This is a genomic window from Vibrio sp. 10N.222.49.A3 (genome assembly GCF_041475145.1).
GTDB lineage: Bacteria > Pseudomonadota > Gammaproteobacteria > Enterobacterales > Vibrionaceae > Vibrio > Vibrio tasmaniensis_A.
Genome location: NZ_JBFRVM010000107.1, coordinates 1 through 45,443, shown reverse-complemented (window position 1 = coordinate 45,443; position 45,443 = coordinate 1). Strand labels below are relative to the sequence as shown.

38 protein-coding genes are annotated in these 45,443 nt (G+C 44.5%); 11 read left to right on the top strand and 27 right to left on the bottom strand.

What is annotated here, in order from left to right:
* Positions 1 to 73 precede the first annotated feature (73 nt).
* The gene (gene htpX, locus AB4589_RS17945) at positions 74 to 937 is read right to left on the bottom strand and encodes a protease HtpX (protein ID WP_017098153.1); all 864 of its coding nucleotides are present in this window, start codon (positions 935 to 937) and stop codon (positions 74 to 76) included.
* 277 nt (positions 938 to 1,214) lie between these two features.
* Here htpX and AB4589_RS17940 point away from each other — a divergent pair, with 277 nt between their 5' ends.
* Positions 1,215 to 1,382, top strand: a complete 168-nt coding sequence (locus AB4589_RS17940) for a hypothetical protein (protein WP_009848816.1) — start codon at positions 1,215 to 1,217, stop codon at positions 1,380 to 1,382.
* 113 nt (positions 1,383 to 1,495) lie between these two features.
* Here the strand turns inward: AB4589_RS17940 and bioD are convergent, their stop codons facing one another.
* Genes bioD through bioB form a run of 4 tightly spaced genes read right to left on the bottom strand, consistent with a single transcriptional unit; the run spans position 1,496 to position 5,230 of the window.
* Positions 1,496 to 2,179: a dethiobiotin synthase gene (gene bioD / locus AB4589_RS17935; protein ID WP_371709131.1), complete on the bottom strand. Its 684-nt coding sequence runs from the start codon at positions 2,177 to 2,179 to the stop codon at positions 1,496 to 1,498.
* Positions 2,176 to 2,979, bottom strand: a complete 804-nt coding sequence (bioC, locus tag AB4589_RS17930; protein WP_372101334.1) for a malonyl-ACP O-methyltransferase BioC — start codon at positions 2,977 to 2,979, stop codon at positions 2,176 to 2,178. Before bioC ends, bioD begins: the two co-directional genes overlap by 4 nt.
* Positions 2,980 to 4,191: an 8-amino-7-oxononanoate synthase gene (bioF, locus tag AB4589_RS17925; protein ID WP_372101333.1), complete on the bottom strand. Its 1,212-nt coding sequence runs from the start codon at positions 4,189 to 4,191 to the stop codon at positions 2,980 to 2,982. It lies immediately after the preceding gene.
* Entirely contained in the window at positions 4,178 to 5,230 is a 1,053-nt protein-coding gene (bioB, locus tag AB4589_RS17920; RefSeq protein ID WP_009848820.1) for a biotin synthase BioB, read from the bottom strand. Before bioB ends, bioF begins: the two co-directional genes overlap by 14 nt.
* Before the next feature lie 159 nt (positions 5,231 to 5,389).
* Between bioB and bioA the strand changes: the two genes are divergently transcribed.
* Positions 5,390 to 6,673, top strand: coding sequence for an adenosylmethionine--8-amino-7-oxononanoate transaminase (gene bioA, locus AB4589_RS17915; protein ID WP_372101332.1), 1,284 nt, complete (start codon positions 5,390 to 5,392; stop codon positions 6,671 to 6,673).
* 457 nt (positions 6,674 to 7,130) lie between these two features.
* Entirely contained in the window at positions 7,131 to 8,798 is a 1,668-nt protein-coding gene (locus AB4589_RS17910) for a response regulator (RefSeq protein ID WP_372101331.1), read from the top strand.
* Positions 8,799 to 8,908: 110 nt separating this feature from the next.
* Here AB4589_RS17910 and serS read toward each other — a convergent pair whose 3' ends face one another.
* The 5 genes from serS to lrp form a co-directional block, all read right to left on the bottom strand.
* Positions 8,909 to 10,216, bottom strand: coding sequence for a serine--tRNA ligase (serS, locus tag AB4589_RS17905; protein WP_004734554.1), 1,308 nt, complete (start codon positions 10,214 to 10,216; stop codon positions 8,909 to 8,911).
* A 142-nt stretch (positions 10,217 to 10,358) separates the two neighbouring features.
* Positions 10,359 to 11,714, bottom strand: a complete 1,356-nt coding sequence (locus AB4589_RS17900) for a replication-associated recombination protein A (RefSeq protein ID WP_017098146.1) — start codon at positions 11,712 to 11,714, stop codon at positions 10,359 to 10,361.
* Between the two features lie 64 nt (positions 11,715 to 11,778).
* The gene (lolA, locus tag AB4589_RS17895) at positions 11,779 to 12,375 is read right to left on the bottom strand and encodes an outer membrane lipoprotein chaperone LolA (protein WP_371709126.1); all 597 of its coding nucleotides are present in this window, start codon (positions 12,373 to 12,375) and stop codon (positions 11,779 to 11,781) included.
* A 75-nt stretch (positions 12,376 to 12,450) separates the two neighbouring features.
* Positions 12,451 to 15,588, bottom strand: coding sequence for a DNA translocase FtsK (locus AB4589_RS17890; RefSeq protein ID WP_012604391.1), 3,138 nt, complete (start codon positions 15,586 to 15,588; stop codon positions 12,451 to 12,453).
* A 163-nt stretch (positions 15,589 to 15,751) separates the two neighbouring features.
* Positions 15,752 to 16,246: a leucine-responsive transcriptional regulator Lrp gene (gene lrp / locus AB4589_RS17885; RefSeq protein WP_004734558.1), complete on the bottom strand. Its 495-nt coding sequence runs from the start codon at positions 16,244 to 16,246 to the stop codon at positions 15,752 to 15,754.
* A 156-nt stretch (positions 16,247 to 16,402) separates the two neighbouring features.
* Between lrp and ald the strand changes: the two genes are divergently transcribed.
* Positions 16,403 to 17,527 (top strand): alanine dehydrogenase, encoded by a 1,125-nt coding sequence (gene ald, locus AB4589_RS17880; protein WP_012604392.1) that lies wholly within the window; start codon positions 16,403 to 16,405, stop codon positions 17,525 to 17,527.
* Positions 17,528 to 17,718: 191 nt separating this feature from the next.
* Here the strand turns inward: ald and AB4589_RS17875 are convergent, their stop codons facing one another.
* Positions 17,719 to 18,921, bottom strand: a complete 1,203-nt coding sequence (locus AB4589_RS17875; protein WP_371709125.1) for a methyltransferase — start codon at positions 18,919 to 18,921, stop codon at positions 17,719 to 17,721.
* Positions 18,922 to 19,090: 169 nt separating this feature from the next.
* The gene (gene cysB, locus AB4589_RS17870; protein ID WP_009848858.1) at positions 19,091 to 20,065 is read right to left on the bottom strand and encodes an HTH-type transcriptional regulator CysB; all 975 of its coding nucleotides are present in this window, start codon (positions 20,063 to 20,065) and stop codon (positions 19,091 to 19,093) included.
* Positions 20,066 to 20,387: 322 nt separating this feature from the next.
* On the opposite strand from cysB, the gene AB4589_RS17865 reads away from it, so the two are divergent.
* Together AB4589_RS17865 and miaE are read left to right on the top strand one after the other, a co-directional pair.
* Positions 20,388 to 21,152: a hypothetical protein gene (locus AB4589_RS17865; RefSeq protein ID WP_009848859.1), complete on the top strand. Its 765-nt coding sequence runs from the start codon at positions 20,388 to 20,390 to the stop codon at positions 21,150 to 21,152.
* 98 nt (positions 21,153 to 21,250) lie between these two features.
* Positions 21,251 to 22,045 (top strand): tRNA isopentenyl-2-thiomethyl-A-37 hydroxylase MiaE, encoded by a 795-nt coding sequence (gene miaE, locus AB4589_RS17860; protein ID WP_012604394.1) that lies wholly within the window; start codon positions 21,251 to 21,253, stop codon positions 22,043 to 22,045.
* A 107-nt stretch (positions 22,046 to 22,152) separates the two neighbouring features.
* Here miaE and pyrF read toward each other — a convergent pair whose 3' ends face one another.
* The 11 genes from pyrF to AB4589_RS17805 all read right to left on the bottom strand — a co-directional run bounded on the left by pyrF (position 22,153) and on the right by AB4589_RS17805 (position 33,543).
* Positions 22,153 to 22,848 (bottom strand): orotidine-5'-phosphate decarboxylase, encoded by a 696-nt coding sequence (pyrF, locus tag AB4589_RS17855; protein ID WP_009848861.1) that lies wholly within the window; start codon positions 22,846 to 22,848, stop codon positions 22,153 to 22,155.
* A 122-nt stretch (positions 22,849 to 22,970) separates the two neighbouring features.
* The gene (gene lapB, locus AB4589_RS17850; protein WP_122046370.1) at positions 22,971 to 24,146 is read right to left on the bottom strand and encodes a lipopolysaccharide assembly protein LapB; all 1,176 of its coding nucleotides are present in this window, start codon (positions 24,144 to 24,146) and stop codon (positions 22,971 to 22,973) included.
* Positions 24,147 to 24,158: 12 nt separating this feature from the next.
* Complete coding sequence (locus AB4589_RS17845; protein ID WP_012604397.1) at positions 24,159 to 24,431, bottom strand: LapA family protein; 273 nt, start codon at positions 24,429 to 24,431, stop codon at positions 24,159 to 24,161.
* Positions 24,432 to 24,560: 129 nt separating this feature from the next.
* Positions 24,561 to 24,845: an integration host factor subunit beta gene (gene ihfB, locus AB4589_RS17840; RefSeq protein ID WP_010439923.1), complete on the bottom strand. Its 285-nt coding sequence runs from the start codon at positions 24,843 to 24,845 to the stop codon at positions 24,561 to 24,563.
* A 121-nt stretch (positions 24,846 to 24,966) separates the two neighbouring features.
* Entirely contained in the window at positions 24,967 to 26,637 is a 1,671-nt protein-coding gene (gene rpsA / locus AB4589_RS17835; protein ID WP_012604398.1) for a 30S ribosomal protein S1, read from the bottom strand.
* Positions 26,638 to 26,743: 106 nt separating this feature from the next.
* Positions 26,744 to 27,424, bottom strand: a complete 681-nt coding sequence (gene cmk, locus AB4589_RS17830) for a (d)CMP kinase (protein ID WP_009847140.1) — start codon at positions 27,422 to 27,424, stop codon at positions 26,744 to 26,746.
* A 278-nt stretch (positions 27,425 to 27,702) separates the two neighbouring features.
* Positions 27,703 to 28,449: a 3-deoxy-manno-octulosonate cytidylyltransferase gene (kdsB, locus tag AB4589_RS17825; protein WP_009847141.1), complete on the bottom strand. Its 747-nt coding sequence runs from the start codon at positions 28,447 to 28,449 to the stop codon at positions 27,703 to 27,705.
* Positions 28,449 to 28,628 (bottom strand): Trm112 family protein, encoded by a 180-nt coding sequence (locus tag AB4589_RS17820; RefSeq protein ID WP_004736429.1) that lies wholly within the window; start codon positions 28,626 to 28,628, stop codon positions 28,449 to 28,451. The genes kdsB and AB4589_RS17820 overlap by 1 nt, the downstream gene beginning before the upstream one ends.
* Positions 28,609 to 29,616 carry a tetraacyldisaccharide 4'-kinase gene (lpxK, locus tag AB4589_RS17815; RefSeq protein WP_017101615.1) on the bottom strand — a complete coding sequence of 336 codons (1,008 nt, stop codon included), beginning with the start codon at positions 29,614 to 29,616 and terminating at the stop codon, positions 28,609 to 28,611. The genes AB4589_RS17820 and lpxK overlap by 20 nt, the downstream gene beginning before the upstream one ends.
* 14 nt (positions 29,617 to 29,630) lie before the next feature.
* Positions 29,631 to 31,379, bottom strand: a complete 1,749-nt coding sequence (gene msbA, locus AB4589_RS17810) for a lipid A ABC transporter ATP-binding protein/permease MsbA (RefSeq protein WP_009847143.1) — start codon at positions 31,377 to 31,379, stop codon at positions 29,631 to 29,633.
* A gap of 31 nt (positions 31,380 to 31,410) precedes the next feature.
* The gene (locus AB4589_RS17805) at positions 31,411 to 33,543 is read right to left on the bottom strand and encodes a DNA internalization-related competence protein ComEC/Rec2 (RefSeq protein WP_371709187.1); all 2,133 of its coding nucleotides are present in this window, start codon (positions 33,541 to 33,543) and stop codon (positions 31,411 to 31,413) included.
* A gap of 215 nt (positions 33,544 to 33,758) precedes the next feature.
* Between AB4589_RS17805 and AB4589_RS17800 the strand changes: the two genes are divergently transcribed.
* Positions 33,759 to 34,271, top strand: a complete 513-nt coding sequence (locus tag AB4589_RS17800; protein WP_009847146.1) for a DUF2062 domain-containing protein — start codon at positions 33,759 to 33,761, stop codon at positions 34,269 to 34,271.
* Between the two features lie 212 nt (positions 34,272 to 34,483).
* Here the strand turns inward: AB4589_RS17800 and lolE are convergent, their stop codons facing one another.
* Genes lolE through lolC form a run of 3 tightly spaced genes read right to left on the bottom strand, consistent with a single transcriptional unit; the run spans position 34,484 to position 37,622 of the window.
* The gene (gene lolE, locus AB4589_RS17795; RefSeq protein ID WP_065679610.1) at positions 34,484 to 35,728 is read right to left on the bottom strand and encodes a lipoprotein-releasing ABC transporter permease subunit LolE; all 1,245 of its coding nucleotides are present in this window, start codon (positions 35,726 to 35,728) and stop codon (positions 34,484 to 34,486) included.
* Entirely contained in the window at positions 35,729 to 36,421 is a 693-nt protein-coding gene (gene lolD, locus AB4589_RS17790) for a lipoprotein-releasing ABC transporter ATP-binding protein LolD (protein WP_009847148.1), read from the bottom strand.
* Positions 36,414 to 37,622 carry a lipoprotein-releasing ABC transporter permease subunit LolC gene (gene lolC, locus AB4589_RS17785; protein ID WP_372101328.1) on the bottom strand — a complete coding sequence of 403 codons (1,209 nt, stop codon included), beginning with the start codon at positions 37,620 to 37,622 and terminating at the stop codon, positions 36,414 to 36,416. The genes lolD and lolC overlap by 8 nt, the downstream gene beginning before the upstream one ends.
* Positions 37,623 to 37,849: 227 nt before the next feature.
* Here lolC and AB4589_RS17780 point away from each other — a divergent pair, with 227 nt between their 5' ends.
* The 4 genes from AB4589_RS17780 (at position 37,850) to AB4589_RS17765 (ending at position 43,400) form a co-directional block, all read left to right on the top strand.
* Positions 37,850 to 38,419 (top strand): hypothetical protein, encoded by a 570-nt coding sequence (locus AB4589_RS17780; protein WP_009847150.1) that lies wholly within the window; start codon positions 37,850 to 37,852, stop codon positions 38,417 to 38,419.
* 6 nt (positions 38,420 to 38,425) lie between these two features.
* A complete protein-coding gene (mfd, locus tag AB4589_RS17775; protein ID WP_372101326.1) occupies positions 38,426 to 41,887 on the top strand; it encodes a transcription-repair coupling factor in 3,462 nt (1,153 codons plus the stop codon).
* Between the two features lie 63 nt (positions 41,888 to 41,950).
* Entirely contained in the window at positions 41,951 to 42,718 is a 768-nt protein-coding gene (locus AB4589_RS17770) for a peptidoglycan binding protein CsiV (RefSeq protein ID WP_017104111.1), read from the top strand.
* Positions 42,719 to 42,854: 136 nt separating this feature from the next.
* The gene (locus AB4589_RS17765; protein ID WP_012604406.1) at positions 42,855 to 43,400 is read left to right on the top strand and encodes a GNAT family N-acetyltransferase; all 546 of its coding nucleotides are present in this window, start codon (positions 42,855 to 42,857) and stop codon (positions 43,398 to 43,400) included.
* 110 nt (positions 43,401 to 43,510) lie between these two features.
* Here the strand turns inward: AB4589_RS17765 and AB4589_RS17760 are convergent, their stop codons facing one another.
* Positions 43,511 to 44,800 carry an NAD(P)/FAD-dependent oxidoreductase gene (locus AB4589_RS17760; RefSeq protein WP_017096883.1) on the bottom strand — a complete coding sequence of 430 codons (1,290 nt, stop codon included), beginning with the start codon at positions 44,798 to 44,800 and terminating at the stop codon, positions 43,511 to 43,513.
* Positions 44,801 to 45,443 lie beyond the last annotated feature (643 nt).

The following is a 45,443-nucleotide window of genomic DNA, read 5'->3' as shown; positions in this document are numbered from 1 at the left end:
CTGATCGGCATTACTCCCGAAGGAAGCCTTTAAAAGGTCTCTTGTCGACTAGCGACTGAGAATTACGTAGCGATTACATGTTACGTAGAGACGCAATACGCTTGTCTAGTGGTGGGTGGCTCATCAGAAGCTCAGTAAGCGATTTTTTGCCGTTGATACCAAATGCCATCATAGAACCTTCTAGTTGTGGCTCATGGCTCACCTTAAGACGCTCTAGCGCTGCTATCATCTTCTCTTTACCTACTAAGTGCGCAGCACCTGCATCGGCATGGAATTCACGATGACGGCTGTACCACATCGTAATGAAGCTTGCTAAGAAACCAAATACTAATTCCAGCACCATAGACACACCAAAGTACACCATCATGTTGCTGCCACCCTCTTCTTCGTTGTCATTCGACGCAACAATGTTGGCGATGAAACGAGATAGGAAGATAACGAACGTGTTCACCACGCCCTGCATTAGCGTCATGGTCACCATATCACCGTTCGCGATGTGACTCACTTCATGCGCTAACACTGCTTCAGCTTCATCACGCGTCATGTTGTGTAGCAGACCCGTAGAGACTGCTACTAATGAATCATTACGCTTAGCGCCCGTCGCAAACGCGTTGATGTCTGGCGAATCGTAAATCGCCACCGTTGGCATACCAATACCAACTTGTTGAGACTGACGGCTTACTGTCTCCATCAACCAATGTTCGGTTTCGTTACGTGGACTTTCAATGACCATACCGCCTACCGATCGTAGCGCCATTTTCTTTGACATCATCAATGAAATGAATGAGCCACCAAAACCAAACACTGCAGCCATCACCAATAAGCCTGATAGGCTACCAGGTTGCATACCTGTAACTGCGTATACAATGTTAAGAACAACACTTAGTACCAATACAACCGCTAGGTTGGTTGCAAGGAACAACATTACTCGCTTCATTACTTATCTCCGCATGAAAGCTGTTTTTATAAAACTTATTATTATAGACAAGGCAGACAGCAATTTATTCCAACCTTGAAGACTTATACTTACTTATACATATAGTCTTAGATTAAGAAAACAAGGTTAAGCATTAAATTGCAACATTTGATTACGAGACCATATTCGAATCACCTCCAGTCTATTAGACCTAAGTCGTATGGTGTCGGTATAACAATCCGTTTACAGTGGCTTCAGATGATTTATTGGCTAGTCCATGTACAAAAAGGGAAGAATCATGGTTGAAGGTACTAACACTCAAATGGCTATCGATTTACTGTGCTGTCACCTAGGGATTACTGAAGAAGAAGCAAAAAAGCAGATTGGGATCCTAACACCGCAAGCGGCACAGACAAAAATCACAGAGACACAACAAGCACTAATGGGACTTACAAAAGAACACTAACCCATAGCGACTTGTTCAAAGGCCAGTTGTTTATAAACTTATGGCCAAAAGGCTTAACATAGCAAAAGGGCTGCAATCGCAGCCCTTTTCTTATTTAGTACACAAGGTGAGAATTAAAGCGCAAGCAAAGGCTGCACATCAATGTACTTACCAATGTTCTTAGACTTTGCTCTTGGCACATACGGAATTTCACCTAACTTCGGTGCACCTAGCTTATCTTCAAGCATCGCTATAATTTCGGCGTAATGTTCAGTACCTGGGTTAATGCGGTTTGCAACCCAACCTACTAGGTTCAGTCCATCAGCACGAATCACTTCTGCAGTTAGCAGTGCATGACTCAAACAGCCAAGCTTAATGCCGACCGTCAATACCACTGGCAGCTGCTCTTTTTTGACCCAGCTAGACAAATATTCTTCATCAGAAACCGGTACACGCCAACCACCAGCACCTTCAACTAACACGATGTCAGAGTTTTGCTTATGCTCTGCCAACTTAGCTGATAATACGGTTTCATCAATCACCACACCATCATGCTTTGCTGCAATGTGTGGTGATGATGGTAGCAACAGCGCATACGGATTAACGTCTTCGTAGGCGATATCTTGCGTCGCAGCTTCTTGAAGGTGCAATGCATCACTGTTACGTAACCCTTCAGGGTATTGTTCACACCCTGCTGCAACTGGCTTATAACCAATTGTTGATAAATCTTGTGCGGCCAAAGCTTGAAGAATCGCTTTTGAAACCACAGTTTTTCCCACTTCGGTATCCGTACCTGCAATGAATAATGCATCAATCATAATTGAATAACCCCTAAACAAACTTGATATGTTGCTGGCAAGAAACCTTGATGGTTTTTAAACTCTCGATATTCCCGTTCAACAAGCTGCAACATGCGGCGACTTGTTAAACCTTGTGAGCGACCACTTACGTGATTAGCGCCGATACCTTTAAGGTCGCGCATCAGTTCAAACGCAGTGTCGTACCAAACGGTGATGGTGGGCAAGTCTAGTTGATGAGCCGTACAGCTAGATTGCGCTAACGCAATTTTTACCTGATTGATTGTAATAAAATGGTTAACGTGTTGATGTGCGTCAATTTTGGACCACGACTTTTTCAGTTCAAACAGTGATCCATCAAGCAAAGTTGAGAAAATAACGCGTCCCCCAAGCGAGGTGACACGCTTCATCTCCCTCAAAGGCGACGATAAATCGTCACACCATTGCAACGCAAGGCTAGAGAAAACAATATCAAAAGCCCCATCTTCGAATGGCAATAGCTCGGCATCAGCTTGTCGATATAAAGAGATCATTGCGCCACAGCGCTGTTCGGCTTTTTGCAGCATTCCAATAGAAAGGTCTGCGCATACCACTTCAGCGCCTCGTTCCACCAATTGCTGTGAGAAATAGCCAGTACCACAACCTAGATCGAGCACCTTTAACCCAGAGAGGTCACTCGGTAGCTTACCCAGCAGTCGGTGGCCGACATAGCGCTGGAATTCAGCATGTTTGTCATAGGTTGTTGCTGCTTTGCCGAAGGCTTCGGCAATCGCACTCTTGTCTTGGCCTACGTAATTATCCACTACTGCTTCTTGTGACATTTACTGAGCCTCTTTCTTTAATTCAAAGTTCGATTCTAAGCTTGGTTTGATATTTAATTCGTCGTGTCGCTCCATTGCTTGAAGCAGAGAATTGGTTAACTGAAAAATCTGTTTCTGACTGTGGTTCGCCGTTAAGGTAATACGCAAACGAGCAGTTCCAATAGGCACCGTTGGTGGCCTTATTGCCGTTACCCAAACTTGGTTGCGCTTTAACTCTTCAGCAATAGATAGTGCTGCTTGGGCTTCGCCGATTAAAAATGGCTTGATCGGCGTCTGAGTATCAATAAAACCTTTCACACCATTCATCTGCTCTGCATAGAGCGCACCTAGCTCCGTGAGTTTCTCACGACGCCACTCTTGCGTTTGAATCATCTGACATGCATGAGACAAAGCCACCGCTTGTGAAGGTGGCATTGCCGTCGAATACACATGATGACGCGCAAACTGAGTTAAGTAATCACCCACTTCTGACGAACAAAGAATCGCAGCACCAGAAAGGCCAAATGCTTTACCAAAGGTCACCACCAAGATATCAGGTGAGATTTGTGCGGCGTTGCAACTCCCTGCCCCGTTATCACCTAATACGCCAATACCGTGGGCATCATCAACCGCCAACCAACTGTCGTATTGATTAGTCAGGCTAGATATCTGACGGAGAGGCGCTTGATCACCATCCATGCTGAATACACCCTCAGTCACGACCAAGGATTGTGGAGTTTGACTCAATAGCGACTCTAAATGTTGCGTGTTGTTGTGCTTAAAGCGTTTCATGGTTGCAGGTGAAAGCATCCCCGCTTCCATCAAAGAGGCGTGGTTAAGTTTGTCTTGCAACAGAAAGTCGTCTTTTTCGAGCAGAGAAAACAACAAAGCTTGGTTAGCACTGAAACCAGAGTTAAAGAGAATGGCGCGTTCAAAGCCAAGCCATTCACACAGCTGAGTCTCTAAATTTCGATGAGCAGGACTAAAACCCGTGACCAATGGCGATGCCGCACTACCAGCACCATACTGGGAAAGCCCCACTTGCCACGCATCAACCAATTCAGAATCGTTTGCCAAGCCTAAGTAATCATTACTCGAAAAATTAATAAAGCGAGAACCTTCACTATTAAGCAAAGGGCCATTACTGTTTTCGAGTACCTTAAGTTGACGAGTTAACCCCTGCTCACGGCGATGAACAAGGGCACTTTTGATGCGAGATTTAAACAGTGGCATCGTAGAACATGTCATCTTTCGTTGGACGAGCAGCAACCCGCTCCACCACTTGATCTAACAGTTCATTTTCTTGAATTTCGTCAGGCTTCTGAGCCACCTGTTGGCTGTTGATACCTAACTTCTTAAACAGCTGCATGTCCGTGTCTTCATCTGGGTTTGGCGTAGTCAGTAGCTTACAGCCGTAGAAGATAGAATTCGCACCCGCCATGAAACACATCGCTTGCATCTGTTCGTTCATGTTCTCACGGCCTGCTGATAAACGAACCGCAGACATAGGCATCATGATGCGAGCAATCGCAATCAGTTTGACGAAGTCGAAAGACTCAACATCATCGACGTTTTCCATCGGTGTGCCTTTGACTTTTACGAGCATGTTGATTGGTACACTTTCTGGGTGAACAGGAAGGTTCGCAAGCTCTACAAGCAGGCCTGCACGGTCATTAGTACTTTCGCCCATGCCAATAATACCACCAGAACAGATCTTCATACCGGCATCACGCACATGAGATAGCGTATCTAAACGGTCTTGGTAAGTACGAGTGGTGATAATGCTTCCGTAGAACTCCGGAGACGTATCAAGGTTATGGTTGTAGTAATCCAAACCTGCGTCCGCTAGCTCACCTGCTTGATCAGGCGTTAACATGCCTAGTGTCATACATGTTTCTAGGCCCATGCCTTTCACACCTTTGATCATATCAGTTAGGTGAGGCATATCGCGTTCTTTCGGGTTTTTCCATGCCGCGCCCATACAGAAGCGAGTCGAGCCCGCGTTCTTAGCTTTTTGCGCCGCATCCAAAACACGCTCGACTTCCATTAAGCGTTCTTTGTCGACATCCGTTCGGTAGTGAGCACTCTGAGGGCAGTACTTACAATCTTCAGGACAAGCACCTGTCTTAATCGATAACAGTGTACTCACCTGCACGTGGTTGTGCTCTTGGTACTGTCTATGAACCACTTGAGCTTCAAACATTAAATCCATAAACGGTTTTTCAAGCAGTGCTCTTACTTCAGCAACTGTCCAGTCATGACGAACTTCCACGTGTAGATCCTTTTTTATTATTTGATGTTACATCTCTATCAATAGAGATTGTATTTATGCTTGGATAGTCTACCGACAAGCTTTAGACTGTCAACACATTGATAATATCAAAAGTTTACATCTGGTTATTTATTAGCCACACCAAGAATGGAAGTTACTATGGATCTCGCCTTTGACCGCCAGCATATCTGGCATCCTTATACATCAACGTTGACACCTCTGACCTGCTACCCAGTCACTAACGCAGACGGCGTTTACCTAGAATTAGAGGGCGGAAAACGAATTATTGATGGTATGTCCTCTTGGTGGTCAACCATCCACGGCTACAATCATCCAGAGCTCAATGCTGCAGCTCACAGCCAAATCGATAAGGTTTCGCATGTTATGTTTGGAGGTATCACCCACCAGCCTGCTATCGATTTATGTAAGAAACTTTTGAACCTAGCACCAAATAATCTCGAGCACGTATTCTTGGCTGATTCAGGTTCAGTAGCCGTAGAGGTTAGTCTCAAGATGGCTCTCCAATACTGGCACGCTAAAGGGCAACCTCGTTCAAAATTCCTCACGTTGAGAGATGGTTACCACGGTGATACCTTTGCGGCAATGTCAGTGACCGATCCTGATAACTCAATGCATAGTCTCTACAAAGGCTTTTTGCCTGAGCACATTTTCGCTGATTCGCCAAAAAGCGGCTTTTGGGATCAATGGGACGAAAACGACATCAACAGCTTTCGAGAAAAGCTGGCAAATCACCATCAAGAAGTTGCTGCCGTGATCTTAGAGCCTATCGTTCAAGGTGCTGGCGGCATGCGCATCTACCATCCTGAATTCCTGAGACAGGTTCGCTTGCTGTGTGATGAATTCAACGTATTGTTGATCTTGGATGAGATTGCGACCGGCTTTGGCCGTACAGGGAAATTGTTTGCTTGCGAACATGCCGATGTTCAACCTGATATCCTATGCGTAGGGAAGGCTTTAACTGGTGGCTACATGACGCTGTCAGCGACACTTTCGAGTAAAGAAGTCGCCGACACGGTATGTGGCGGTGAAGCCGGGTGCTTTATGCACGGGCCAACCTTCATGGGCAACCCTTTAGCTTGTGCTGTAGGTGCGGCAAGTTTGTCCATCATAGAGCAAGGTCATTGGCAAAATCAGACTCATCAGATTGAACAACTCTTTTCTGAGTTACTACCGCCTCTACTCAAGCATGCTCTTGTCAAAGATGTTCGCTGGTTGGGCGCTATTGGCGTCGTTGAAACCCACACACCTGTCGATATGGAAACCATCCAAGCTCACTTTGTTGAACAAGGCGTTTGGATACGTCCGTTTGGTAAGTTGATTTATATGATGCCTCCTTTCATTAGCAAGGCTGAGCACATCGAACAACTTGTTTCATCTATTGATAAAGCCCTCCAACAATCTGCTTGCTTCAAACCAAGTTGATTTAACAAACATCATTTAGAAAACCTATAAGCCGCCCATAAAATACTAACGGCGGCTTATCCTTCACGTGAAAAACCAGCCAACAAACACACCCCAAGCCATTGTTTTATCTTTGATTTGAACTCGAAAAACCCCACAAATAAATTTAATCCTCTCCATAAAAACAATTAGCAAAAGAGTGTTACCTATCGGGTAAAAAGCCGTCATAAAATACGCGCCATTTTGGTACTGAATATAATGAATGACCTTCCTTATTCGAGTTCATCTCAGAATCAAATTAGCCAATATTTTTAACTCCTATTAGATAAAAATATTCGCAAAAAAAGAATCCAATTCTAGCGAAGGCTTATATCAACTTCGTAGAAACCTAACGCTTCTTGTTTTGTCGGTCGTGCAAGACATCAAGACAATCCGCAATAGCTACGTAATTCACGTCAGTAAATAATTTAAAGTAAGCATGAAATTAACCCAACTAAATGCACTTATCATTGATGACTCAACGATAGTGTTATCAACTATTCGTAACATGCTGGTTCATATTGGTTTTTCAGAACGTTTGATTGCCATTGCGAAATCACCTCGTGTTGCAATGACCATCACGAATGACACAACTTTTGATGTCATCATTTGTGATTACAACTTTGGTAACACGATCAACGGCAAACAGCTATTTGAAGAATTGAAGCAAGCCAACAGATTAAAAGATGACGGAATATTTATTCTTGTTACAGGTGAAAATTCAGCTCTATCGATACGCCCTATCCTTGAACTACGACCTGACAACTATTTGTTAAAACCGTTTAACCGCGAAACTCTAAAACAGCGCATCACCAGTTCCTTAAGGAAGAAGCTGATTTTACAAGACATTTATAAGGCTGAGAGAGAAAATAACTATGAAGCGGGCCTAGAGCATTGCGAAGGGCTTGCCGCGTTTCATCCCGAATACTTCGCAACAATCCAGCAATTTCGAGGGAGCTTTCTATCAAAACTAGAGCTCTACGAGGAAGCCAAGAATGTCTATCAGAAAGCGATAGATGAAGGCAGTTTTGATTGGGCTCAAGCAGGATTAGCAAACAGCCTTGCGAATTTGGGGCAGCTTAGCGAAGCACAGTCGATGATTGAAAGTTTGATCAATTCTGCGCCAACCTGCACTTTGTATCGAGACCAAGCAGCTCAAGTAAACCTGATCAGCAATAAGGTTCCGGCAGCCATTGCTCACTTCAAGTTAGCGAGTAAACTAACACCAGGTAACTCTGAGAGAGAGCTTGCAATCGCAAATCTATGCTTATCGGTTAATGATACTAAAACAGCGCTATTTCACTACCAAAACCATGTGCAAATCAATAAGGACACCTTTCGAGACAACCTATATATGAAGCTAAGTCATATACGATTCTTGCTCTATTGCGCCTCAGATGGCATCGATAAGCAAGCGAATTTGGGTCACGTCAATTACTTAATTTCGAAGATCCCTACCGAGGCAAGATCACGGCTTCAAACTGACTTAGCACTTATCGCAGCTCACATCGCGATGGAAGCTAACCAATATCAAAAAGCAGTCACTATACTAACCGCATTGCACGATAAGAATGACTTTGATGCCTTCCCTGTGATTTATCACCATGCATGGTTATTGGATAGGATGAGCTGTGAAAACGAGTTTAAAATTGCGGAAAACCGTTGCAGCATGTTGATAGTGAAAACAGCGAGCGAGACAGTGGTTTCAAGTCAGATAACGATGTGCACTGAGATGAAACATCGCAACACCGCAAAAATGAACTGGCTCAAAGAGAAGAATATCGGCATCAAACTAGCAAAGTCAGACTACAAACAGGTGCTTGTGGCTTACTTAGATATTCATAAACGATGTCCGATGATCAAGAACGTATGTATGAATACGATAAAATTGCTCTCTGTTATTTGGCTTGATTCAATGGGTGCAAAACAAGTGCTAACCATCATCAAGCAATGTGACGAAGTGATCACACAGCTTTATACGATTGATGAGCTGACACAAAACAACTATCAAAACTATTACCGAAAGGCGCTTCTGGCATGTAAGCAAGCAGACTTGGCCTGGAAACAAGCAAACAATACTTCCGAGGCTGCCTTCTCATATATGTAGCTTCTATTTAAACAACGTCCGCATACAAAAAAGGCTTTGCCATTACAGCAAAGCCTTTTAAATATTCTAACAAGTCAGATTAATCTAAATTTGATTAACCAAAATTGGCATTAGCCGATGTGCGTTACGCCGCCCATGTATGGTTGAAGTACTGTTGGGATAGCAATACGGCCATCTGCTTCTTGGTTGTTCTCAAGAATAGCAACCATAGTACGACCAACAGCAAGACCAGAACCGTTAAGTGTGTGTACAAGTTCAGGTTTCTTCTCGCCTTTACGACGGAAACGAGCTTGCATACGACGCGCTTGGAAATCCCACATGTTTGAACAAGAAGAAATTTCACGGTATGTCTCTTGTGCTGGAACCCAGACTTCTAAGTCGTAAGTTTTCGCAGAACCGAAGCCCATGTCACCCGTACATAGAATCACTTTACGGTAAGGAAGCTCTAGAAGTTGAAGTACTTTCTCAGCGTGACCTGTTAGCTCTTCAAGCGCTGCCATTGAGTCTTCTGGCTTAGTAATTTGTACTAATTCAACTTTGTCGAATTGGTGCATACGGATAAGACCACGAGTGTCACGACCGTAAGAACCCGCTTCAGAACGGAAACATGGAGTGTGAGCTGTCATCTTAAGTGGCAGTTCAGCTTCATCAGTAATCGTGTCACGAACCATGTTCGTTACCGGTACTTCCGCAGTAGGGATAAGCGATAACGTCTTAAGCGGTACATCACTTACTTGCTCAGTTAGCGGGCTTGTGTGGAACAAGTCTTCGCCGAACTTAGGAAGTTGACCAGTACCGTATAGGCTATCGTGGTTCACTAGGTACGGTACGTACATTTCTGTGTAGCCGTGCTCATCAGTGTGAAGGTCCAGCATGAACTGAGCAATAGCACGGTGTAGACGTGCGAATTTGCCTTTCATCACGATAAAACGAGAACCAGAGATTTTAACTGCGCTAGCAAAATCAAGACCGCCAGACATTTCGCCAAGATCCACGTGATCTTTCACTTCGAAGTCGTAAGTCTTAGGTTGACCCCAACGAGAAACTTCTACGTTGTCGTCTTCATCTTTACCATCTGGCACTTCTGCGTCAGGTAGGTTAGGAATTGACATTGTGATCGTTTCTAGCTCAGATTGAAGCTCAGCCAATGTTACTTTAGCTTGGTCTAGTTCTGCGCCTAAGTTGCCTACTTCTGCAAGGATACGCTCAGCTTCTTCATGGTCGCCTTTTGCTTTCGCTTGACCAATGGACTTCGATCGAGAGTTACGTAACGCTTGTAGCTCTTCAGTTTTCATCTGAAGGGACTTACGTTTTTCTTCAAGTTCACGAATTGTCTCTACATCAAGGGTGAAGCCTCGACGTGCTAATTTTGCCGCTGTTTCATCCAGCTCAGCTCGAAGTAATTTAGAATCCAGCATTGCTAATCCTATGCTTTAGTTATTTGAATATTCAGTAGATTGCTACTGAATCACTGCTAAACCCCTAAAACTGGTGCTATTTCGACCAATTTGTAACGATTTAATTGAATTTTTATGACTAGGTAACGATATCCAAAAAAGACTACTTTTCATAGCGTTTTTGTGGGCTTTTTGCGTCCAAATCCGCCAGATAATCTAGCTTCTCGCCAATTTTGGTCTCTAAGCCTCGTTTTGTTGGGAAATAGTATTGTGTTTCGCCCATTTCAGGCGGCAAATACTTTTCTCCAGCGGCGTAGGCACCTGGTTCATCATGAGCATAACGGTATTCTTGCCCGTAGCCCATGTCCTTCATCAAAGTTGTGGGTGCATTACGTAAATGATGAGGGACTTCATATTCAGGAAGGTTGTGAGCATCCGTTAAGGCTTGCTTCCAAGCCGTGTAAACAGCGTTACTCTTTGGCGCACACGCTAGATAGACAACCGCCTGCGCAATCGCACGCTCCCCTTCTGCTGGGCCAATACGCGTGAAGCAATCCCAAGCCGACATTGCGACCTGCATTGCTCTTGGATCAGCATTACCAATATCTTCAGAAGCAATCGCCAGCAAGCGTCTTACTATATACAAAGGGTCACAACCCGCTGCAATCATTCGCGCCGACCAATACAACGCAGCATCGGGATTAGAGCCTCGAATCGACTTATGAACGGCGGAGATTAGGTCGTACCAAATATCACCCTTGTTATCGAAACGAGCAACCTTCTCACCAGCCACCTCAGCTAACAACTGCAATGTTATCGCTTTCTCGCCTTTGTCGTTGTCTTCCGCCATGTCATACAGCAGCTCTAGATAGTTGAGCGACATACGTGCATCACCGTTGACCAGCTCCGCAAGACGATCTAATACGTTATCAGCAAAATCAGCCGACACATCACCCAAGCCACGCTGTTTATCTTCAATGGCTTGGCGAATGACGAGGGAGATATCCTCAGTATTAAGCGAAGTCAGTTTGTAGACACGCGCACGTGATAACAAAGCGTTGTTTAACTCAAAAGAAGGGTTTTCTGTGGTCGCGCCGATAAACGTAACCGTGCCATCTTCGATATGAGGTAAGAACGCATCTTGCTGACTTTTATTAAAGCGATGGACTTCGTCCACAAATAGAATCGTTCTACGCCCTGCTTGCTTGTTCTCACGCGCTTTTTCAATGGCGATACGAATGTCTTTTACACCCGAAGTCACTGCTGACACGCGCTCGACTTCTGCATTGGCGTAATTAGCTGCCACTTCTGCCAGCGTGGTTTTACCGGTGCCCGGAGGCCCCCATAAAATCATGGAGTGGATATGGCCCGCCTCCAACGCTCTGCGAAGGGGTTTACCTGGACCTAATATATGCTGCTGACCAATATACTGTTCAACAGTTTCAGGTCTCATACGAGCAGCAAGGGGACGAAAATCTTCGTCCCCCGCAAAATCTAAGCTGTAATTACTCAATTGCAATCTCTTGATTCGTTGATGGCATCAATACCTATCGACTTACTACCAAACGATCTGCCAGTTTGGATCAGTTTCTTTGGTCGTCGACCTCGACACCTTCCGGCGCCACAAAAGTAAAGCGGTCAGCAGCAGGTTTACCTAAGTCAACATTGTTAAAGGTAAACTCACCTTTTTGGCCGTCTTGTTCAATCACATTAAAGCCCTGAACAATGCCTTTCTTGGTGATGTTAATCTGGAAATCGCCCTGATTAGAGTCCACAGCCGTTGGCGTTAGCGTAAATTGGTTACCCGTTTGCGCGACGTTGTAGTTGTCCCAATCGCTTTCTTGGTTACGAGTCAGCAATACAAATGGCGTTTGCGATGTGGCTTGTTCTTGCCAGTAAATGCTCACTTGTTCAATGAACGGACTGTAGTACCACAAGCTTTGACCATCAGAGACCAATAGGTTTTCATCAGGGAAAGTCGTTTCCCAACGAAACAAGCTAGGGCGTGCAATCTCTACCGTACCCTCGCCTTCCATCACAACATCACCATCAGGGCTGGTGACGACTTGTTTAAAGTCAGCGCTAAAACCTGCATTCAGCGACAAGCGGCTACTCAACTCTTCTTTCGGAGAAGCAAATACTGAGAAGCTCATAAATAAAAGTGCGAATACTTTTTTCATCAATAATCCTGTTAGAACATAAGTCGGTCATGTTTTGGTTTTGACCGACTGAATAGTTATGAGTTCCTATTGGAACTAATCTTTTGGTGGCGCTGGCGCCAAGACTTCTCGGTTACCGTTATGTCCTGGAGCACTGACAATACCTTGAGCTTCTAATTGCTCAACAATTCGTGCGGCACGGTTGTAGCCGATCTTAAATCGACGTTGCACACCAGAAACTGAACCTCGGCGTGAATGAACAACGTGTTCTACCACTTGATCAAATAGAGGATCGACTTCTTCATCGCCTTCCATCTTCTCACCCGGCAATAGTGTTTCTGGGGTTTGGTCGCCGTTCGTAATCTCTTCAATATAGTTTGGCTTACCGCGTGCTTTCCAGTTATTCACGACCGCGTGTACATCATCATCAGATGCAAACGCACCGTGTACACGAGTTGTGTGGCTTGAACCCGGTGGCAAGTACAACATATCACCCATACCAAGTAGTGACTCAGCACCACCTTGGTCAAGAATGGTTCGAGAGTCTGTTTTGGTTGATACGGTAAAGGCTACACGTGTCGGGATATTGGCTTTAATAAGACCCGTAATAACATCCACTGACGGGCGTTGAGTTGCTAAGATCAAGTGAACCCCCGCCGCACGCGCTTTTTGTGCCAAACGAGCAATCAATTCTTCAACTTTCTTACCAACTACCATGATTAAATCGGCGAATTCATCAACGACAACTACGATGTAAGGCAGTTTTTCCAATAATGGTGCTTCAGGGTCCATGCTGTCGCCCGGTTTCCACAGAGGATCATGAATTGGGTGACCCGCTTCCGCAGCCATCTTCAATTTGTCGTTGTAGCCTTTAATGTTACGAACACCAAGTGCCGACATCAGTTTATAACGACGTTCCATTTCGCCAACACACCAACGAAGGGCGTTAGACGCATCTTTCATGTCGGTAACGACTTCAGACAATAGATGTGGAATACCTTCATAGATAGACAATTCCAACATTTTCGGGTCAATCATGATGAAACGAACGTCTTCAGGCGATGCCTTGTAAAGCATACTCAAGATCATCACGTTCACACCCACCGATTTACCAGAGCCGGTGGTACCTGCAACCAGTACGTGTGGCATCTTCGATAAATCAGCAATAACCGCTTCACCTGCAATATCTTGTCCTAGAACAACGGTCGTTGGTGACGTCGCTTCTTGGAACTGAGGGCTACCTACCACATCGGAGAAGAATACGGTTTGACGGCTCATATTCGGCAATTCCAAACCAACATAAGGTTTACCCGGTATTACCTCTACGACACGTACTGCCAATGCAGAAAGTGAACGCGCTAAGTCCATAGAAAGGCCAGAAATACGGCTTACTTTGACGCCAGGAGCCAGATCGAGTTCGAATCGAGTGATGACAGGACCTGGGAAAATATCAACCACATCTGCCTTTATCTTGTAGTCCGCTAGCTTCGATTCTACAAGACGAGCAATCGCCTCTAGTGCATCGCGGTCAATAAAGGTTTCACGCTTTTCAGGGTGGAACAACAGCTCAAGTGTTGGCAATGGCTCGGCAGGTTTGGGCAAATTCACATCTTGCTGTACCAAGAACGGGTTTTGTGTCGCCGCCATATTCGCTTGCGCTTCAGATACCAGATTTTGGAATGCTGCTACATCTTGGTCTTGGTGCGCAGACTCATCTTCCGAGACCTCCTCCCATGGAAGATCAACAGCAAGCTCTTCAGTTTGTTCGTTAGCTTGCTCAAACTCCGCATTACCTTGTTGGGCAGCTAAAGGCTCTTGTTGCTCAGTATTAACATCTTCAATCGATACCGGTTGGAACACTGAAGCTTGTTCATCTTGCTCTTCCGCCATATCAAACGGAGATGCTTGCACAGAAGAATCGTCTTCGATTGTTTCTTCTGTTTCACCCATTGGCGAAGCGTATAACGATTCAGGTTGAACATCTTCCGTATCGAATTCACCCTCGACTTCAGAGGAACTATCCGTTGCTGTTTCAGCACTATCAAAATCACTATGAGTTGGACTAACTTCTGCTTGTTCGTTTTGCATGTATTGTTGATACGCAACCTGAGATTCATGTGCGTCAACTTGCTCTTGAGCCGCTAGATCATCTTCATACATTGCAGCATTCTCTAGCTGCTCTATCGTTGCATTCAACTGCTTCGAACGCTCAATACCTTCTTCTAATGGTTCTTCTGGCGCTTGGTAAACAGGTGCAGCAGGGATCGGCTCAGGTTCAACTTCAGGTTGACGTTGAATATCAGACACTTCTTGAGCTGAAGCGTCTTGCTTCGCTGGCGCCTCGACAGGCATATGAATATTGTAATGGCGCTTCGGCGACGCGGCACTGTCTAGCGCATTTGTAGCCTCGCCTGAAGACTCATTGGTCGCTGAGAAGCTCATCGCAGGATCTAGTAGATCATGCTCTTTTGATTCTTTGTTATCTTCTAAAGCAGGAACATCACGGTAACTCGGCTCTTGATGACGTTCTTCGATTAAATCGCGGTCTGCCGATTCTGTTAACTGAGGTTCAAGCAGCTCTTGATCTTGGCCGCGCGCCTTATTAACGGCTGACGTAAAGGATTTGATTGCACACTCGCCTAACCATTCAACAATACTTAACCAGGAAATGCCCGTTAATAGGGTAAAGCCAGCTCCCCATAAGAAAAGAAGAACCAACGTACTGCCCAGAACGTTCAGCGTTGGAAGCGCAAGACTTGTTAATACATCACCGACTACACCGCCAGATGAAAAGTACCAAATATCATCGAAGTTGATATCCGCTAAACCACAGCTAGTAAGAATAAGGACAGTCAGTCCAAGTAAACGAGTACCCCACAGCATGAAATCGATCTGCTCATCTTCATTACGTTTACGGAATAATACCCACGCAGCAACCGTCACCAAGATAGGTAAAGGATAAGCTAAAGAACCAAACACAAAGAAAAGCGTATCCGCCAACCATGCACCTACGTAGCCTCCTGCATTTTGAATATCACCACCCCAAGCCGTTTGCGACCATGATGGGTCAGCAGGGCTAAAAGTTAATAACGCAACGGCAAGTAGAATAGAGAAGAGAACACCTAGAATTAGGCTGCACTCTTTTAGACGTTGAGAACCACTTAAACGAGGAGACTGAGGCTCTTCACTCGTTTTAATGATTGTTTCTACTTTATTACTGCTCTGCTTGAACATAAACCAACTTAATAATTAAACGGGATAAAAACATCTCGAGCGGCAATAGCCGCTCGTTTCAATGAAACTACTGTTGATTTAACCATATCAAACAGAAAAACCCAATTCCAGAAAGCAAGAAAGCGGAACAAATGTCCGCTTTCTTTCATTTCACCAATTATGATTAACGAGTTTTAATCACAAGTTGATTGGTTTGTTTCACTTCTTCCATTACAACGTAAGTTCGAGTGTCGTTTACGCCTGGTAGACGAAGTAACGTATCACCCAGTAGCTTACGGTAAGCACCCATATCAGATACACGTGTTTTTAGAAGATAGTCAAAATCACCCGACACTAAATGACACTCTTGGATGTCATCCAGTTTCTGCACAGCGGTGTTGAATTGTTCGAACACATCTGGCGCACCACGGTTCAACGTAATCTCAACAAACACTAAAAGTGAAGCATCAAGGTACTGTGGGTTCAGCAATGCTGTGTACCCAGTAATGTAACCCTGACGCTCTAAACGACGAACACGCTCAAGACATGGAGTTGGAGAAAGCCCTACTCGTTTTGAGAGTTCAACGTTTGAGATACGACCGTCTTTTTGCAACTCATTAAGAATGTTGCGGTCAATACGATCTAGTTCCTTGGACGGCTTCTTATAATTGTCTGCCATTTTTTATTCCACCTTATTACTTCCTTGCAAAAAAATATACTACAACTTTTTAATATTCAGTATCAAATTTTACTTAAACATATCTATACTAGATATTAATTCGACAGAATTACCCTACACATAGATAAAACAACCAAAATAAAATGAGGAGTCAGGATGATCATTGGCGTACCTAAGGAAATCAAGAACCACGAATACCGCGTTGGTATGACCCCAGCTAGCGTGAGAGAACTAATCTCACACGGCCACCAAGTTTTTGTAGAAACCAATGCCGGTAATGGTATCGGTTTTTCAGACGATGATTACATCGCTGTAGGCGCATCCATTCTTCCTACTGCTGCTGACGTTTTCGCGAAAGCAGAAATGATTGTAAAGGTTAAAGAACCTCAAGCTGTCGAGCGAGCTATGCTTCGCGAAGGGCAAATATTATTTACCTATTTACACCTTGCACCAGATTTTCCACAAACTGAAGAGCTGATCAAGAGCAAAGCTGTCTGCGTAGCCTATGAGACTGTAACAGATAATATGGGTCGCTTGCCACTATTAGCACCAATGTCTGAAGTCGCTGGTCGCATGTCTATTCAAGCAGGTGCACAAACACTAGAGAAATCTAACGGTGGTTGTGGTCTTCTTCTTGGCGGCGTTCCTGGTGTTGAGCCAGCAAAAGTTGTTGTTGTTGGCGGCGGTGTTGTTGGTGCTAACGCAGCACGTATGGCTGTTGGCCTTCGCGCAGACGTAACCATTCTTGATCGCAACGTAGATACGCTTCGTCGTCTTGATGAAGAATTCCAAGGTCGCGCAAAAGTGGTTTATTCTACTGAAGACGCTATTGAGAAGCATGTTCTAGAAGCAGACCTAGTGATTGGTGCAGTACTGATCCCAGGCGCAGCCGCTCCTAAACTTGTTACAAAAGATCACATCGCTAAGATGAAGCCAGGTTCAGCGGTTGTTGATGTTGCAATCGACCAAGGTGGTTGTTTCGAAACTTCACACGCAACGACTCACGCTGATCCAACTTACATCGTTGATGACGTAGTTCACTACTGTGTTGCCAACATGCCAGGTGCCGTTGCTCGTACTTCTACTTACGCACTAAACAATGCAACACTTCCTTACATTGTTAAGCTAGCGAACAAAGGCTACCGCGAAGCACTTCTATCTGATGAAGGTTTCCTAGAAGGTCTAAACGTAATCCACGGTAAAGTGACTTGTAAAGAAGTTGCGGAGAGCTTTGACCTAGAATACGTAGCGCCTGCAGAAGCAATCGCAATGTTTAACTAATGATGTAATGACTAACTGAACGCAATAACCTTCTCGTTGAAGCGTTCAGTTAACTCAGACACATTAAACAAAAAGCCAGTACGACATAATGTCGCGCTGGCTTTTTTGTATTTATCACTTTTTTGTACTTATAGCTTTATTTTGCATTCATGATTTTAGATCGTAAAAACACGTACCAGTGCTGTTTACCGCTAGCGCTCGATCTTAACCCCATGAATCAATAGGTTTCTTGGCGTTACACTACGTTCGCAGAACTCTTCAATCGAAGCTTGATAACCTTGTTCTTGCAGATAAATGGCACGATCTAAGGCCAACCATATCTCTAAAGGTCTTCTAAAGACTTGTTGAACTAAACTCAGCTTTTCCATTTCCCAGAAAAGCGCTTCGCCTTGAATTAAATAAGAGTCAAAATCAATATCTGAACCCAGCGATATATCTTTCACTTCAGATGCCCAGCAACAAAATGATTCAAAGCCTTCGGATAGCTCCGATTTCTTGATGCTTGGTACAGGAATGTACTCGTCGACACCAAGCTCACCCTTAAGTAGTTGGCTAAAGCCTAATCGGTAACTCATTTCTGACTGACGGTGTCTTTTTACTCTTTCACCACCAGTGACGGTTTCTTGAAGCGGGATTCTTAAGTCGCTCTTGCTCAACGTTAATGCTGAGCTTTTCGCAACGGATGACATCGCTTGGTAGCTTTCATCGCGAATAAGATGGTAGCAACATGGAGAAATGGTGACTGCAGGAAGCCCATGTGAAACAGATTTCTTCACTAATTCAACATGAAGATCACCACAAGCGTGAAGAGCAACAGCATGTTGATTTGAGTTAAACACCCGATCTGCATCTTTTGAAAACGCGTCACCTTGAACAAAGTCCATCTCTAGTTTCTGGTCATCTGCAATCTTTTGCCCGCTTTCACACAACGATTGTTGCCATTCAAAGCTAGTGACTTTTTGATCTGATTGCTGAGATAAGATCCGACCGAGAAAGCCTTTGCCAGAACACCATTCAAGCCACTCTTTACCATGATGCTCTTTTAATGAAGCCTCTCCCATCGCGACGATTTGTTGCAGCTTTCTGCCGGGGATACCATCGGCAGTACCGCGCGGAAGAGCAAGCCCAACTAAAGCCGAATTATCAAACTGGATGTGTTGATTGGCATTCTCTAACTCTGGGAGAAAACGCATAAGTTCCGAAATCAGAACTTGAGGCTGTTCTTTTAGCGTTTGAATGCGTTCAATACTCAAACCATCTAACCAATCGACAAGTGGAAGGTTCACGTCTGTCCATGGCTGATCGTGAGTTTGGCATAGGTGAAAAGGTTCTGAACGCCAGTAAATTTGGTGCTCTAGCAAAAATGAATCGAGTATTTTGAATCGTGAATGCATGCTTCCCCCTATGATGCGAGGATTGTAGGGGTAAGAGGCCAAAATGGAAAGGAAGGTTACAAATTGAGGCTATATAAAGACAACCTACCAGCAAGCAAACCACAAATGAGCTTAAATGAAAACGGCCTTTAAACAGGCCGAATTAGGAATCTAGGTAAAACTATCACCCTTAGCGAACGGGTAAGTCGATGTCTTTAAACATCTCTTCGATCTCTTCATTCGATTTCAAAGAAATAGCTTGCTCAACTACTGGGCGAGTTAAGTGCGGTGCAAAACGCTCCATAAAGTCAAACATGTAAGAACGCAGGAAAGTGCCTTTTCTAAAGCCAATACTTGTGGTGCTCGCACCAAACAAGTGGCTCGCGTCAATAGCAACCAAGTCTGTATCTTGCTCGTGGTCAATCGCCATGCTTGCAATTACACCCACCCCGATTCCCATCCGAACATAAGTTTTAATCACATCAGCATCCGTCGCGGTAAACACAACACGCGGTGTTAAGCCTACTTTGTTAAATGCTGTATCCAGCTCGGAACGGCCAGTAAAACCAAATACATAAGTCACGAGAGAATAAGCGGCAAGATCTTCAATCGAGATATTTCGTTTCTGTGCAAGAGGGTGATCTTTCGTTACCACGATCGAACGGTTCCAATGATAACAAGGCAGCATAATTGCATCTTGATAAAGGTGTAGCGCTTCCGTTGCAATCGCAAAGTTCGCTGTACCCTTAGCTACCGCTTCTGACATCTGACTTGGCGTACCTTGATGCATGTGAAGCGACACTTTTGGATAACGCGCCGTGAAACCTTTAATCACATCAGGGAGTGCATAACGAGCTTGAGTATGAGTGGTTGAAATATTCAATGTGCCCATCTCAGGATGAGTGTGCTCACCTGCAACCGCTTTAATACTCTCAACACGAGCCAAAATCTCTTGAGAGATACGAATAATATCCTCACCGGCTTGTGTAACCTGAGTTAAATGCTTACCGCTACGCTCAAATATTTGAATGCCTAGCTCGTCTTCAAGTAATCTAACCTGTTTACTTATGCCGGGCTGAGATGTGTACAAACTCTCTGCTGTCGCTGAAACATTTAGGTTATGGTTTAGAACCTCAACAATGTACTTCAGTTGCTGTAACTTCATATCTAACCTCGTAATCCTTTACTCATTTCTGCGCTAACTTATTTGCAAATAGAGCGTTATAGTCTCGTGTAATATAATTAATAGTTATAACGCTTCGAGAACTAAAATGACAGAAATATCGAGCTTTTAAAGCGTAACAAATAAAAATATCACTGACGCTTTGTAAGCCACTCCTCATTCTCACACATTAGTTAGTAAATTTTGATTGCCGATTGCGCTCAACAAGAGATAATCAAAAATTGTAATTTACAAGTGCCTATACACAATGGAATCGTGTATCCTCTCTAGTTAGCTATAGAAAACAATAAGCAGACACAAATATATGAATATTGGTTTAATAATCGCCTTGGTAGCCGTGCTTTTGGTGTTGGTTTTAGGCTACAACATCATGCTTCAATACAAAGTTAAGGTAGAAACAACGAAGAAACAGGAAGCTTCTCGTTATCTAACCATTATAGATGGAACAGAAGAGTTAATTGGCAATGCTCACCACATGCCGTTTAGCCAAGATCTTCTTATATGCTTAAACAATCGAATTCTTGATGCATTAGTTAATATGTATGAACTCGATCCTAAAAATAAGCAGCTTGCCCAACGCATCGAAAGCGTAAAGCAACAAATAACTCAGCTTAAAGAGAATCACCAAGGGGGCGAAAGCACCGCTTTTCGCATGCCTAGTAGTGACAAACAAGCAATCATGATGCTTAAGCTAGTTAAACGCTTGCGTGACACGGTTCGTAACGAGCACAATAAAGGACGTTTTAATACTCAAGCTTTTGTGGTTGAAAACGCTCGCTTAGAAACAATCCAAATTCGCATCAACATCGAGAATGTTATCAAACGTGCAAATGACTCGATATCTCGTGGACAGCCTGGCACAGCGATTCAACTGTTGCGCAAAGGCATCGATGCATTAGCCACGAAAAACGACGCATACTCCAATCAAGCGAAAGACAAGCTACAACAGATGCTTGACGATCTTGATCAGAAGCGCCTAAATAAAAACGCAGAAGATTTACAGCAGATGGAATCGAAAGAGCGTGAAGATGACATGGATGCTCTATTCGGTCAGAAGAAAAAATGGTAACGCTCTAACTCAACACTTAAAGGCCGCTCTATTTAAATTAGCGGCCTTTTTTGTACCTGTGGAATTTCCTTTCTCCGTATAGGGGGATCTCTTAAGCTGTGATAAAATCCCGCATTATCAACAAACTTGCCCTTACCATGTATCAAGAATTATTAGCCCCTATACACTCTTTTCTTAAAGCTGAAACGCCAGATTCATGGATAGATGAAGCCAAGAAGCCTGAAAACCTTCATATCATTCTACGCGATCACATGCTTTGTGAACTTAAAGCAGCTCAAAGTGCTTTGTTCCTTATCCGTAAATATGCGGTAGATAAAGAAAGCGCGAAGCAACTGAATGAGTGGATTTTGCCCTACGAGCAATTTGCTTACCGTCGTATTGGAGACTTGGAGTCTCTACGTGGTAAAAGTAATGTATCAAAGCAAATTACAGCGAAAGAAGGCTGTAATTACGGTGCTGACTTGATCGATAAAATGGTATTGCTGATCAAAGAAGAGCTGCATCACTTCTACCAAGTGATGGAATTGATGGTAAAAAAAGGCGTGACTTATCAACCGATCGAGGCGGGCCGCTACGCTAAGGGTTTAATCAAGCAAGTTAAGACTTACGAGCCTGATGCTCTAGTTGATAAGCTTATTATTGGTGCATTTATTGAAGCTCGCTCTTGTGAACGCTTTGCTAAACTGGCTCCTTTCTTAGAAGAAGACATGGAAAAGTTTTACGTATCTCTACTTCGTTCAGAAGCTCGTCACTATCAAGACTATCTTGAACTCGCGGAACAAATCGCAGGGAAAGATATCTCTGAGCGTATTGCTCATTTTGCGCAAGTTGAAGCAGAACTTATCACTTCAGAAGACAGCGACTTTAAGTTTCATAGTGGCGCTCCGGTTTAAGCCGTTTAGAACAAGTCTACTCCAGACCAATTCTGTATTTAGTACACCTATAAGAAGGCCAGCAAATTGCTGGCCTTCTTTATTGGAATTACGACTTAATGATAAGCTTAAGCTAGCGTGCCGTTGATTTCAGCAAGTACTGATGCAGGGTCTGCTGCTTGAGTAATTGGACGACCGATAACAAGATAGTCAGAACCTGACTCAATCGCCTTAGAAGGCGTCATGATACGCTTCTGGTCACCAACATCAGCGCCTACAGGACGAATACCTGGAGTTACTAGTTTGAACTCCTGACCAAGTGCACCTTTGAGCAAAGAAGCCTCTTGTGCAGAACATACAACACCGTCTAGGCCTGAGTTTTTAGTCAAAGACGCTAAGCGCATCACTTGTTGCTGTGGCTCTAGATCCAGACCGATACCCGCTAAGTCAGATTGCTCCATACTGGTTAGTACCGTCACACCGATTAACAATGGACGATCTTTACCATATGGTTCCAAAATTTCACGAGAAGCCGTCATCATACGCTCGCCACCACTCGCGTGCACGTTCACCATCCACACGCCCATCTCAGCGGCAGCACGTACCGCCTTTGAACATGTGTTCGGGATATCGTGGAACTTAAGGTCCAAAAACACAGAGAAACCACGTTTATGTAATTCACGAACAAATTCAGGGCCAAACAGAGTAAACATCTCTTTGCCAACTTTTAGGCGGCAAGATGCTGGGTCAATACGATCGACAAAGGCTAACGCATCCGCTTGGTTATCATAATCCAATGCTACAATGATTTTTTGGTCGTTCATTTCATCTCCTAACGCAGTTAACTTTCTACAAAATATTTATACCAATCAGGCCATAAATAACAGTCATAAAAATGCAGCCCGAAAGCTGCAATTAATAATTTGGTCTTAAAATGACCACAAATCTATTCACCATCAAGCCCACGAATAGGCTTGATCGTTCCCCACCCCTTACATGAAGGGCAGTGCCAATACATTGAGTGAGTTGAGAAACCACACTGACGGCATCGGTAATGAGGCTTAACCTTGAGTTGTTCACCAACCATAGATTGAAGCGTTGTTAAGCTGTCTTTGGCTCTACCTTCTTCCGCTTCCTCTAGGTGATAATCAATTAATCGATAAAAACCTTTCATGGTTGGGTTTTTAACAAGCTGCTTTGTCAGTAGCTCTTGAGCAGAGCCAACATCTTCATGGTCGGCAACGAGTTGAGCCAGCATCAACTCAGCGGAAACACCGGCTTTCTTCTGAATACACGCTTTAAGGAACTCGACCAACTGCGCTTCTTGTCCAAGTTTGTGGTAACACTCAGCAAGCGTTGGCAGGACTTCACTAATGAAGTCGATATCTTGCTCGAGAACTGACTCTAAATAAGTAATTGTCTTGTGATAATCTTCATTGGCTAAATGGAATTTTCCTAAAGCAATACTGGCTCGAACACATTTAGGGTCTTCTGAAAGGGCCTTCTTGAAGTGCTGAAGCGCTTTAGGGCGGTTGCCGTCGGCTTGTTCTTGCATCGCAAGCTCACACCAGAAGTGTGCAACCATCGCACGCGTCTTCATTTTCTTCTTGCTCAGTTTAACTAAGATATTCCCGTAATGAATCGCTTTATTCCACTCACGCGTTTGCTGATAAATGGCAACCAACTGCTGTAAAGCACCTTCTTTATGATCAGGCTCTTCTACAAGCTGTTCAAAAATTTTCTCTGCGCGATCAAGAAAGCCTGAAACCGTATAGTCTTTAGCTAATTGTTGCAATGCGAGGTTTTTTTGATCGAGGGTAAGCCCAGACCGAGAGATAAGATTTTGGTGAATACGAATAGCGCGGTCAACTTCGCCTCTTGAGCGGAACAAGTTGCCCAAAGCCAAGTGAGTATCGATGGTTTCATTGTCTACTTGAAGTAACTCAATGAAGTGATCAACCGCTTTGTCAGATTGGTCTGACAGTAATAGGTTCAAACCCGTCACGTATTGGCGGGAGATCTGGTGTGATTGCTTTTGTTTTTCTTGCTGAGCATTACGATTACCCATATACCAACCATAAGCGGCTGCGATGGGCAAAAGTAAGAACAGTAACTCTAACATCAAATATGGCCTTTAAGCTTTAGTTTCAGCAGCGACCTGCTTTGATTGCTTATTGAGTTGCTTCTTCAAGCGATGAATTTTTAGTTGAGATCGCATGTGCATATTTCCAAAGACTAACCAAGCAAGAGCAAAACCTGAAACGAATACAACACCTAGCAAGCTTGACAGGTGGAAGTCACCTTGCGCTAGCAAATAATTGAAATTCACAATTGTTTGGTTTTGAGAGCCTAAAGCCAGTGCCATTAGGAAAAGTGCGATAACAGCGACTATTTTTATAATTTTCATAGTTCATCACTCATTGATTAGTTAGCTGTACGATTATGCAGGAAAATTACTAATCAGACCACCATATTATGGTCATAAAAAAGCGGCATACATTATAGTATGCCGCTTTTCTTAATTCCGATAAGTAGCCTACAACCCTGAGTTTACTCGTTCGCGTAGCTCTTTACCTGGTTTGAAGTGAGGAACGTATTTACCTTCCAACTCAACCTTGTCACCAGTTTTAGGATTACGTCCAACACGAGGTTCACGGTAATGCAGAGAAAAGCTGCCAAAGCCGCGAATTTCGATTCGATCACCACTTTCTAGTGTTGAAGCCATGTGCTCTAAAATGTCTTTTACAGCGTCTTCAATTTCTTTTGCAGAAAGATGCGTTTGCTCAGCGCACAGTCTTTCAATCAATTCAGACTTAGTCATAGTTACCCTCGTTGGTTTTCTTTTTAGAAATTATAGACCTATAGGAAAAATAAGCAAAAAAAAAGGAGCCTTACGGCTCCTTTCTTGGCTAGATAGCTATAATTCTCTTAACGAGAAGCTATTATTCGCCTTTAGCAGCTTTGAATGCGTCTGCCATTGCGTTACCGAACGCGCCTTCATCAGACTTGTTCAGTGAAGCCATTGCTTCTTGCTCATCAGCTTCATCTTTAGCTTTGATAGATAGGTTGATTACGCGGTTCTTACGGTCTACACCAGTGAACTTCGCTTCAACGCTGTCGCCAACGCTTAGGATTAGAGATGCATCTTCGATACGGTCACGAGAAACTTCAGAAGCACGTAGGTAGCCTTCAACGCCTTCGATTAGCTCGATAGTAGCGCCTTTAGCGTCAACTGCAGTTACAGTACCGTTTACAAGAACACCTTTCTTGTTGTCAGCAACGTATGCGTTGAACGGGTCGTTTTCCATTTGCTTAACGCCAAGAGAAATACGCTCACGCTCTGCATCTACTGCTAGAACAACAGCAGAGATTTCGTCGCCTTTCTTGTATTCACGTACAGCTTCTTCGCCGGCAGCGTTCCAAGAAATGTCAGATAGGTGTACAAGACCGTCGATACCGCCTTCTAGACCGATGAAGATACCAAAGTCAGTGATAGACTTGATCTTACCAGTAACTTTGTCGCCCTTAGCTTGCATTTCTGCAAATGACTGCCATGGGTTAGCTTTACACTGTTTCAGACCTAGAGAGATACGACGACGTTCTTCGTCGATATCAAGAACCATAACCTCAACTTCGTCGCCAACATTAACAACTTTAGAAGGGTGGATGTTCTTGTTAGTCCAATCCATTTCAGAAACGTGTACTAGACCTTCAACGCCTTCTTCGATTTCAACGAAGCAGCCGTAGTCAGTTAGGTTTGTAACACGACCAGAAAGCTTGTGACCTTCTGGGTAACGCTTAGCGATTGCTACCCATGGATCTTCGCCTAGTTGCTTAAGACCTAGTGAAACACGAGTGCGCTCACGATCGAACTTAAGAACTTTAACTAGGATTTCGTCACCAACGTTAACGATCTCTGATGGGTGCTTAACGCGCTTCCAAGCCATATCTGTGATATGTAGAAGACCGTCAACACCGCCAAGATCAACGAATGCACCGTAGTCAGTAAGGTTCTTAACGATACCTTTAACTTCAGTACCTTCTTGTAGAGTTTCAAGAAGTTCGTCACGCTCAACACTGTTTTCAGATTCGATAACAGCACGACGAGAAACAACAACGTTGTTACGCTTCTGGTCTAGCTTGATTACTTTGAACTCTAGCTCTTTGTTTTCTAGGTGAGCAGTGTCACGGATAGGACGTACGTCTACTAGAGAACCTGGAAGGAAAGCACGGATACCGTTAAGTTCAACAGTGAAACCGCCTTTAACTTTACCGTTGATGATACCAACAACAGTTTCAGCTTCTTCACAAGCTTTCTCAAGTACGATCCAAGCTTCGTGACGCTTAGCTTTCTCACGAGAAAGTTGAGTTTCACCGAAACCATCTTCAACAGCGTCTAGAGCTACGTCTACTTCAGCACCAACTTCAACTTCAAGTTCGCCAGCAGCGTTCTTGAATTGTTCAGCAGGGATAGCAGATTCAGACTTAAGACCAGCGTCTACAAGAACGTAACCGTTCTCGATAGCTACTACAGTACCTTTAACGATGCTGCCTTGTTGGAATTCAGTTTCAGATAGAAACTCTTCAAAGAGTTGAGCAAAAGATTCAGTCATTATTTAATCTTCAATAATTAAACGTCCATGGGTATCCTACCGCATGGGGTTGATAAATTCGCCGGTCATCATCCTTGCGACCAACGTTCGTACTAGCTCGGCGAAATTACCCAGCCAGTTTCGATTCAATATAGTGTAGTGCTTTTTCGACTACCTGCTCAATATTCATTGAGGTGGAATCAAGCACTAGAGCATCCTCTGCAGGGCGAAGTGGCGCCACTGGGCGATTACGATCTCGATCGTCTCGCTCTTGGATCTCGCTCAAAAGGTCGTCAAATTTAACATCTAACCCCTTCTGTTGCAACTGTTTAAGGCGACGACTCGCGCGCTCTTCAGCACTTGCATCTAAAAATATTTTCGCTTCAGCTTCAACAAATACAACGGTTCCCATGTCACGACCGTCTGCAACTAAACCAGGAGCTGCGCTAAAAGCACGTTGACGACGTAACAGTGCTTCACGAACGCGAGGTAAAGCAGCGACTTTTGAAGCCGCCATGCCCGTCTCTTCTTTACGAAGTTCACCAGACACATCTTCGCCTTCTAAGATAACCTTCACTAGCTCACCTTCAGCGATAAACTGAACATCTAAGTGAGTTGCAAGCGGTACTAAAGCATCTTCTGATTCAGTATCCACGCCATGGTGAATTGCCGCTAAAGCCAATACGCGATAGATCGCGCCTGAGTCTAGAAGATGAAAGCCTAGCTTATCTGCTAGTAACATACACAGGGTACCTTTACCTGCACCACTTGGTCCATCAACCGTAATCACTGGGCTTTGAGAAGGCATCTTTTACTCCACGTTTTGTCGTAAGTTTTATTCTGTACTAGCGATTCGCCACTACTTTATAGGCGGCATATTATAGAGAAAATTTGCAAGTCGAGCGAGGTAAATCTCAGATAATTCCGGGGTGATGCTACAGAAACCCATGCAACCAACTCAATATCCGTTAACTTAGATAAATAAGGCTGTCATCCGCTTCTCTTTAGGCATAAAAAAGCCTCGCGATAAGCAAGGCTCATGATTTTGCATTTTTGTAGAGCAAAGAAGTAGTCGCTAAAAGACGCTTAGCCAATAATAGCTCGAACCGCTTCTAGGTCTTCTGGCGTATCAACACCAGCTGCAGGTGCTTCTGCCGCAACGTCTACATGGATTTTTTCACCGTACCAAAGTACACGTAGCTGCTCTAGGCACTCAATACGCTCAAGGGTACTTGGTTCCCAATTGATATAGGTATTAATAAAACCCGCACGGTAAGCGTAAATGCCAATGTGACGAAGCAGTGGAGATTCAGCAGCTGTACCATTGTTCGCGTAAGCATCGCGATCCCAAGGAATAGTAGCTCGGCTAAAGTACAGGGCATACCCATCTTTGTCGGTCACAACTTTTACGGCGTTAGGATTAAACACTTCGTCAGCATGAGTAATTTCCACACCGAGTGTTGCCATCGGAGCTGTACTGTTCGCAAGGTTGTTCGCGACCTGATTAATGATCGCAGGTGGGATAAGTGGCTCATCACCTTGAACATTCACGATAATATGATCATCTGGAATCTTCATAACTTCAATCACTTCAGCGAGGCGCTCAGTGCCTGATTCATGATTCGGTGATGTCATACAAACGGTCGCGCCAAATGCTTTGGCCGCTTTTTCAACTCGAGCGTCGTCGGTAGCGATAATAACGTTATCGGCACCCGCCTTCATTGACTGTTCGTATACCCATTGAATCATCGGCTTTCCACCAATGTCAGCAAGTGGCTTCCCTGGTAAACGGCTCGATTGGTATCTTGCAGGTATAACAACCGTATAAGACATTACTTACCCTCATCCATTGAAACGGTGCGAGCTTCAGGTTCCAAAAGAACAGGAATACCCTCTTTAATTGGGTAAGCAAGGCGATCAATTTTACAAACAAGCTCTTGCTTATCCTTGTCAAAAGTTAGTTTACCTTTACATACAGGGCAAGCAACGATCTCAAGTAGACGGTGATCCATAGTATTCCATAACCTCTTTTATTCTTTTTAAAATTTGCTGTTGCGAATCTTCATCAAACTGCGCAGAAACTGGAAGATACCACCAGTTATCTTGCGCATATTCTTCGCATTTTACAGCGTCTTTTTCTGTCATAATCATATTCATACCTTTTTTTGCCAAGGCATGAAGTTCATCTTTATCAAAATCTTGATGGTCAGCGAAGCCCTGCGTGTAAACCACGTCACCATCAAGGTTTTCCAATGTTTTGAAAAAGCGTGGTGGGTGACCGATACCAGCAAAAGCCACCAGCTTCTGTAATTCTGCCACAGACCTTTTCTGACCCGTCTTCAGGTTAACCGCTTGGCTTGGAAGCAAAGACATCGAGAACTCTCGCCCGTGGGCTTTACCGCCATTATTAACCAAAAAGTCTACGTCATCTAAACGAGATATAGGCTCTCTTAATGGGCCCAAAGGAATTAGGCACTCACTACCAAAGCGTCTCGCACCGTCGATAACAGCAAATTCAATATCGCGTTCAAGTGCATAATGCTGTAGGCCGTCGTCAGTGATGATGACATTAACCCCTTCGCTCAGCAAAGCCTTTACTGCGTTTGCGCGCACAGGGTCAACCGCTACAGGCGCACCAGTTCGCTTACGAATCAAACGAGGCTCATCACCAGAGTGCTCTGCTGGCGTGTTTTCATCCAACACTAACGGATAGTTTGGTGCTTTCGCCCCATAACCTCGAGAAACAACACCTGGCTTAAAGCCGTGAGCCTGAAGCATCTCTACCAACCAAATCACAACCGGTGTTTTGCCATTGCCGCCAGCGGTAATATTACCAACAACAATCACGGGTAAAGGCGGGCGATAGGTCTCTTTTTTCCCCGATAGATAAGCATCACGACGTTGACCGCTGATCATTTTGAACAGCAGACTCAATGGCCACAATAGCGGCCAGAGAAAGTATTTTAATGGGTGATTGTTAAACCAAATTTTTTCGATCACAACAAGACCTAATCTTATCCGCTGAACTGAATTCGGTGTAGTTGTGCATAAGCGCCATCAAGGGCGATGAGCTCGGCATGTGCACCTCTTTCTACAATATGCCCATCATCAACCACTAGAATCTCATCAGCTTGCTCGATAGTAGATAGTCGGTGTGCGATAACAAGTACTGTTTTGTCTTTCTGCAGCTCTTCTAACGCAGATTGAATCGCTCTTTCTGACTCGGTATCCAATGCAGATGTCGCCTCATCAAGGATCAGAACAGGTGCATCTCTCAATAGAGCACGTGCAATCGCGATACGCTGTCTTTGACCGCCAGACAGGCTCGCGCCATTTTCGCCAACAACCGTATCGATGCCATTTTCCATGCCTTCGATAAACTCGCTTGCATGCGCAAGTTTAGCCGCGTGTTCGATCTGTTCACGTGAATACTGTTCTTCAGCTGCGTAAGCGATGTTGTTCGCAACCGTATCGTTAAATAGGTGCACATTCTGGGAAACAAGAGCGAAGTGCTCACGTAGATTTCTTAATTCATAATCACGAATGTCGTGACCATCAAGCTCAATAGAGCCAGAGTCTACGTCATAAAAGCGAGTAAACAGGTTCGCAATGGTACTCTTACCCGAACCTGAACGGCCGACAAGTGCGACTGTCTTGCCTTTCGGTATATTAAAACTGACCTTATCAAGCGCTGCTTTCTCTGCTCCTTGGTAAGTAAATGTCACATCTTTTACTTCGACTTCACCCGCTACGGTTTCAGGCTTCAACGTACCTTTATTTTGTTCCGTATCTAGATCCATCAAACCAAATAGGGTCGTACTCGCTGCCATACCACGTTGGAATTCAGACGTTACGTTAGTCAGAGCTTTTAGTGGGCGTAGTAAACCAAACATCGCCGAGAACACAACAGTGAACGTACCAGGAGTAAGCTCTGCTTTAATTGAATCAACACTAGCAAGAAATAGAACAACTACGATTGCAAGTGATGCAATCATCTGAATAATTGGGTTAGCGGCCGCTTGAGCAGTGATTAGCTTCATGCTTTGTTGGCGCATTTGGTTACTAACTTGGTCAAAGCGGTGTTTTTCTAGATCTTGTCCGCCATACGTTAGAACGACTTTATGTCCTTTCAGCATTTGTTCTGCAGAAGAAGCGACGTGACCCATACTGGTTTGCATGTTCTTAGAGATCTTTCTGAATCGCTTCGATACGATACTGATTGCCCACGCGACAAGAGGGGCGACAGCGAACAACACCAAAGACAACTGCCAACTATTCCAGAACATCAGCGTCAACAGGCCAATAATACTTGCACCTTCACGGACAATACTGACTAATGCTTTACTGGTTGCCGCAGAGACTTGCTCTGAATCGTAAGTAATTCGAGATAGCAGCGCACCAGTCTGTTCTTTATCAAAAAAAGAAACTGGCATATGCATAAAATGGCTGAATATTTTACGTCGAATTTCCATGACCACATTGCCTGAAACCCAGCTCAAACAATAAGTTGAAACAAAGCCACTGATGCCACGAACGAACATCATGACAAAGATAATGAGAGGGAGCGTACGTAAAAAGTCAGATTCTGCATTACCAAAGCCTTCATCGAGTAACGGCTTTAGTAAGGAAATCATGTAGGTATCAGTGACAGCATTTATAATAAGCGCAATAACCGCAACACCAAGGCCGGCTTTATATAGTCGAATATAAGTCCAAAGTCTTTTAAATGTGACCCAGGTAGTTTCATCTGTTTGTGTTGACATAGAATCGCTTAATTTTCTCACAATAATCTTCCTATTCTACTCCCTTACGAAGCATCTGCCTATACCACTGTCTGCCTTGTTGTTCTCTAATCTCATGATATTGCCAACCTTCTTGACCAATACTGATGGTTATTTGGCCGCTTTCTCCAGTATCAAGCCAAGCACTCCCTGCGTCGTTATAACGTTCAATAACGGATTCACTCGGCATCCCCCATTGATTGCCTTTGGCCAAAGAAGCGATCGCTAACTGAGGTGAAACGGCCTCAATAAAACTGGCGATCGAAGACGTATTGCTACCATGATGAGGAACAAGCATTACGTCACTTCGAAGCCGTTCGCCTTCGCGTGCAAGTAACCACTCACTGACCAATTCAATATCACCAGTAAGTAACATCGAGAACTCTAGATCGGGGTCAAAAAGCCTGACCACGCACGAATGTGGGTTATACGCCCTCTTCACTTGTTTGGGAGGCCACAAGACCTCAAAAGCAACCCCTTGCCAAGTCCATACTTCTCCTAAAATACATGCTTGAATATTTGACGATTCTTGAATCGTAGATTGTCCTTGTTGACTGATATTCTGACTGGCTCTTACCCACTTAGGGTTGTAATTTTCAAGTAACGCCGGATAGCCACCAGCGTGGTCAGAATCGAAATGACTCACTATTACACCCTCCAACTCATGAATTCCCCTCTGATTCAAAGTAGGAATAAGTAAGGATTCGACAATGGAACCTCCTGGCCATGCGTTACCAAGATCGTAAACAACAATCTGATTGTTCTTTTCTAAGAGCAAAGACAACCCGTGACCAACATCCAAGATATCGATAGTTAGTTTGTCTTGTTGAGGCTTGCCGAACTCCCACCACAGTACAAACACGGTAATAATCAATATAGATAGTGCTCGCTTGAAATATCGACTGACAAAACCGAAAAACAAGATGAGGAATACAGACAACTCAATCGTGTGATTATCCACTTGAAACCAAAATCGTTCAGAGAAAGGAAGACTAAATACGAGAGGCTCAAGCGATAAGTCGACCAACATCCATAATTGTTCAGACAAACCATTGTTGAATGTAGTTAAGCCAACGCCACCTGATACTGGCGCCAATATTAAGCTAAAGAACATTGCCAGGAACAATAGTGGAATAACCACCATCGACACCCAAGGTAAAAGGAGCAAGTTGTAGAAAACAGAGACTAAGCTGACCCCATTAAAGAACAGCATCGAAAAGGGAGCAATCAGGAATGTCAGCATTAACTGAATCTTGAAGAGCTGCAGTGCTCGGTCGATAAATGTTGAGTTTGAATCGGATGACTGACTATTTAACGCAATGTAAAGAACGGCACCTAACGCACCAAAAGACAACCAGAAGCTACTCGATAATGCTGAAAATGGCCAAATTAGCAGAACCACGCACAAACTTAAGGCGACATACCGAAACAAACTGATATTTTGCCCACGCCACAAGAAATAGCTGGCGATAATACACATCACCAAAGCTCTCAAGGTGGGCAGCGTGAACCCAGCAAACCAACTGTAGAAATAGGCTAAGCCGACTCCGAATATTGTGGGCAACCAAAGAAGTGAAGATGATAGTAACCTGAATACCTTTCCTACTTGATAGCCGATAGCAAAGGCAATCCCAATATGCAGCCCCGAAATAGCCATCAAGTGAATCAAACCACTGCTTTTAAGTAAGTCCCAACGCTGAGAGTGAATAAGGTCTCGATAACCAAAACTCAAAGCCATAATGAGGTCTTGATTTGCCAGTTGACTTAACCTTTCAAGACTGTTTTCAAACCAATAGGACCGTAAGTTGCTATTGGTATGAATGCGATACTTTGTACCAGATCTGTAAATTGCATTGGCAACCACACCTGCACTAAATAGATACTTTTCTAAATCAAAGCCAGCTTCATTGAGCTTGCCCCATACAGGCTTTATATACACAGATAAATTGACATCATCTCCGAGTGTTAACTTAAAAGGAGTAAACAAACGTAATTTTATCAATTGAGGAAAGATTAATTTTTCGCCGCCAATTGATCTAGCTACTATTACGCTTTCAAAACCGTGGCTATTTTCACTAAAAAGGCTAACAACCGAAGCATTTATGGTAGTATTCTGCCCTGATTGAAATAAGCGACTCGTTTGTATTTCAATTACATTCCCTAGGCAGATAACTAGTATCAATGCTGTTGCTAGACCTCTTGCACTCCGGAAAACGCTATACTTTGTTGATGCTAGTAGTAACAACAGCATCAATGGTGCCCAAACCCAATGAGGCATCACAGGCCAGAAGCTGGCAGACACAACTGTCGCAGCAAATGAAATCAAGAACCAAGTGTTAAACAAGAGAGTAGCTTCCTCCTATGCCAAGAAAGTTTATCAAACGATTTATGCCTGACCATGAGCTAATCAAGCGTCAGAAAGCATTGAAAGTTTTTGGCAATGTTTTGTACAACCCCAACTTATGGTGCCTTAATCGTCGCTCTGCGGCTGGCGCATTCGCTGTTGGGTTATTCATGGCGTTTGTCCCTCTACCAAGCCAAATGATTATGTCTGCAGGCCTTGCTGTCGCATGTGGCGTTAACCTACCTTTGGCTGTCGCACTTGTTTGGATCAGTAACCCGGTCACTATGCCCGTTCTCTTCTACTTTGCTTATAAAGTTGGGGCGTTTGTTATGCATGTACCACCTCAAGCCTTCCATTTCGAATTGTCTTGGGACTTCATCTTGGCGCAAATGAATACGATCGGGCCTCCTTTCTTACTGGGTTGCCTGATTTGTGGCGTGGTTTCAGCAATGATTGGCTACTTTGGTATTCGTGGGTTATGGCGTTACTCAGTAGTAAGAAGTTGGAAGAAGCGTCAAGCAAGGTACTGACAACTTTTCCTTGTCGTTCAATCTATCTTTGTATGCGCTTCACTTAAACCGCACACAAGTTAAAGTCAGATGGACCACAGAACTCTGCAATATTGGGATGTAACCACAGTCGTAAAGAATGCAGATTGAATTCAAAAAAAAGGATCCCATCAGGGATCCTTTTTTGTGTATGCCATTTGTCTATCATGCTACATGAAGTATTACTAAGCGCATTACTTCGAGCTAAGCACCGAGGCAGGGTTTAACTTGGCTGCTCGTGATGCTGGGTACCATGTCGCCAATAGGCTCAATACAATCGCTGTACCTGAAACCACAACAACATCCGTCATATCGAGTTGTGATGGCAAAAAGTCGACAAAATAGATGTCACCGGACAAGAACTGGTGATCAACTAGCCTTTCAAGCCCTTTGATAAGTGTCGTGAGATTAAGCGCCACTAACACGCCTATTACACTGCCCACCAAACTACCTAACACACCGGAGAATACGCCCTGCCAAACGAAAATGCGTTTCACAAGGCCGTCCGATGCGCCCATGGTTCTTAAAATCGCGATCTCTGATGCTCTGTCTTTTACTGCCATCATTAATGTCGAGACAATATTGAAACAAGCAACACCAATAACCAGTACCATCACCAGATACATAATGGTGCGAACCAACTGAATATCTCGATACAAGAAGCCAAACTTCTGTTGCCAGCTTCGTAGATACACATACACATCAAGCTGGTTACCCACCTCACGCACAATAGAGTTCGCGTTCAGAACATCGGTCACTTTTAAAGAAACTCCGGTTACTGCCTCGCCTAGGTTTGCATAAACTTGAGCATCGCCAATCGGGATTAGCGCCAAGCTGTGGTCGATCTGGCCATTAAGCGTCAGTAAGCCAACCACTTTCACTCGAACACGTTTAGGTGCTTGAACCTTAACCGACCCATTCACCGTCGGGATCATCAGAGTCAGGTAATCACCGACTTTCGCGCCGAGTACATTAGCCACACCAGAGCCCAAGATAATCTGTTGTTGCCCTGCTTTAAAATCGCTCCAGGCTTGCTTATCGATAAAACTCGATAGGCTTGAGACTTGTTGCTCAAGTTGTGGGTCAACACCGCGAACTTCAATTGCTTTCAACTCTTTGCCTTTTTCGGCAAGCGCGGTAATTTTCACATAAGGGGCTGCAGCAACGACTTTATCGTGCTTTACCGACTCCTCAATCACATGCTCCCAGCGAGTTACTGGTTTATTCACGCCCTCAAACTCACCGTGAGGAATGACAGAAAGTACTCGTGATTGAAGCTCACGCTCGAAACCATTCATGGCCGACAAACCAATGATGATTACCGCGACACCGACAGCAATACCGATCGTCGAAGACAGAGAGATGAACGACACCATTTTGTCTCGTTGTTTCGCCCGGCTAAATCGGCCGCCTATCAATAGAGATAAAGAAGAAAACACTTAGCTCTCCTCTTTTTCTACGTTGACCAGTAAACCATCTTGCATGTGAAGTTGGCGATCCATCTTACCGGCAAGTTCACCATCGTGAGTCACAACCAAAAAGGCAGTATCGTACTCACGGTTCAGTTCGCGCATTAAGTCGTAAATAGAAAGTGCTGTGTTGTGGTCTAGGTTACCAGTCGGCTCATCCGCCAACACTAGCGCAGGCTTGTTCACCAATGCACGAGCAATTGCCACTCGTTGCCTCTCACCACCTGAAAGTTCTGAAGGTCGGTGGTCAACACGATGACTTAGCCCCACTTTATCAAGTAGCAACTGTGCTTCTTGTTTAGCTTTCGCTGGCTTCTCTCCACCTATCAACAACGGCATTGCTACGTTTTCTAACGCTGAGAAATCAGAAAGAAGATGATGGAATTGATAAACAAAGCCAAGATGCTGGTTGCGAAGCTTGGCCTGCTTATTCGAACTCAAAGACGCTAAGTCTTGTCCGAGAAAGCTGACACTACCATCAGACGCATCATCCAACGCCCCTAAAATATGCAATAGCGTACTTTTACCTGAACCGGATGTACCAATGATTGCGACTAGCTCACCCTTTTCTATTTCGAAGCTGACGCCCTTGAGAACCTCAGTATCTAACGAGCCTTCACGGTACGTTTTACGGATATCATTACATTGAAGAAAATTACTCATAACGAAGGGCCTCAGCAGGTTTCACAGACGATGCACGATAAGAAGGGAAGACAGTGGCAATCAAGCTAAGTGCAATAGCCAGAACCACAACAACGGCGATTTGAATTGGGTTAATTAAAATTGGCAACTGTCCACCAAATGAAAACAGAGCAACACCCATCGCCTCTAAAATAGTATTGAGGTTCGAAGCTAAAATCACGCCCAGGATGCCACCAGATAATGCGCCGATCACACCACTGCTTGCACCTTGAACCATAAAGATCCCCATGACTTGACCATCACGCATACCTTGGGTTTTTAAGATGGCGACTTCGGACTGTTTCTCCATCACCACCATAATAAGCGCAGAAATAATATTAAACGCAGCAACACCAATGATCAGCCCAAGCATCAAGCCCATCATGTTTTTTTCCATTCGAACGGCTTGGAATAGCTCGCCACGTTGGTCTCGCCAATCGCTCCACACCCAACCTTCCGGTAGCGGTTGGTTTGATAGTTCTGCCACTTCAAATGGGTCATCAAAAAACAGTCGCCAGCCTGAAATGGTGTCTGATTTATAGCGCATCAAACGCCCAGCATCGTTGATATCTGTCACCATCAATTGAGCATCGATATCCGAACCCGTGTTAAAAATCCCAGCTACGGTAAAATTTCGCTGGCTTGGAATACGTCCTAACGGCGTGTATTGGCTGGCACTGGTCACCATTAAGCGAACTTTGTCGCCCATAGACACTTTCAAGTTTCTTGCCAAGGTATGACCAAGGAAAAGCTGATACTGACCAGCTTTGAGTGAAGACAGTCTGCCAGCAATTAAATGATTCTGAAGAGGGTCATCTGAATTTGGCTCAATACCGATTAACAAGCCCGCAGATAACTGAGCAGGACTTTGGATCACCGCTTCGCTGCGAACAATAGGTTCTACGTGGCCATTGAGCGACATTTGCTCCGCAAAGCTAGGTGCTTGAGCAGAAAGTGACGTTGTGCCTCCTTGCTCGTAAACGACGGCTTGAGGAAGGACACCAAGAATTCGGTCTTTTAACTGCGCTTCGAATCCATTCATTACCGACAAAACAGTAACCAGAGACAGCACACCAATGGTAATTCCGGCTGTCGACATATAAGAAACAAAACGGCTAAAGCGATCACCTGAACGGCCTTTCAAATAACGCAGGCCAACAAACAATGAACTAGGATGAAACATACTTTGAACCATCTAAAGGAGATGCGGGTTAATGTAACGGGTATTGCCGTTACTGTGTAGGGGTTAATTGAAAATATAGGGTGAATTAACTCAATTAGTTAGGCTTGAAAAACAGAACCTTGTCAAATAGCTGACTTTCAAACAACTATTTGAGACTTTCAATTAACTGACCTTGATTACTGCGGCCACATAGCGATAATCAATAGATCACTTCAAGGAACTAACGCATGACAGAACAAGAGTTTTTTACCGTTCACCACAGCCTTACCGCTAATATTGAGCCAATGGACAGTAACTTCGCTTTACCTTCTCAGATTCAGTTCGAATCGGAGATCCCTGCCCCTTTTGTTGTGGCAAGTGAGTTTAGCCAATTGGACCTGTTAGCCGACAGTGCTCGCAACGAACTGAAAAACAGCGACTTGAAGAATGTCATCAGTTTATTGGATGCACAGAACTCTAAATTAAACCTCTTGTTGAGCTTTATGTTATCGCAACAAGATGATGAACAATTTCGCACCCATACGTATTCATTTGGCGCGAGTCAGTTCTCGTGTTTTTCCAAAACAGATATCGAAGCGGGTCGCTTAGTTAAAGCCAAGCTCTTTATCGAGCACCCTGCCGCCGCTATCTATTGCTACGCGGAGGTCTTCGCTAGCGAACCTAAAGATTCAGGCTTCGAAATCAAATTCAAATATGCTCATCTTCGTGATACTGACCAAGACTTGTTGATCAAGGCTGCGCTCCATCAACAACAAAAGCTCTTACGTCAACGCTCTCTAGAACGAGATAACAAGTAAATAGACATGACAAAACAATCCATTTTCACACTACCTAAGCTCAAAGGTGCCGGTGACAAAAAGCACATCGGCAACCTAGTTGGTTCATCTCTCGCGCTTACTATCGCTAAACTAGCGGAGCAGCATAACAGCCACACTTTACTTGCAGTGCCTGATCCTCAGATCGCACTCAAGCTTCAATCTGAAATTGAACAGTTTACGGCACATGAAGTTGCGTTGTTTCCTGACTGGGAGACGCTGCCATACGATAGCTTCTCGCCGCACCAAGAGATCATCTCAGATCGTATAGCACGCCTTTACGCACTGCCAACGCTAAAAGATGGCATCACGATCGTTCCGATCAGCACGTTATTGCAACGCCAGTCACCGCGCGACTTCTTACTACAACACACGTTAATGGTGAAAACAGGCGATCTCTATTCACTAGAGAAATTACGTCTGCAACTCGAAAAGTCGGGCTATCGCTATGTTGACCAAGTGTTTGGCCCGGGTGAATACGCTAGCCGTGGTTCTATTCTCGACCTGTTCCCAATGGGCAGCAAAGACCCGTATCGTATCGACTTCTTCGATGACGAGATCGACACGATCCGTACTTTCGATCCTGAAAACCAGCGCTCTATCGAAGACATCTCTGAGATTCGACTGCTGCCTGCTCACGAATTCCCAACCTCGGAAACAGCGATTGAAGATTTCCGTATTCGTTGGCGCCAACAGTTTGATGCGCGCCGTGAACCAGAATCGGTTTATATGCAGGTTTCTAAAGGCACGTGGCCTGCTGGTATTGAGTATTGGCAACCGCTGTTCTTCGAGCACACCGAAACCTTGTTTGATTATGTTGCAGATGAAGCGCAAATCCTCGTTCTAGGTGATGTCGAGACCGCAGTAGATTCGTTCCTAACCGACGTTTCTCATCGATACGAACAACGCGGTGTTGATCCATTACGACCGCTGCTCACACCTGAACAACTGTGGTTAAAGAAAGACGAACTGTTCGCACACTTCAAACAAAAGCCACAGGTCAATCTGAGCTTAGATTCAATTGAAGAAAAAGCTGGGCGTACCAACCTTCCAGTTACGTCTCTACCAGATCTCAGCGTTCAACATCAGAATAAAGAACCGTTGTCTAACTTAAGAAAGTTCACTGAAGCCTTCGACGGAAAAGTGGTCTTTTCGGTTGAGTCTGAAGGCCGCCGTGAAGCTCTAAGTGAATTGCTTCGAGGCATCAAAGTTCGTCCAAGCGAAGTTGAAAACCTCGACGCGGCAATTAAAGGTAAAGATAAGTTCACCCTGATCCTAGGTTCTGCTGAGCATGGCTTTATCCACGAAGAGCAAAACATCGCCCTTATCTGTGAAAGTGATCTATTGGGTGATCGCGTTATTCAGCGTCGTAAAAAAGACAAAAAAAGCGTAAACAGCGACACCGTAATCCGTCACTTAGCGGAACTTAAACCGGGCCAACCGGTTGTTCACATTGACCACGGTATTGGTCGCTACATAGGCCTGCAGACCCTAGAAGCGGGTGGTATGAAAACCGAATACGTAACACTTGAGTATCAACACGATGCCAAGCTCTACGTACCAGTTGCATCTCTGAACTTAATTGGCCGCTACTCTGGTGGTGCTGAAGATTCTGCACCGCTACATAAACTTGGCGGTGAAGCATGGCAGAAAGCTCGTAAGCGCGCCGCAGAGAAAGTCCGTGACGTCGCAGCCGAACTGCTCGATGTTTACGCCAAGCGTGAGCTTAAGCCGGGTTACAAATTTGTGCTCGATCGTGGTCAGTACGCAACCTTCAAATCTGGCTTCCCGTTTGAAGAAACCGATGACCAAGCGATGGCAATTAATGCGGTAATGTCTGATATGTGCCAAGCAAAAGCCATGGACCGCTTAGTGTGTGGTGATGTTGGTTTTGGTAAAACAGAAGTCGCAATGCGTGCCGCGTTCGTGTGTACCGATAACAGCAAACAAGTGGCCGTGTTAGTACCGACAACGTTACTTGCTCAGCAACACTTTGAAAACTTCCGCGACCGTTTCGCCAACTTGCCGATTCGTGTTGAGGTTCTGTCTCGATTCAAATCAGCCAAAGAACAGAAATCGATCATGCAAGATGTCGCCGACGGTAAGGTCGACATCTTAGTGGGTACTCACAAGTTACTTTCAAGTGACCTTCAGTTTAAAGACCTTGGCCTGTTGGTTGTCGATGAAGAGCACCGCTTTGGTGTGCGTCAGAAAGAAAAAGTGAAAGCAATGCGTGCGGATGTCGATATCCTAACGCTCACCGCGACGCCAATTCCACGTACATTGAACATGGCAATGAGCGGCATGCGTGACTTGTCAATCATCGCAACACCACCAGCACGACGCTTAGCAATAAAGACCTTTGTCCGTGAGAGTGATGACGCGATCGTCAGAGAAGCGGTACTTCGTGAAATCATGCGTGGTGGTCAAGTTTACTTCTTACACAACCAAGTCGACACGATTGAAAAGACGGCTGAGTCACTACAGAAACTGATTCCAGAAGCGCGTGTCACCGTGGCTCATGGCCAGATGCGAGAGCGCGAACTAGAACGCATCATGAATGACTTCTACCACCAGCGTTTTAACTTGCTAGTGTGTACAACCATCATCGAAACCGGTATCGACGTACCAACAGCCAATACCATCTTAATGGACAGAGCCGATAACCTTGGTTTAGCACAGTTGCACCAATTGCGTGGGCGTGTGGGTCGATCTCACCACCAAGCCTATGCCTATCTGCTAACACCTCCTCCGAAAGCAATGACCAAAGATGCGGTTAAGCGATTAGATGCCATAGCTTCACTTGAAGACTTAGGTGCAGGCTTTACACTAGCAACCCATGACTTAGAGATTCGTGGCGCGGGTGAGCTGTTAGGTGATGAACAGAGTGGTCAAATCCAATCGGTTGGTTTCACCTTGTACATGGAGATGCTTGAACAAGCAGTTGAAGCATTGAAAGAGGGGCGAGAGCCATCGCTTGATGACCTACTGCGTGAACAAACTGAAATTGAGATGCGCCTGCCTGCGCTATTGCCTGATGACTACATCCCAGACATCAATACACGTTTGTCTACTTATAAGCGTATTGCGAGTGTGAGTGACACCGACGAATTGGCAGAGTTGAAAGTCGAGCTGATTGATCGCTTCGGCCTTCTGCCGGATGCTACCAAGAACTTGTTGTCAGTTTCAGAGCTAAAATTAGCCGCGGCGTCTATCAAAGCGAAGAAAATTGAGGCTCATGATAAAGGTGGATTCTTAGAATTCTACCCGGATGCTGACATAAACCCGACCTACCTTGTTAAACTGTTGCAATCTCAACCGCAAAAGTTTTCAATGGAAGGACCAACAAAGTTCAAGTTTACGATACCATTGGTCGACAGACGGAAACGAATTCAATTTGTTAGTGATTTATTGGGCGAATTCAGACAGAACTTGCTTCCTTCGGCATAAGACCCAATCCACTTGCACATATAAATTATCCAGCCGGTAGTTCGGCTGGAAGACGGAGTAAAAATGAAAAGACTGATCCCACTGCTACTATTGTTCGTCTCACTGCCAAGTTTGGCGCAGAGACAATTTGATATAGAAGTGATCATTTTTAAGCGTGCTGTTGATGCAGAAAAAGTGAATGAATCTTGGCCAAACACACAGCCTCAGATTTCACTTGAGCGCGTAGGTTCATTTCAAGATACCCAATACCGAGCGAAGAAAGGCGTGCAGATGCTGCCTTACTCGGAATACAAGTTAACACCTCAGAAAGACAAGCTACGCAAACACGCAGGCTTTGAAGTTCTGATGCATACCGCTTGGCGTCAAGGCGACCAAGGCAAAAGCTCGGCACCGGTTTTCCATGTTCAAGCCGGTAAAGACTTCTCCAAACAGTTTAATGCCGACGGTTCTGAGAAAGGTGTAGTAACAGCAGTAAATACTGATGGTTTTCAAGAAGAGACTATCGATAAGCCGCTTTACGAGTTAGACGGCAAGCTGCAAATCTACGTTCAGCATTACCTCTACGCTGAAACAACATTGGATTTAAAAGCGCCGAGCGTTCGTGAAGTGACTCTTCAAGAGCAACAAATCGAGCTAGATTCACCAGTAAGTGGCGCCGAAAGCAATGTTCAAGTGGGCAACCTCACTGAAATCTCTCCGACGGTTGAAGTGGAAGAGTTCCTTAAGAGCTACCGCATGGACCAAAAACGTCGTATGCGCAGTACTGAGACTCACTACCTTGATCACCCGCTTCTAGGCATGGTGATTCAAGTTCGACGTGTAGCGCAGTAAGTTACTTGCCGATTCGGCTATAATTATATAAATAATTCAATCCGCCCTCCTAGTGAGGGCGTTTTATTAAGTGCTATCTATCTTTATTCTGCACTGAATCCTTTGTTCAGTACTTACATGTAATTCGGTATTTCTTATGAGCCCTGACTTTCAGATAAATACTCAACACCTCAACCTAAAAATCATTGAAGCCTCAGACGCTCAAGAGTTTTCGCAGCTGGTTAAATCCTCCCCGAGTTTATTGCCATGGCTCGACTGGTGCCACGACGAGTTTTCGACCGTCGAGGCCGAGAGATTCATTCTTGCGACTCGCTTAAACTGGGTTAAAGCCGATGCGTTTGGCTTTGGTATCTTCGAACGAAAAAGCGAAAAGTTAGTCGGCATGGTGGCCATAAATGAGCTTTACCACACCTTTAATATGGCAAGTTTAGGTTATTGGGTGGGTGATCAATTTCAGAGAAAAGGGATAGCGAAAGAAGCAATGCTTGCCCTATTTGAATTTTGCTTCGCAATGCTCAAGTTGACGCGTTTGGAGATTGTCTGCGATACAGAGAACCTACCCAGCCAAAAGCTGATCGAGAAATGTGGCGCTGAACGTGAAGCCATTGCAAAGAATCGCTTTATCTTTAACGGTAAACCGAAAGATGGCGTGGTTTATTCTGTGTTACCTCCATTATCTTAATCGCTTAATAGAGTAACAATCCGAAATAACACGTACTCGACACGATCGAAAAAGAGCTCCGAAGAGCTCTTTTTTATTATCAGCGTAATGACCTTAGAAGGCTTACCTGATTAGTGAAGCTTTAGGTTTGGACGAAGGACACGGTTAATACGACCCACCAACATCATCAGTGATGTTTTGATTAAGCCGTGAAGTGCCATCTGGTGCATTCGGTACAAAGAGATGTAAACCACACGAGCAATACGTCCCTCAACCATCATCGAACCTTTAGTCAGGTTACCCATCAAGCTACCTACTGTAGAAAAACGGCTTAGTGAAACCAGTGAGCCTTTATCTTTGTAGATGTAGTCTTTCAGGTCACGACCGTTCAGCTTAGCAATGATGTTGCTAAATGCGCAGCTTGCCATTTGGTGAGCCGCTTGCGCACGTGGTGGAACAAACGAACCATCCGCTTGTGTACATTGCGCCAAATCACCGATAGCAAAGATGTTGTCATCAAGCGTAGTTTGCAGCGTGTTTTTGACAACCAACTGGTTGATACGGTTCGTCTCAAGACCACCGATATCTTTCATGAAATCTGGCGCTTTAATACCAGCAGCCCATACCATGATCTGTGCTGGGATCTTCTCACCATCTTTGGTCGTTAGACCGTCAGCATCAGCTTGTGTAACCATTGTCGTTGTACGCACGTTGACGCCAAGCTTAGTTAGCTCAGAATGTGCTGCGCTGGAAATACGAGGAGGTAGAGCTGGAAGAATACGCTCACCCGCTTCAACAAGGTTAACGTTCAGCTTGCTTGAATCTAGGTCGCCAAAACCGTATGTACGAAGCTCTTTCACAGCGTTATGCAGCTCAGCAGACAGTTCAACACCAGTAGCACCCGCACCAACAATCGCAATGTCTACCGTACCTTGACCATTCTTAGCGTGCAGCTTTAAGAACTGGTTATTCATTTCTGTACGGAAACGGTGTGCTTGCTCTGGGCTATCAAGGAAAATACAGTTGTCACGAACACCTGGGGTATTGAAGTCGTTTGACGTTGAACCTAACGCCATCACAAGAATGTCGTATTCAAGTTCACGGCTTGGCATCAGTAACTCACCGTGCTCATCAGTCAACTCGCTCAACGCAATCACTTTACGTTCACGATCGATATCATTCAGGCTGCCCATTTGGAAATCAAAGCAATGGTTTTTTGCGTGTGCGCGGTAGCTTAGCGCATCAACACCTTCATCCAGTGAGCCAGTGGCTACTTCATGAAGCAATGGTTTCCATAGGTGGCTTGCTTTACGGTCTACCAGAGTAATCTGGGCACGTTTCTTACGACCTAAAGTGCGGCCTAGCTTAGTTGCTAGTTCTAAACCACCAGCACCGCCGCCTACTACGATAATTTTTGTCACAATGACAATCCTCTACAAAATGAATAAATGGGGTTCGGCTCGATTACTCCAACCGATAAATTCTATGTATCTACTCGGCCTTAATTCCAAAGGCTGCGGCTTATTTGATGACTGTGATAATAAGTAACAACAGCTCACTGAGTAGTTAGAGGGATTACAAGCAACAAACATTGGTTTGTCACTTTGCTCACGTGGATGAAAAAGGTGCCTACCTGAGAGGCAGAGCACAAATTATGGGCAAGTTTTATCACTCGCTCTCAATTTTTTTTGACATTTATCAAAATATTTTGCTTTAGAACATTATATATAGCAAAAAGATGACCGCAACAAAAATCCTTACCCACAATGAGGATTCGTGACTGATTAGTTAACGTTTGCGCAAACTCATCGATAAAATCTATATGACTAGGGCGCATTGACCTTTCACGGTTAAATTTCGTTCGGTATCAAAGCGTTTTAATCACGGCAAGGAGGGAAGTAGCTGACAGCGCCGAGCGGAACTTAAAACACCATGTATTTTTAACTTAAAACGTTAATTGATCCGAAATTACCCGAAATAAAGCGGGATATAACGAAATGAGCGAGGTGATTTTTGTCGTGAATTATTTTATGTTAGTGCGTAACAAAACGCATAATTAGCTCT

Excerpts from the sequence above, each read along its gene's own strand:
- htpX (WP_017098153.1), bottom strand. The coding sequence starts at position 937 with ATGAAGCGAGTAATGTTGTTCCTTGCAACCAACCTAGCGGTTGTATTG.
- AB4589_RS17940 (WP_009848816.1), top strand. The coding sequence starts at position 1,215 with ATGGTTGAAGGTACTAACACTCAAATGGCTATCGATTTACTGTGCTGT.
- bioD (WP_371709131.1), bottom strand. The coding sequence starts at position 2,179 with ATGATTGATGCATTATTCATTGCAGGTACGGATACCGAAGTGGGAAAA.
- bioC (WP_372101334.1), bottom strand. The coding sequence starts at position 2,979 with ATGTCACAAGAAGCAGTAGTGGATAATTACGTAGGCCAAGACAAGAGT.
- bioF (WP_372101333.1), bottom strand. The coding sequence starts at position 4,191 with ATGCCACTGTTTAAATCTCGCATCAAAAGTGCCCTTGTTCATCGCCGT.
- bioA (WP_372101332.1), top strand. The coding sequence starts at position 5,390 with ATGGATCTCGCCTTTGACCGCCAGCATATCTGGCATCCTTATACATCA.
- AB4589_RS17910 (WP_372101331.1), top strand. The coding sequence starts at position 7,131 with ATGAAATTAACCCAACTAAATGCACTTATCATTGATGACTCAACGATA.
- serS (WP_004734554.1), bottom strand. The coding sequence starts at position 10,216 with ATGCTGGATTCTAAATTACTTCGAGCTGAGCTGGATGAAACAGCGGCA.
- lolA (WP_371709126.1), bottom strand. The coding sequence starts at position 12,375 with ATGAAAAAAGTATTCGCACTTTTATTTATGAGCTTCTCAGTATTTGCT.
- AB4589_RS17890 (WP_012604391.1), bottom strand. The coding sequence starts at position 15,588 with ATGTTCAAGCAGAGCAGTAATAAAGTAGAAACAATCATTAAAACGAGT.
- lrp (WP_004734558.1), bottom strand. The coding sequence starts at position 16,246 with ATGGCAGACAATTATAAGAAGCCGTCCAAGGAACTAGATCGTATTGAC.
- ald (WP_012604392.1), top strand. The coding sequence starts at position 16,403 with ATGATCATTGGCGTACCTAAGGAAATCAAGAACCACGAATACCGCGTT.
- AB4589_RS17875 (WP_371709125.1), bottom strand. The coding sequence starts at position 18,921 with ATGCATTCACGATTCAAAATACTCGATTCATTTTTGCTAGAGCACCAA.
- cysB (WP_009848858.1), bottom strand. The coding sequence starts at position 20,065 with ATGAAGTTACAGCAACTGAAGTACATTGTTGAGGTTCTAAACCATAAC.
- AB4589_RS17865 (WP_009848859.1), top strand. The coding sequence starts at position 20,388 with ATGAATATTGGTTTAATAATCGCCTTGGTAGCCGTGCTTTTGGTGTTG.
- pyrF (WP_009848861.1), bottom strand. The coding sequence starts at position 22,848 with ATGAACGACCAAAAAATCATTGTAGCATTGGATTATGATAACCAAGCG.
- lapB (WP_122046370.1), bottom strand. The coding sequence starts at position 24,146 with ATGTTAGAGTTACTGTTCTTACTTTTGCCCATCGCAGCCGCTTATGGT.
- AB4589_RS17845 (WP_012604397.1), bottom strand. The coding sequence starts at position 24,431 with ATGAAAATTATAAAAATAGTCGCTGTTATCGCACTTTTCCTAATGGCA.
- ihfB (WP_010439923.1), bottom strand. The coding sequence starts at position 24,845 with ATGACTAAGTCTGAATTGATTGAAAGACTGTGCGCTGAGCAAACGCAT.
- rpsA (WP_012604398.1), bottom strand. The coding sequence starts at position 26,637 with ATGACTGAATCTTTTGCTCAACTCTTTGAAGAGTTTCTATCTGAAACT.
- cmk (WP_009847140.1), bottom strand. The coding sequence starts at position 27,424 with ATGCCTTCTCAAAGCCCAGTGATTACGGTTGATGGACCAAGTGGTGCA.
- kdsB (WP_009847141.1), bottom strand. The coding sequence starts at position 28,449 with ATGTCTTATACGGTTGTTATACCTGCAAGATACCAATCGAGCCGTTTA.
- AB4589_RS17820 (WP_004736429.1), bottom strand. The coding sequence starts at position 28,628 with ATGGATCACCGTCTACTTGAGATCGTTGCTTGCCCTGTATGTAAAGGT.
- msbA (WP_009847143.1), bottom strand. The coding sequence starts at position 31,379 with ATGTCAACACAAACAGATGAAACTACCTGGGTCACATTTAAAAGACTT.
- AB4589_RS17800 (WP_009847146.1), top strand. The coding sequence starts at position 33,759 with ATGCCAAGAAAGTTTATCAAACGATTTATGCCTGACCATGAGCTAATC.
- lolD (WP_009847148.1), bottom strand. The coding sequence starts at position 36,421 with ATGAGTAATTTTCTTCAATGTAATGATATCCGTAAAACGTACCGTGAA.
- lolC (WP_372101328.1), bottom strand. The coding sequence starts at position 37,622 with ATGTTTCATCCTAGTTCATTGTTTGTTGGCCTGCGTTATTTGAAAGGC.
- AB4589_RS17780 (WP_009847150.1), top strand. The coding sequence starts at position 37,850 with ATGACAGAACAAGAGTTTTTTACCGTTCACCACAGCCTTACCGCTAAT.
- mfd (WP_372101326.1), top strand. The coding sequence starts at position 38,426 with ATGACAAAACAATCCATTTTCACACTACCTAAGCTCAAAGGTGCCGGT.
- AB4589_RS17770 (WP_017104111.1), top strand. The coding sequence starts at position 41,951 with ATGAAAAGACTGATCCCACTGCTACTATTGTTCGTCTCACTGCCAAGT.
- AB4589_RS17765 (WP_012604406.1), top strand. The coding sequence starts at position 42,855 with ATGAGCCCTGACTTTCAGATAAATACTCAACACCTCAACCTAAAAATC.